The 52456-nt window shown below is 61.4% G+C and carries 49 protein-coding genes; 25 read left to right on the top strand and 24 right to left on the bottom strand.

The window, feature by feature from the left end; genetic code table 11:
• The 6 genes from G9X67_RS32195 to G9X67_RS32170 all read left to right on the top strand — a co-directional run.
• A partial coding sequence (locus G9X67_RS32195) for an FAD-binding protein (protein ID WP_171600579.1) occupies window positions 1-880 on the top strand: 880 nt, incomplete at its 5' end.
• 15 nt (window positions 881-895) lie between these two features.
• Complete coding sequence (locus G9X67_RS32190) at window positions 896-1591, top strand: dimethylsulfonioproprionate lyase family protein (RefSeq protein WP_171600578.1); 696 nt, start codon at window positions 896-898, stop codon at window positions 1589-1591.
• A gap of 153 nt (window positions 1592-1744) precedes the next feature.
• The gene (locus tag G9X67_RS32185) at window positions 1745-2872 is read left to right on the top strand and encodes an S-(hydroxymethyl)glutathione dehydrogenase/class III alcohol dehydrogenase (protein WP_171600577.1); all 1128 of its coding nucleotides are present in this window, start codon (window positions 1745-1747) and stop codon (window positions 2870-2872) included.
• Window positions 2873-2875: 3 nt separating this feature from the next.
• Window positions 2876-3712: an S-formylglutathione hydrolase gene (gene fghA, locus G9X67_RS32180; RefSeq protein ID WP_171600576.1), complete on the top strand. Its 837-nt coding sequence runs from the start codon at window positions 2876-2878 to the stop codon at window positions 3710-3712.
• 54 nt (window positions 3713-3766) lie between these two features.
• Window positions 3767-4339, top strand: coding sequence for an S-(hydroxymethyl)glutathione synthase (gene gfa, locus G9X67_RS32175; protein ID WP_171600575.1), 573 nt, complete (start codon window positions 3767-3769; stop codon window positions 4337-4339).
• Between the two features lie 266 nt (window positions 4340-4605).
• The gene (locus tag G9X67_RS32170) at window positions 4606-5616 is read left to right on the top strand and encodes a GlxA family transcriptional regulator (protein WP_138388986.1); all 1011 of its coding nucleotides are present in this window, start codon (window positions 4606-4608) and stop codon (window positions 5614-5616) included.
• 102 nt (window positions 5617-5718) lie between these two features.
• Here G9X67_RS32170 and G9X67_RS32165 read toward each other — a convergent pair whose 3' ends face one another.
• The 3 genes from G9X67_RS32165 to G9X67_RS32155 are packed head-to-tail and all read right to left on the bottom strand — an operon-like array spanning window position 5719 to window position 9368.
• Window positions 5719-6999 (bottom strand): Xaa-Pro peptidase family protein, encoded by a 1281-nt coding sequence (locus G9X67_RS32165; protein WP_171600574.1) that lies wholly within the window; start codon window positions 6997-6999, stop codon window positions 5719-5721.
• Window positions 7000-7033: 34 nt separating this feature from the next.
• Window positions 7034-8104, bottom strand: a complete 1071-nt coding sequence (locus G9X67_RS32160) for an FAD-binding oxidoreductase (protein WP_171600573.1) — start codon at window positions 8102-8104, stop codon at window positions 7034-7036.
• Between the two features lie 10 nt (window positions 8105-8114).
• The gene (locus tag G9X67_RS32155; RefSeq protein WP_171600572.1) at window positions 8115-9368 is read right to left on the bottom strand and encodes an aromatic ring-hydroxylating dioxygenase subunit alpha; all 1254 of its coding nucleotides are present in this window, start codon (window positions 9366-9368) and stop codon (window positions 8115-8117) included.
• Window positions 9369-9479: 111 nt separating this feature from the next.
• Between G9X67_RS32155 and G9X67_RS32150 the strand changes: the two genes are divergently transcribed.
• Window positions 9480-10367: a LysR substrate-binding domain-containing protein gene (locus G9X67_RS32150; RefSeq protein WP_171600571.1), complete on the top strand. Its 888-nt coding sequence runs from the start codon at window positions 9480-9482 to the stop codon at window positions 10365-10367.
• Window positions 10368-10378: 11 nt separating this feature from the next.
• Here the strand turns inward: G9X67_RS32150 and G9X67_RS32145 are convergent, their stop codons facing one another.
• The 3 genes from G9X67_RS32145 to G9X67_RS32135 form a co-directional block, all read right to left on the bottom strand.
• The gene (locus G9X67_RS32145) at window positions 10379-12031 is read right to left on the bottom strand and encodes an acyltransferase (RefSeq protein WP_171600570.1); all 1653 of its coding nucleotides are present in this window, start codon (window positions 12029-12031) and stop codon (window positions 10379-10381) included.
• Between the two features lie 208 nt (window positions 12032-12239).
• Window positions 12240-13046 (bottom strand): MBL fold metallo-hydrolase, encoded by an 807-nt coding sequence (locus G9X67_RS32140; protein ID WP_171600569.1) that lies wholly within the window; start codon window positions 13044-13046, stop codon window positions 12240-12242.
• A gap of 436 nt (window positions 13047-13482) precedes the next feature.
• Complete coding sequence (locus tag G9X67_RS32135) at window positions 13483-15480, bottom strand: GGDEF domain-containing phosphodiesterase (protein ID WP_171600568.1); 1998 nt, start codon at window positions 15478-15480, stop codon at window positions 13483-13485.
• A gap of 180 nt (window positions 15481-15660) precedes the next feature.
• On the opposite strand from G9X67_RS32135, the gene G9X67_RS32130 reads away from it, so the two are divergent.
• Complete coding sequence (locus G9X67_RS32130) at window positions 15661-16698, top strand: class I SAM-dependent methyltransferase (RefSeq protein WP_171600567.1); 1038 nt, start codon at window positions 15661-15663, stop codon at window positions 16696-16698.
• Between the two features lie 126 nt (window positions 16699-16824).
• Here G9X67_RS32130 and G9X67_RS32125 read toward each other — a convergent pair whose 3' ends face one another.
• Window positions 16825-17682 carry an NmrA family NAD(P)-binding protein gene (locus G9X67_RS32125; RefSeq protein ID WP_171600566.1) on the bottom strand — a complete coding sequence of 286 codons (858 nt, stop codon included), beginning with the start codon at window positions 17680-17682 and terminating at the stop codon, window positions 16825-16827.
• A gap of 129 nt (window positions 17683-17811) precedes the next feature.
• Here G9X67_RS32125 and G9X67_RS32120 point away from each other — a divergent pair, with 129 nt between their 5' ends.
• Window positions 17812-18708: a LysR family transcriptional regulator gene (locus G9X67_RS32120; RefSeq protein ID WP_138388647.1), complete on the top strand. Its 897-nt coding sequence runs from the start codon at window positions 17812-17814 to the stop codon at window positions 18706-18708.
• A gap of 145 nt (window positions 18709-18853) precedes the next feature.
• On the opposite strand, the gene G9X67_RS32115 is transcribed toward G9X67_RS32120, so the two are convergent.
• From G9X67_RS32115 to G9X67_RS32105, 3 genes are read right to left on the bottom strand one after another with little or no spacing between them, the layout of a single operon-like run.
• Window positions 18854-19324 (bottom strand): cyclophilin-like fold protein, encoded by a 471-nt coding sequence (locus tag G9X67_RS32115; protein ID WP_171600589.1) that lies wholly within the window; start codon window positions 19322-19324, stop codon window positions 18854-18856.
• A 13-nt stretch (window positions 19325-19337) separates the two neighbouring features.
• Window positions 19338-20084 (bottom strand): SDR family oxidoreductase, encoded by a 747-nt coding sequence (locus G9X67_RS32110; RefSeq protein ID WP_171600565.1) that lies wholly within the window; start codon window positions 20082-20084, stop codon window positions 19338-19340.
• A gap of 31 nt (window positions 20085-20115) precedes the next feature.
• Window positions 20116-21303 carry an MFS transporter gene (locus tag G9X67_RS32105; RefSeq protein WP_171600564.1) on the bottom strand — a complete coding sequence of 396 codons (1188 nt, stop codon included), beginning with the start codon at window positions 21301-21303 and terminating at the stop codon, window positions 20116-20118.
• 94 nt (window positions 21304-21397) lie between these two features.
• Here G9X67_RS32105 and G9X67_RS32100 point away from each other — a divergent pair, with 94 nt between their 5' ends.
• Window positions 21398-22294 (top strand): LysR family transcriptional regulator, encoded by an 897-nt coding sequence (locus G9X67_RS32100; protein ID WP_171600563.1) that lies wholly within the window; start codon window positions 21398-21400, stop codon window positions 22292-22294.
• A 91-nt stretch (window positions 22295-22385) separates the two neighbouring features.
• Here the strand turns inward: G9X67_RS32100 and G9X67_RS32095 are convergent, their stop codons facing one another.
• On the bottom strand, window positions 22386-23132 hold the full coding sequence (locus G9X67_RS32095) for an SDR family oxidoreductase (protein ID WP_171600562.1): 747 nt from the start codon (window positions 23130-23132) through the stop codon (window positions 22386-22388).
• A 40-nt stretch (window positions 23133-23172) separates the two neighbouring features.
• The gene (locus tag G9X67_RS32090) at window positions 23173-23565 is read right to left on the bottom strand and encodes a DoxX family protein (RefSeq protein WP_105008942.1); all 393 of its coding nucleotides are present in this window, start codon (window positions 23563-23565) and stop codon (window positions 23173-23175) included.
• Window positions 23566-23722: 157 nt separating this feature from the next.
• Here G9X67_RS32090 and G9X67_RS32085 point away from each other — a divergent pair, with 157 nt between their 5' ends.
• Complete coding sequence (locus G9X67_RS32085) at window positions 23723-24103, top strand: helix-turn-helix domain-containing protein (protein WP_138388653.1); 381 nt, start codon at window positions 23723-23725, stop codon at window positions 24101-24103.
• A gap of 109 nt (window positions 24104-24212) precedes the next feature.
• On the opposite strand, the gene G9X67_RS32080 is transcribed toward G9X67_RS32085, so the two are convergent.
• Window positions 24213-24707, bottom strand: coding sequence for an Lrp/AsnC ligand binding domain-containing protein (locus tag G9X67_RS32080; protein WP_171600561.1), 495 nt, complete (start codon window positions 24705-24707; stop codon window positions 24213-24215).
• Between the two features lie 150 nt (window positions 24708-24857).
• Between G9X67_RS32080 and G9X67_RS32075 the strand changes: the two genes are divergently transcribed.
• Complete coding sequence (locus tag G9X67_RS32075; RefSeq protein ID WP_131712861.1) at window positions 24858-25064, top strand: hypothetical protein; 207 nt, start codon at window positions 24858-24860, stop codon at window positions 25062-25064.
• Window positions 25065-25091: 27 nt separating this feature from the next.
• On the top strand, window positions 25092-28799 hold the full coding sequence (gene putA, locus G9X67_RS32070) for a trifunctional transcriptional regulator/proline dehydrogenase/L-glutamate gamma-semialdehyde dehydrogenase (protein WP_171600560.1): 3708 nt from the start codon (window positions 25092-25094) through the stop codon (window positions 28797-28799).
• A gap of 234 nt (window positions 28800-29033) precedes the next feature.
• Here putA and G9X67_RS32065 read toward each other — a convergent pair whose 3' ends face one another.
• Window positions 29034-29885: a sugar phosphate isomerase/epimerase gene (locus tag G9X67_RS32065; RefSeq protein WP_171600559.1), complete on the bottom strand. Its 852-nt coding sequence runs from the start codon at window positions 29883-29885 to the stop codon at window positions 29034-29036.
• A 345-nt stretch (window positions 29886-30230) separates the two neighbouring features.
• On the opposite strand from G9X67_RS32065, the gene G9X67_RS32060 reads away from it, so the two are divergent.
• The 4 genes from G9X67_RS32060 to G9X67_RS32045 are packed head-to-tail and all read left to right on the top strand — an operon-like array spanning window position 30231 to window position 34038.
• Window positions 30231-31118, top strand: a complete 888-nt coding sequence (locus tag G9X67_RS32060) for a sugar phosphate isomerase/epimerase (RefSeq protein WP_171600558.1) — start codon at window positions 30231-30233, stop codon at window positions 31116-31118.
• A gap of 58 nt (window positions 31119-31176) precedes the next feature.
• On the top strand, window positions 31177-32346 hold the full coding sequence (locus G9X67_RS32055; RefSeq protein ID WP_171600557.1) for a mandelate racemase/muconate lactonizing enzyme family protein: 1170 nt from the start codon (window positions 31177-31179) through the stop codon (window positions 32344-32346).
• A 2-nt stretch (window positions 32347-32348) separates the two neighbouring features.
• Window positions 32349-33038, top strand: a complete 690-nt coding sequence (locus tag G9X67_RS32050; RefSeq protein ID WP_130788024.1) for a FadR/GntR family transcriptional regulator — start codon at window positions 32349-32351, stop codon at window positions 33036-33038.
• Window positions 33039-33063: 25 nt separating this feature from the next.
• Window positions 33064-34038 (top strand): hydroxyacid dehydrogenase, encoded by a 975-nt coding sequence (locus G9X67_RS32045; RefSeq protein WP_171600556.1) that lies wholly within the window; start codon window positions 33064-33066, stop codon window positions 34036-34038.
• Between the two features lie 77 nt (window positions 34039-34115).
• Here G9X67_RS32045 and G9X67_RS32040 read toward each other — a convergent pair whose 3' ends face one another.
• The 7 genes from G9X67_RS32040 to G9X67_RS32010 all read right to left on the bottom strand — a co-directional run bounded on the left by G9X67_RS32040 (window position 34116) and on the right by G9X67_RS32010 (window position 40840).
• Window positions 34116-35192, bottom strand: a complete 1077-nt coding sequence (locus tag G9X67_RS32040; protein WP_171600555.1) for an ABC transporter ATP-binding protein — start codon at window positions 35190-35192, stop codon at window positions 34116-34118.
• Complete coding sequence (locus G9X67_RS32035; protein ID WP_003549716.1) at window positions 35192-36301, bottom strand: ABC transporter ATP-binding protein; 1110 nt, start codon at window positions 36299-36301, stop codon at window positions 35192-35194. The genes G9X67_RS32040 and G9X67_RS32035 overlap by 1 nt, the downstream gene beginning before the upstream one ends.
• Window positions 36298-36501 carry a hypothetical protein gene (locus G9X67_RS32030; RefSeq protein WP_003549717.1) on the bottom strand — a complete coding sequence of 68 codons (204 nt, stop codon included), beginning with the start codon at window positions 36499-36501 and terminating at the stop codon, window positions 36298-36300. The genes G9X67_RS32035 and G9X67_RS32030 overlap by 4 nt, the downstream gene beginning before the upstream one ends.
• Window positions 36498-37457 (bottom strand): carbohydrate ABC transporter permease, encoded by a 960-nt coding sequence (locus tag G9X67_RS32025; RefSeq protein ID WP_003549729.1) that lies wholly within the window; start codon window positions 37455-37457, stop codon window positions 36498-36500. The genes G9X67_RS32030 and G9X67_RS32025 overlap by 4 nt, the downstream gene beginning before the upstream one ends.
• Before the next feature lies 1 nt (window position 37458).
• The gene (locus G9X67_RS32020; RefSeq protein WP_003549731.1) at window positions 37459-38364 is read right to left on the bottom strand and encodes a sugar ABC transporter permease; all 906 of its coding nucleotides are present in this window, start codon (window positions 38362-38364) and stop codon (window positions 37459-37461) included.
• Between the two features lie 157 nt (window positions 38365-38521).
• Window positions 38522-39832 carry an extracellular solute-binding protein gene (locus G9X67_RS32015; protein ID WP_029871365.1) on the bottom strand — a complete coding sequence of 437 codons (1311 nt, stop codon included), beginning with the start codon at window positions 39830-39832 and terminating at the stop codon, window positions 38522-38524.
• A 333-nt stretch (window positions 39833-40165) separates the two neighbouring features.
• Window positions 40166-40840 (bottom strand): TetR/AcrR family transcriptional regulator, encoded by a 675-nt coding sequence (locus tag G9X67_RS32010; RefSeq protein WP_171600554.1) that lies wholly within the window; start codon window positions 40838-40840, stop codon window positions 40166-40168.
• Window positions 40841-40940: 100 nt separating this feature from the next.
• Between G9X67_RS32010 and G9X67_RS32005 the strand changes: the two genes are divergently transcribed.
• The 4 genes from G9X67_RS32005 to G9X67_RS31990 are packed head-to-tail and all read left to right on the top strand — an operon-like array spanning window position 40941 to window position 44653.
• Window positions 40941-42137 carry a Tm-1-like ATP-binding domain-containing protein gene (locus G9X67_RS32005; protein ID WP_171600553.1) on the top strand — a complete coding sequence of 399 codons (1197 nt, stop codon included), beginning with the start codon at window positions 40941-40943 and terminating at the stop codon, window positions 42135-42137.
• 11 nt (window positions 42138-42148) lie between these two features.
• A complete protein-coding gene (locus G9X67_RS32000) occupies window positions 42149-42991 on the top strand; it encodes a phosphoenolpyruvate hydrolase family protein (protein WP_171600552.1) in 843 nt (280 codons plus the stop codon).
• Window positions 42992-43016: 25 nt separating this feature from the next.
• Window positions 43017-43430, top strand: a complete 414-nt coding sequence (locus G9X67_RS31995; protein ID WP_029871362.1) for a cupin domain-containing protein — start codon at window positions 43017-43019, stop codon at window positions 43428-43430.
• Window positions 43431-43462: 32 nt separating this feature from the next.
• Window positions 43463-44653, top strand: coding sequence for a Xaa-Pro peptidase family protein (locus tag G9X67_RS31990; protein ID WP_171600551.1), 1191 nt, complete (start codon window positions 43463-43465; stop codon window positions 44651-44653).
• 72 nt (window positions 44654-44725) lie between these two features.
• Here G9X67_RS31990 and G9X67_RS31985 read toward each other — a convergent pair whose 3' ends face one another.
• Window positions 44726-45319 (bottom strand): DJ-1/PfpI family protein, encoded by a 594-nt coding sequence (locus tag G9X67_RS31985; RefSeq protein ID WP_171600550.1) that lies wholly within the window; start codon window positions 45317-45319, stop codon window positions 44726-44728.
• 56 nt (window positions 45320-45375) lie between these two features.
• Window positions 45376-46074, bottom strand: coding sequence for a GntR family transcriptional regulator (locus G9X67_RS31980; protein ID WP_171600549.1), 699 nt, complete (start codon window positions 46072-46074; stop codon window positions 45376-45378).
• A 96-nt stretch (window positions 46075-46170) separates the two neighbouring features.
• Between G9X67_RS31980 and G9X67_RS31975 the strand changes: the two genes are divergently transcribed.
• Genes G9X67_RS31975 through G9X67_RS31960 form a run of 4 tightly spaced genes read left to right on the top strand, consistent with a single transcriptional unit; the run spans window position 46171 to window position 50797 of the window.
• A complete protein-coding gene (locus G9X67_RS31975; protein ID WP_171600548.1) occupies window positions 46171-47205 on the top strand; it encodes an Ldh family oxidoreductase in 1035 nt (344 codons plus the stop codon).
• Complete coding sequence (locus G9X67_RS31970) at window positions 47202-48431, top strand: iron-containing alcohol dehydrogenase (protein WP_171600547.1); 1230 nt, start codon at window positions 47202-47204, stop codon at window positions 48429-48431. Before G9X67_RS31975 ends, G9X67_RS31970 begins: the two co-directional genes overlap by 4 nt.
• Window positions 48432-48446: 15 nt before the next feature.
• Window positions 48447-49934, top strand: a complete 1488-nt coding sequence (locus G9X67_RS31965) for an NAD-dependent succinate-semialdehyde dehydrogenase (RefSeq protein ID WP_171600546.1) — start codon at window positions 48447-48449, stop codon at window positions 49932-49934.
• An 11-nt stretch (window positions 49935-49945) separates the two neighbouring features.
• Window positions 49946-50797, top strand: a complete 852-nt coding sequence (locus tag G9X67_RS31960) for an alpha/beta hydrolase fold domain-containing protein (RefSeq protein WP_171600545.1) — start codon at window positions 49946-49948, stop codon at window positions 50795-50797.
• Between the two features lie 112 nt (window positions 50798-50909).
• On the opposite strand, the gene G9X67_RS31955 is transcribed toward G9X67_RS31960, so the two are convergent.
• Window positions 50910-52235, bottom strand: coding sequence for an FAD-binding oxidoreductase (locus tag G9X67_RS31955; protein WP_138388674.1), 1326 nt, complete (start codon window positions 52233-52235; stop codon window positions 50910-50912).
• Between the last annotated feature and the right edge of the window lie 221 nt (window positions 52236-52456).

The following is a 52456-nucleotide window of genomic DNA, read 5'->3' as shown; positions in this document are numbered from 1 at the left end:
GACCGCCAAGGCGCTGACGGCAGCAGCCAAGATCGGCGGCGATATCCATGTGCTGGTTGCCGGCAAGGCTGCCAAGGCTGCCGCCGATGCCGCCGCCAAGCTTGCCGGCGTGTCCAAGGTGCTGCTGGCCGAAAGCGACGAACTGGCCAACAATCTGGCCGAGCCGCTGGCCGACCTGATCATCTCGCTGGCGGGTAGCTACGATACCATTGTCTCGGCTGCCACCTCGGTCGGCAAGAACGTGCTGCCGCGCGTCGCCGCTCTTCTCGATGTCGCCCAGGTCTCCGAGATCATCGAGGTGATCTCGTCCGATACCTTCAAGCGGCCGATCTATGCCGGCAATGCCATCCAGACGGTACAGGCGAGCGATGCCAAGAAGGTGATCACCGTGCGCACCGCTTCCTTTGCCTCTGCACCGGAAGGTGGTTCGGCAACGATCGAGGCAATCCCGGCGGTTTCCGATCCGGGGCTTTCGACCTTCGTCAGGGACGCGCTGTCGGCCTCCGACCGGCCGGAACTGACGTCAGCGAAGATCATCATCTCCGGCGGCCGCGCACTCGGCTCGGCGGAGAAGTTCAAGGAAGTTATCCTGCCGCTTGCCGATAAGCTCGGTGCTGCCGTCGGCGCATCCAGAGCCGCCGTCGATGCCGGCTATGCCCCGAACGACTGGCAGGTCGGCCAGACCGGCAAGGTGGTGGCGCCGCAGCTCTACATTGCCTGCGGTATTTCAGGCGCCATCCAGCATCTGGCCGGCATGAAGGATTCGAAGGTCATCGTCGCCATCAACAAGGACGAGGAGGCGCCGATCTTCCAGGTCGCCGACTATGGATTGGTCGCCGATCTCTTCGACGCCCTGCCGGAATTGCAAAAGGCGCTCTAGTGGGGGAGACCGAACGTGGCGCGCGTCGTGGGACGTCCAATCAAACCTGGTGCCGACCTTCTCCTGAACGATGACGAAAAGCCGGCATATATCCGGCTGCACGACATCGGGAGGGAGAGGCGTTCTCGGCCGCTGCAGGAATTCCTCAATGATGTCGGCGGCCTGATGCTGTCGGCGGAGGCTCCTGCCGTCGCCAGTTTCGTCGCGGGCAAGGTTCTCCAGAGGCTGCTCAAGACCGGCAAGGTGCGTCCAGAGGGCGGGCCTCTTCCCGGCGCGCCCGAAGGGCTGGATGACGCCATCGGCCATCTTGGAAAATCGGGACGGAAATACGAGGCGATCGCCGGCCAGTTCCAGAGTCTCGCCGATAAGCTGCTCTGGAGACGCGGCCGCTCCGGTCCGTTCGCAAGCCTGAATTTCGGCAATACGCACTCCCATGCGGTCTTGGTCGGTCCCGGCGGCATGGAGGAACGCGCCGATCTCAGGGTCGGCGTGATCTACATGGATCGCTATACAAGATTTCCCGATCACGTTCAGACGCAGCCCCGCGCTTTCATTCTGCTTTCGCCGGGTGAAATCTGCCTTGGCAATTCCCAATGGTTTTCTGCCGGTATCGGCACAGTCTTTGCAAACGACGCCGGGCAATCCTTCGCGATAAGATGCACAGCCCGGCCACTGCTGGCGGTCTGGTGCCAGGTTGAGCGGGAGACGTGATGGGGTCCTTGGCGACAATAGGTCGGAGATGTACGAAAAGCTTGAACGCCAGAGCTTGAAGTCTCGGCGGTAACGCAGCGAAGCAGATCGGCGAGAAACCGGTCGATCCGAATATGCAGCATCAGAATTCAATTTAAGAGGAAGGATATCAAAATGGACGTTCGCGCCGCCGTGGCCACACAGGCAGGAAAACCGCTCGAAGTGATGACCGTGCAGCTGGAGGGGCCGCGGGCCGGCGAAGTGCTGGTGGAGGTCAAGGCGACGGGCATCTGCCACACCGATGATTTCACCCTGTCGGGCGCCGATCCGGAAGGCCTCTTCCCGGCCATTCTCGGCCATGAGGGTGCCGGCATCGTCGTCGATGTCGGCCCCGGCGTCACTTCGGTGAAGAAGGGCGACCACGTCATTCCGCTCTACACCCCGGAATGCCGCGAATGCTATTCCTGCACCTCGCGCAAGACCAACCTCTGCACCTCGATCCGCGCGACCCAGGGCCAGGGCGTGATGCCGGACGGAACCAGCCGCTTCTCGATCGGCAAGGACAAGATCCATCACTATATGGGCTGCTCGACCTTTTCGAACTTCACCGTGCTGCCGGAGATCGCCCTTGCCAAGGTCAATCCCGACGCGCCGTTCGACAAGATCTGCTACATCGGTTGCGGTGTCACGACCGGCATCGGCGCCGTCATCAACACCGCCAAGGTCGAGATCGGCGCAACGGCCATCGTCTTCGGGCTCGGCGGTATCGGCCTCAACGTGCTGCAGGGTCTGAAGCTTGCAGGTGCCGACATGATCATCGGCGTCGATATCAACCCTGACCGCAAGGCCTGGGGCGAAAAGTTCGGCATGACCCACTTCGTCAATCCGAAGGAGGTCGGCGACGACATCGTGCCCTATCTCGTCAACCTGACGAAGCGCCACGGCGACCTGATCGGCGGCGCCGACTACACCTTCGACTGCACCGGCAACACCAAGGTGATGCGCCAGGCGCTGGAATCTTCCCATCGCGGCTGGGGCAAGTCGATTATCATCGGCGTTGCCGGCGCCGGCCAGGAAATCTCCACCCGTCCGTTCCAACTGGTCACCGGCCGCAACTGGATGGGCACCGCCTTTGGCGGCGCGCGCGGGCGCACCGACGTGCCGAAGATCGTCGACTGGTACATGCAGGGCAAGATCCAGATCGATCCGATGATCACCCACACCATGCCGCTCGAAGACATCAACAAGGGCTTCGAGCTGATGCACAAGGGCGAAAGCATCCGCGGCGTCGTGGTTTATTGAGCCATGAAGACGATCTCGACCGAAAATTCTCATGGCGGCACCCAGGGCGTTTACCTCGATCGCTCGGACGCTTGCGACTGCGACATGACCTTTGCGGTCTTCCTGCCGCCGCAGGCCAAAACACGCAAGCTGCCGGTTCTATGGTACCTTTCCGGTCTGACCTGCAGCCATGCGAACGTCATGGAAAAGGGAGAGTATCGGCGTCTTGCCGCAGAACTCGGTATGATCGTCGTCTGCCCCGACACCAGTCCGCGGGGCGATGCCGTCCCGGACGAACCTGGTAATTGGCAGTTCGGCAAGGGGGCCGGCTTTTATGTCGACGCTACCGAGCCGCCATTCGCACTGAACTATCGGATGTACAGCTACGTCGTCGATGAATTGCCAAAGCTTATCGCCGCCGAGTTTCCGGTCGACATGACGCGACAGGGGATCTTCGGTCACTCGATGGGCGGACACGGCGCGATCACGATCGCGCTCAAGAACCCCGGACGCTTCGGCAGCTGCTCGGCCTTCGCGCCGATCAGCCATCCCTCGGTCTCCGGCTGGTCAAAGCCGGCATTTCAGAAATACCTTGGATCTGATGAAACGGCCTGGCGGGCATATGATGCCTGCTCGCTAATCGAAGACGGGCACCGGTTCCCGGAATTCCTCGTCGACCAGGGTACGGCGGATAGCTTCCTGGAGGATGGATTACGCCCTGAAGAGCTCAGGCAAGCCTGCGAGACTGCCGGCATCAGCCTGCGGCTTCGCATGCAGGAAGGCTACGGCCACTCCTACTTCTTCATTTCGACATTCATGGAAGACCATCTGCGCTGGCACGCACGGAGGTTGGGAGACTGATTGCAGAGCTTGGCCGGGCATATCGCAAACGGCCCAGAAGGGGAGGAGAAACCCATGACCAGCATAGCCATACATCCGGCAGTGGATTCAGGCTTTCGGGCGACTGACGCTGCTTTCACAGGCGGGACGCTCGTCTGCAAGTGCACCAGCAACCCCGTGAAGGTCAGGATCAAGGGCGATATCGCTCACAATCACGCCTGCGGCTGCACGAAATGCTGGAAGCCCGAAGGTGCAGTGTTTTCGGTCGTGGCAGTTGCGCCGACCGAAAGCGTCGAAGTTCAGGAGAATGGCGACAAGCTCGCCGTCGTCGATTCCACAGCCTTGATCCAGCGCCACGCCTGCAAGGAATGCGGCGTGCATATGTATGGACCGGTCGTGCGCGAACATCCGTTCCAGGGATTGTCGTTCGTCCATCCGGAACGCTTTCAGGAAAGCGGCTGGGCGAAGCCAGGCTTTGCGGCCTTCGTGTCGTCGATCATCGAAAGCGGCTTCGACCCTGCCAAGATGGACGCTGTCAGGGCACAACTGAGGACGTCCGGCCTCGAGCCTTACGATTGCCTAAACCCTGGCCTTATGGACTACATCGCAACCTGGATGGCCAAGAAGAGCGGCGTCCTGGCCGCGTGATTTGACCCCGGGGAGCGCCGGCGGGGCGCTCCCCAGCAAAACCGCCGCCATCCGAATATCGAGATATTCCGTGATGGCCTGCCGGCGGCTCAGGCTAGCCGGCTCGAAGCCGAGGGAAACATTGGACAAACCCATTTTCATTGACGATCATGATCCGCTAGAACAGGATGTCGTCCGAAAACCGCTTCACACTTTTCGGCATCATGCTCTGGCGCATGTCTTTCGGATTCGATGAGTACGTTCTTACAGGCGGCAGGGGGATGAATATGCGATCCGGGCAGCATCGGCACGGAGACGACGCCGCGAGGTCGGCTGAGCGGCTCAAGGTGGGCTTCGTCCTGGCGCGATCGTTCACGTTGTCCGCCTTCGCGCTCTTCGTGGATACGCTGCGGCTTGCCAGCGACGAGCAGGATCGTTCCGGAAGGGTCCTTGCCGACTGGCAGGTGATCGGCAGCACGCGGCACCTGATCACCTCGAGTTGCGGCGTCCAGGTCGCTCCGACGTCCGATTTCGTCGATCCGTCGAAGTTCAATTATATCGTCGTCGTCGGCGGCCTTCTGACGGTGGAGAACCCTGTCGACCAGGAGACCATCGCTTTTCTCAAGCAGGCGGACGCCAAGAAGGTGCCGCTGATCGGCGTGTGCACGGGTTCGTTCATTCTGGCTGCGGCTGGCCTGATGAAGCGGCACGAGTCCTGTGTGAGCTGGCTGCATTATAAGGAGTTTCGGGAGCGGTTTCCCGACCTCAGCGTTCGCTCCGATCGGCTCTTCAATCTCGATCGCCAGCGCGGATCATGCGCAGGCGGCAGCAGCTCCGCCGACATGGCGGCGTTGCTGGTCCGAAAATGTATCAGCCGCGACGCCGAACGAAACGCGCTGGAGGTCCTTCAGATCGAAAAGGCGCGGGCTCCGGCCGACATACAGCCCCGGCGTCCGCTCTACGACGATTATGACGATGCCCGCGTCAAGGCGGCGATGATTACGATGGAGCAGTTCGTCGATGGCAGCATGTCTATCCAGAAGCTTGCCGCCACGGTTGGCCTGTCGAGGCGGCAACTGGAGAGGATATTCATCGACAAGACGGGGATGTCTCCTGCCAAGGCCTATAATCGTGTTCGCATGGAGCGAGCGAAGTCGATCCTTGCCCAGTCGAAGGCGCCGCTGATCGAGATTGCGCTGGATGTCGGCTTTGAAAACGCCTCGCAGTTCACGAGAACCTTCAAGCGCACATTCGGGCAGACACCGTCGCAGCATCGTGCCGCTTCGAGAGCGCACTAAAGCGCGTCGCAATCTTTCAGATTCGCTCCTCGCGCTTTAGCTCTTTGTTCTCACGCATGTCGTTGTCGCAAACCGCTGCACAGTTTTGCGCGACCTGCTTTTTCAGATCTCTTCCCACGGAAACGTGTCCAGCCGCTCGGCTCCCCTTGCCGTGATCAAGGCCTGGGTTTCCAGCTTGATGCTCTCGGATCCGGCTTCGGCAATCAGGCTTTCGACGTTGAGAACCATGTTCTCCTCGATGATGCCGCTGAAATCAGGGTCGAAATCCGGATGCAGAAGGATCCCCGGCCATTCATCCGCCATTCCGGTTCCGTGCAGAGCAAGCGTGTATCGATAAGGCTGGTATTTCTCCGGAATCCGCCACGAGATTTCGTTGAATTCCTGGAAAGTCATCCCAGGCCTGATGATTGAAAGATTGTGCTCGATCTGATCCCTGGCTGCCGCATAAAGTTCCTTCTGCTTCCCCTTCATTGCCACGTGTCCCGCTGTCCACGACCGCGAGAGATCGGCACAATAGCCGTAGGGTCCGATCATGTCGGTGTCGAAGGATATCATCTCCCCGCGTTTGACGACGTAGTCCGAACATTCCTGATACCAGGGGTTTGTTCTCGGGCCTGCGGTCAAGAGCTTGGTCTCCAGCCACTCGCCGCCGCTGCGTGCGTTTTCGAAGTGAAGCTCGGCCCAGATCTCTCTTTCGGTGCGGCCCGGCTCGGACACCTCGTACATCCGCGCCATGCCTGCTTCGCAGACACGGATCGTCCATCCCATCAACTCGATTTCATCGGCGCTCTTGATGGATCGCGCCCGCTCGGCCAGCTCCTGACCGTCTAAGAGGATGAAGCCGCGATCCCGCAATTCGAACGCGCCGGCGGGTTCGAGCCTGTCCACCGCCAGGCGTTTGTTGCCGCCATTGCGGCTCACGAGGTCCGCGACCTCGTCTGCCCAGGCTTTCAGGCGGGGCTCAATAAGGTTGCCTGATGTGAAGAATATCCATGATTTCGCCGGCCGGATCTCGTCGATGCCGGGAAGCCCGTCATTGACGTGCTCGGCGCCTTCGAATTCGAAAAGTATGGCCGGACCATCGGCGAGAATCAGAGCGTAGCGCGAGGCGTTGTGCATCGTCCATATGCTCATATTCGATGAATCGAAGGCATATCGGACGTTGACGGGGTCGTAGAGAAGCAAGGCGCCGCAGTCCCATTCGCGCATTTTCCTGCGCAGGCGCTCCAGACGATAGCGGCGAGCCCGGTCGAGCGTCGTGGCCGGCACAGGACTGATAAGAGGCCGGTCGGCTCCTTCAGGATTGAGGTATGCCTGCTTTCGCTCGTCCTTGAAGACCGTCGAGCCGGTCAGTTCGGCGGAATCGCTTTCCTCTCGCAGCATCTCAGTCAGTCCCTGTTGTCGGTGAGTGACAGTGTCAGCGCTCGATGACCAGATCGCTGAGCGGTTTGGAGCAACAGGGCAGGAAGAAGCCGGCGTCGATTTCCCGCTGACGAATTCCGCCATTGTGGTTCATGTCGACCGTGCCTGACGTAAGCTTCGACTTGCAGGTGCCGCAGACGCCATTCGCGCAGGACGACGGGATCCTGACGCCTGACTTCTTTGCACAAGAGAGCACGCTCTGGTCGCCTGTTACCTCGATGCTGCGGGCCTGCTTCGAGAAGGTGACCTGAAAGACCCTCGCAGCTGCCTCCTGAACCGCAGGAATTTCGGGTTCGTCGATGACGGCTGCGTCGAAGCTTTCCTCCAGGTAGTTCGAGCCGGGCACGCCGAGTTCGGCGGCAATGCTGCGCGCGGCGGCCATGAACGGGGCGGGGCCGCAGCACATCACGGTTCGCTCAGTGATATCGGGAACCGCAAGCCGCATGTAGTCTTTCGAAATGCGGCCGGTCAGACCGGGCCATGACGGCTCGCCGGCCACGGTCTCCGGGAGGAAATGCAGGCGAAGGCCTTTCAGCCTGCGGGCGATGCAGGCCAGTTCGTCGCGAAAGATCAGATCCTGCGGCGTCCGTCCCGCGTGCATGAAGACGACGTCGGCAGGTTCGCAACTGTCGGCGAGTTCCCGCAGAATGGACATGACGGGGGTAATTCCGGAGCCGCCCGACAAAAGCAGAAGCTTGCGTCCAGACGTCTCGGGCCTGACGAAGTGGCCGAGCGGCCCATTCGCCTTGATGGTCGCGCCGGGAACCAGGGTGTCATGAAGCCAGTTGGAGATCTTTCCGCCGGGAACGCGCTTCACCGTCACGGAGAAGGCGTTTGTCCGATGCGGCGAGGAGGAGATGCTGTAGCACCTGTTTTCAGCGTCTCCATTATGTTCCAGGTCGAATAGAAAATACTGCCCGGCCTTGAACGCGAACCGCTTGCCTTCGCGCGATGCGAAGGTGAATGTCTTGACGTCGTGGGTTTCCTGCTGGACGTCGAGGCAGACGAGCGCGTCGTCTTCTTCCGGGTTCCAGAGGTCGTGAAGGGCTGCCCTGGCTGCGGGCATCTGCGGGCTCCTAGTATCCATGGGCGCGCATCCGATCGATGTACCAGCTGGCGAATTTGTCGAGGTTCGACTCGGAAAAGCGGGAGTAGGGGCCTGGTTGATATGCCGGGTCGAGAGTGCCTGCATGGGAGCGCGCCACGAGATCGGCGTCCTGGTCCGTCGTCGCGACCCAGACATCCGTCAGCTTGTCGAGATCGTAATCCACGCCTTCGACGGCGTCCTTGTGGACCAGCCACTTGGTTCTGACCAGTGTCTTGCCCGCCGAGAGCGGAATGACGGTCGCCACCACGGCATGGTCGCCCATGAAGTGGTTCCAGCTGTTGTGGCCCCAAAGATGCGTGTCGCCGAGATCCTTGCGGGTCATATGCCCAAGAAGCTTGGAGGATGCGGCGGTGGCGTCGTGGGTCTGGGATTCGCCGGCGCCTGCGATGATCAGCCGCTGGGTGCGGAAGTTGGTGGCGCAGTCGGCGAGCTGCTCGACGGCAGCCGAGGGGAAGCCGTCAGACTCCCACGCCTTCGTCTGCTCTTCATACAGCCTGAAATGTTCCTCGGCCTGTTCGCGATCCTCCGGGCTCAGCGTCTCCGGGTCGAAGCCGAAGTCGAGATCGACGAAGGAGACGCAGAGCTCCGGATGGTTCGCGGAGCAATGGTAGCATTCGCGATTGTTTTCCATCGTGAGCTTCCAGTTGCCATCCTCGATGACATCCGTTTGGAAGGCAACCTTTGCGTTCCGGATGTCGTAGGGGGCAAGGCGCTCGGTCATGGCCTGTTCGAGGATGGCGATGTCCTCGGGCGGATTGTCGGAGAGACAGACATAAATCAGCCCGCCGATCGACTTGAAAGTGACGGGCTTGAGGCTCCGACACTCCTTGTCGAAGTCCTTGCCCATGTGAGGCGCGTAGCTGAGCTCACCCGTCAGTTCGTATGTCCAGGTGTGATAGGGACAGACGAGTTTTGAGACGATCGTCTTGCCCGGATCGAGAAGGCGGGAGCCGCGATGGCGGCAGACATTGTGCAGGACGCGAATTTCTCCGTCGTCGTCACGCAGAAGGATCAGGCTCGTCTTGCCGATATCGATCACCGTGGCGTCACCGGGTTCGGGAACATCGCAATCGAGACCGACACAGATCCAGTGATTGTGGAAGAAGACGTCGATGTCTGCTTCGAACACGTCTTCCCTGACGTAAAGGCCGGCCGGCAGGGAGTGACCGTTGGCACGAGCGTCGAGAAGGGCGGAAATGGAAGATGGGAGCTTGTTTAGCATCAGAACCTCTTATGCGAGAGTTTCCCTAGATTGCCCTTGTAGTTCCGGTGTTTCAACGGCATAAAAAATTAGGTTCGCATAAGTTTTTGTCATGCGATGAGGAATTCTGGGATGCACTTTAGAAGACGGATCCCGTCGCTGACGGCACTGGTGACCCTGGAGGCGGTGCTCAGAAAGAAGAGCTTCACCACGGCTGCGACCGAATTGGGTGTCACCCAGGCGGCGGTCAGCAGGCAGATTGCATTGCTGGAGGAGGAATTCGGCCAGCCCCTATTCGTGCGCAAGCATCGAGCGATCGAGCCGACAGCGGCATGCATCAACCTCGGAGCCACGCTGGCCAAGAGCTTTGCCGATATTGCCGAGAGCGTTGAAGCGCTCCAGTCGCGCAGCCAGGACGTGTTGACCATAGGAGCGACCGTTGCATTCTCTTCTTTCTGGCTGCTGCCGCGGCTGGCAGAGTTTCGCCGTGCCAATCCGGGCATCCTGGTGCGGGTGATATCCCAGGACAGCCCGATCGCTCTCGATGACGGAGAAGTCGATGTGGCAATTCGATATGGTGTGCCACCCTTCAGCGATAGCACCGTCATCGCCTCGCACGGCGACGTCATCTGCCCGGTCTGCTCTCCCGACTATCTCAAGCGTCGTGGCGATGGCGCGCTCGGCTCCGCCGACGAATTCATCGAGACGGACGTTCTCGATCGTTCCTGGTATAGCTGGGCGCAGTGGTTTTCGCTGACCGGCGCCAACCTCGAGATAAAGCCGTCGCTTCGGTTCAACCACTATACCGAAACCATCGCAGCCGCACGCGCCGGGCAAGGGATTGCGTTGGGATGGCGCATGCTGGTGGGCACCTTTCTGGAGGATGGAACCCTGGTGCAGGTCGACGGCGGCGAGCTTGCCGCGGAAGATCGTTACAACGTGATCGTGCCCGTCAAAGCCAAGCGAAGCAACGCACGCGATCTTGCCGCCGCCTGGCTGACGGCATCATTGCACGGTTGATCGAAGCGTAATCACAAACCCAGCCCCACGGTTGCCGTCCGGTGAACGCCTTTCGGGACGAAGGCGAAGCGATCTGCCAGTCCCAGGAAATCGGCCGCCAGGTGAATGACGGAAAGCCACATTTCCGTCCCCTGCAAGCTCGGTTCAGCACGATCGGCAAACGGGAATCCTTCGCCATCCCGCCATCTATCCAACGCCCTCGATATGACCTTGCGGGCGATCGCCTCCCCGTCGGTCCGCCTGTAGTCGGTCTGCCGGGCAATCAGCAGCAGAGGATGAATCGTATCGAGCAGGTTGCACGCGTTGTATTTTGCAGCAACGAAGCCCTTGTGGTTGCGGTAGTTGAGATGAACCGTTTCGAGTGAGGCGTGCGGGTGGGCAAGTGCCACGCCGAACTGGGCGTAGGTGCCGCGCGTCAGACGATAAAAGCCGTTCACCGGTTGAAGCCACCCTTCCGCCGCGGTCGGTTCACCCCACAGCCCCGAAACGCTGTTGGCATTTCGGCTCAGCCACTCGAAAAGCGCCTGCCGTGAATGCCTGATGCCGAAAGACTTCGCATTGAAATACATGGCGGTTCCGATCGCATCGACCACGCTTCCGGCGTGCCAGGCCCGGGTCGACCAGGGCAGGGCGCTCAGCCATTCATCCAGCTCCCCGGCGCCGAGCTCGACCGCATGGACGGGTTGGCGTGGACCGGAACCAAGCAGTTCAAGCGCATAGCCAACCGCAAGGACGTTATAGAGCGCCTTTGAATCATCCCTCAGCGCCTTGCCATGCATGCGTGCATTCTCTTCCGGGAAAAGGCCGGTCTCTCGGTCCTGAAGACCTTGGAGACGCTCGACCGTCTCCGCCGCATCGAGATCGGGCGGCAGGTGGCCGAAGCCGGCAGCGATCTCGATTGCATCGCAGAGATGCCGGATCGCCGGTCTGCGGATGCCGTCCGCTTCCAGCGATTCATAGGATCCTTGCGTTTTCCAGCGTGCCAGGATGTCCGGCCACTGGTCTTTTGCTTTCTGGCCGAGCCTCACCAATTGATCTTCAATGTCGCCAGTGCCGGTTTTCCGGGGCGCCGAGCCTCGGCTCCGCAGCACCCGGGCTGGTACACCACCGGCAATCGCCATGGCGGGAATATCTCCCGTGACCACAGCTCCGGCGGCGATCACCGCGCCGTTTCCAATCGTGGCGCCATCGAGGATCACGCAATTGGCGCCGATCCAGACATCGTCGCGGATCACGATGCCGATGCTGACGACACCCTGGCGGTGTATAGGAACGGTCGGATCGTCGAAGCCATGATTGAAGCCGACGATCGAGGCATGCGAAGCAATCCGCACGCCATTGCCGCACGTCACCGTGCCGGAAACACAGGCATAGGGATTGATGGTGCAATCGTCGCCGAGGATCACATGGCCGCGAACGAGCGCGTGCCCGGCGATCCACGACCGCTCGCCCATCGTCAGGCTTTCGGTGAAGATTGCGGCATTCTCGGCGATGTAGGACGTCTCGGCCAGTTCCGCACTGCATGATCGCCTGAGTTCCGTCTTTCGGGCGAGGTGAGTGGGATGACGGAGGTCAGACGCAATGTGTTCCCAGGTCAGGTATTGAAGCCTGCGCGCTTCCTTCTCTTCGCTCACTGACGATTGCGGGCTATTGACGTGATCCATTCTGCTCCTCATTCCCGGGTTCAACCGCCGAATAATCGTCTGCCTTCAGCGATCAATTGCCTCGCTTCATCAGACGGCCTGATTCGTCCAAAAAGCCGCAATTTGTCGGGGGCTGCTGGCCTTACTACCTAGGAAGAAATCGATCGAAATTCCATCGGTCTCGTTTCCATCGAAGGAGTTCGCTGCCTTGTTATCGCTGAACGGCACCTTAACCTTCAATGGCCCTTATGTATCTTTGAACGGACCCTTCCACGACACGTGAGCCATCTGTTTTGATCGTTCTCCCCGTGAATGCACCGTAAATCGACTCAAATCGATATGGCCGTACGGCCTCCGATATGCCTTCCACAGTTCTGGCGTTGAGCGGAATGAGGTTCGGATAGCTGCGCATGAAGCTCACATACTGACGATCCAGCGTGACTTGCATCGTGTCGCCCACGAACAGAGCGCCCCGTCCAGCTTCCAGCCAGGGACAGTGAAGCACCGAACTGCCAGCGAAATGCCCACCGCAACGAATTACGGTCGCCGGACCGACTTGCAAAGTTTCACCCTTCCAAAGGCGAAGTGCCGGACCAGGTCTCTGTACCCATTCGCCGTCATCGGCGTGGAGATAGATCGGCACGTCGCCATAGGCTGTGCTCCACTCGACCATCGAAGAATAGAAGTGTGGGTGTGAAATTGCGATCGCCGTAAGACCGCCCATCGCAGCAATTTGGGCCGCACTCGCCTCGTCAACGAGGCTGAGGCAATCCCAAAGAATGTTGCCATCCGGTCCCTCGATGAGGAAGGCGCGCTGGTCAATTGCGAAGGCAGGTGAGATCTGCAGGCTGTGAACACCCTGCGCTTCTTGGTTCCAGATCACACTGTGTGTCCGGCTGATTGCCGCCATATCCGTCCACCTTTGCCCCGACTGGGGCACGAACTGACGGTCGTCCTCGCAGACCGGGCAGGCTCGCGGCGGCTCAGATCTCTCGCTGAACTGAGCGCCGCAGGCGGTACAGATAAAACAAGTCATGCTCAAATCCTCAACAGGTTTGGGTGCGGCCTCCGCATCGCCAGCAAAACATGCAGCAGATGTCGAATGTTCCCAATTGCATTGTTCCCATCATGTAGTGTTGCGACATGGGAGATTGGAAGGTGCCAGTGAGGCTAGCCCTCGGCCGTGCATGAAGTCGCCCCCGGTCTTGGGACGACGGGGCCTCAAGCCGAGTGAAATGGGTGAGGCGCACGGAAGCCAGGCTAAAACGTTGTCGCTGACGTAACGGAAGAATCGGACTCGCGGAATGAGCATAGCCGCCCTTACAGCTTATCGAGTGCGGGCTGTTCGATCGCCGGCACTCCTGACGTGGCAAGATAGGCGCCACTCAGCATCACGACGATCTGCAAAGACGTCACATGCCACGCATCGATCATCGGCGACGTGCTGAGCCATCTGGAAACCTTGAGGCGAGTTATGCCGCGCTCAGAAGTTCAGCGCTGACCGGCATGCCCATATGAAAGCCCTGGACGCGGTCGATGCGAAGATCCTTGAGAAGGGAAAATTGTGCTGCAGTTTCTACGCCTTCCACCAGGATCGTATTCCCACGATTGCGGATGAGAGCAATCATGTCCTGAAGCATCATCAGACCGCGTGGGTTCGAGCAGTCGTGCAGGAAGGTTCGATCGACCTTGACCGTCTGAAACTCGATTGCCCTCAGCCAGGAGAGGCCCGCGAAGCCGCAGCCGAAGTCGTCAAGCCAGATTTCGACGCCGAGTGCCCGCAGATCGGCGATGCATTTCAGCACCTCCGACTGCATATCCATGTCCAGGCCCTCGGTGACTTCCAAGGCTAGTCGCGACCCGCAGACCCCGCACCGGGCAAGGATATCAGCGACACTGGCAGCAAAGCCGGGGGAACGCAGTTGTATCGGCGACACGTTGACGCTGACGGTCGCCATGCGATCGGTCATCAGTATATCCCGGCATGCCGTCTCGATCGCCCACCTGCCTAGTTCGAGGATAGCGCCACTTCGTTCCGCAACCGGAATGAATGTCTTCGGCGAAACCGCGGAGCCGTCCGGCATCCTGAGGCGCATCAAAGCCTCGACAGCTCTTGCTTTCCCGTTCGTCACGTCGAAGATCGGTTGGTACACGAGCGAGACCAGTTTGCGATCGATAGCGGCCGCCAGCAGCGGGACGAGTTTGCCAGCATGGTCGTCGGGGCGAGGCAAAAACGGATCAAAACTGCGAATGCAGTTTCGGCCACTTGCTTTGGCATTGTAGAGAGCGAGGTCGGCTTCACGTACTATTCGTTCAACTTTCTCTCCCACTTTCTCGCGGGTGAAGGCGACGCCGATGCTGACGGTTACGATCGACATATCGTCTGGTCGCTCGTCGTGAGCAATCGCAAGAGACTCGACTTCCATTCTGATCTTCTCGGCGAGAGTCATCGCGACCTTGGGGAGGGCAGCCGGCATGACCACTATAAACTCCTCGCCACCATATCTGCCGATCATGCCATCGGACCAGCCTACAACCGCCTTCAGCGCATTGGCGATGACAGTCAGGCATCGGTCTCCTTCCTGATGTCCGTAGCGATCATTGAAGCGTTTGAAAAAGTCGACGTCGATGAGGAACACGGAGAAGTCGCGGTGTTCGTCTTTCCAGGCGGCCCAGCATTCGTCGAGCCGCCGATCCAGCGCGCGTCTGTTGCCGATGCCTGTCAGATAGTCAGTATGTGAAAGCTCGAGCAGTGACCTTCCGCGCTCGGACGCTTCCCAGTGCTGGTGGCGAGCCTCCGCCGCGTTCAACAACACGTTTCGACGCTCCACGTTCAATCGCCAATTGACGAAAGACGTGAAGGCAAAGCACGAAATGTAGAACATCCCGAAGGCAAGCTTGTAGGTTTGGCTTGAAGGAAAAAATTCCACGATCGTAATGAAAAATGCGCATAGAACGAGGCCCGAGGTGATCACCGAAAGCCGAAACGGGAAACTGAAAAACAGGTTGGCGCCCATCATGAAGATGGCGCCGAATATCATGTAGTATGACATGGCGGTGACGTCGCGGGTAGCAATCGCCGGGTAAAGCCAGCCTACATAGCCCACAAGCAGAGCAGCGGCGCATGTGATGTCAAGCCAGACGGTTTTCGCATTGGCCAGTCGCAGAATTTCGAACGCCAGCAGCGCGATCGTTGCAACGACGAATCGCGCGGCGATCGTCATAGGGGCAACATCGGGGATCAGCCATCGGTCGGGAAGTGCAAAGGCCACATAAACGGCAACCGCCATCCAAAGACCTTGCCGTGAGCTCCGCCTCCGGACAGCATCATTTTCAGTTTTCAGAGATTTGAGAGCCTCGGCGAATGAAAAGCTGGCGGTAGATTCGTCACTCTGGACATTAGTGCAAGCCGCGATCATGCAACGACGCCGGCCTGACAGCCATCTAAAGTATGTTGAAAAGTAAGCCATACTTCGGCGCCCTCCAAAATCGCGTTCGGCGACCTGCAACCGGTTTGTCTTATTGCTTAGCTTTGTTAGAGGGGTAGCATCTGACCCGCAAGAGTAGAATTACCCTTATCCCGTGTGGATTCTAGTCGCATCCTATTTCGAGGTTGATTATGCTTAACGCTATATCAAGGGGATCTCGAAATGGCACAAAGCCTGGTCTTGGACGGTGAAAGTCTTGTTGCGCCCGGCGAAATTCGTCGGGTGGCAAGGAGGGTTGCTGCGCCAGATCCCGGCCACCTGATCGTTGCCAGAGCCGAGCTTGCCCTCAGCCTTGACGTGTCGATCCGTCAGTTCAAGTCCGGCGTCGAGCCCAATGCGATCATCGAGCGTCTTGCCGAGGCCTTGCACCAGATACGGCGGCGCTTTCATCCGGAGGTGTGGGACGTCATCGTTCCGATCGCGCAATCCCATCCCGTTGCTCACTATCTTCATCAAGATCCATTGACCCGCTGGTCGTTCGAAAAACCGCGCGGCTATTCTGGCGACGCACGCCTTCTCGACTTCATATACGGCCGACCTGAAATCGAGGACGCCGTCTTGTCCGCGAGCAACTTGGGACGTTCGATCTACGCCTACACTCGAAATGCTTCGTCATCCGTCGCGGTGAGGGAGCGTCGAGACATTCTGGCTCGCCGCGTTGACGAAATCGCTTCGACCCGGGCTGGTTCCACCGAAGTTCTCGCCATCGCCGCCGGGCATCTTCGTGAGGGGCCTTTGTCGAGCGCTCTCAGCGCCGGCGCGATCAGACGCTGGGTGGCTTTGGATCAAGACCCGATAAGCGTTGGAACCGTCGCTCGCGATTTCGCCGGCACGTCCGTCGAGGCCGTGAACGGGTCGGTCAAATCCCTGCTCGGTGGGAGGCACGCGCTGGGAATGTTCGATTTCGTCTATGCCGCGGGTCTCTATGATTATTTGCCGGACGCGGTAGCCGTAAGGCTGGCCAGGAAGTGCGTCAGCATGCTGAAGCCTGGCGGCACATTCCTATTCGCCAACTTCTCCCCGGAGACCGACGTCGATGGCTATATGGAGACATTTATGAACTGGGCGCTGCTGTTGCGGTCAGAACCAGAGATGGGCTTGATCGCCAGTGAAAGCGTGACCGGGGCGGATGTGAAGGTGTCTGTTTGGCCCGGCTCAAACCGCAGCATTGTCTACTGTGAAATTCAAAAACCGCATTAGGCCGCACGTCTGCCGTCCGATCCGGTAGTCTTTGGGTAGTCCGTTAGTTCAAAATCCGGGAGCGACCCTGTCAGAGGCTGCATGAGAAAAGGGCGTGGCTGCTCTCCGCCACGGCCTTTGAGCTGTTTATCGGCCGGGGCAAATGAGACGGCCCATGGCTGTGTCCAGTGTGGTCGTGCCCTTCACCGGCTCGCCCTCGAACCGGATCCAGCCTTCGTTGAAGCCATCGATCATACGCATCCGCGGGAGGGGGTTCTGCATGCCCTGATCGGTGAAAATCTGCTCCCAGGTGTCGCGGGCGACCGGCTCCGCCCGGACGGGTTTGCCGAGGATGGATGATAGGACAGCGGCGATATCGTTGGGCGTGACGCCCTCTGGCCCCATCAACTCGACGACCTGTTTGCCCACCCACTCGTGCTGCAGCAGTTCTGCCGCCTTGGCTGCGACGTCGAGGACAGAAACCATCGGATAGGGCTGATCGAGCGGCTGCAGGAAACTCGAGAAGACACAGGTCTCGCGCGCCGGCGCGATATCCCAGGCCGTGTTCTCCATGAACCAGCCGGCACGCAGAAAGGCGATTGGCATTGGCAAGGCAGATAACGTCTGTTCGACGAGACCAAGCTGGCTCAAGAGGTTAGGTTCTCTGGCCTGCGCGCCGATGGTGGAGAGGCAAACGACCTTGGCGGGACGAGACGAAAGAAGCGCGGTCTTCAGGGCCGCAATGACAGCGCGCACTTCCATAAAGCCAGGGGTCGGATCGAAGGTCGGCGGGATCAGCAGAAAGACGCCGTCGGCGCCGGCGAAAGCCTTGGTGAGCGCATCGGCGTCGGTCATCTCGGCCAAGGCCAGTTCCGCTCCTTTGTTCTTCCATTCCGCTGCTTTCTCCGCATTGCGCGCGACGGCGCGTATCGGCACCCCTGCCTTCAGCAGACGCGCGGCGACAATGCCTCCGACTTGGCCTGTTACTCCGGTGATCACAAACATGGTTAGACTCCTTCGCTTCCTGCACCGCCAGCAGGTTGGCGGTTTGTTATGCTGATCATGTCCTTTGGCAGCATTTGACTGAAGCGCGCTTCTGTCACATGATTGGTGACTAAAAATCACGGATGCCCGATGTTTGACGGACGATTATTGAATGGCGTGAGCGTACTGGCCGCCGTTATCGAGAGCGGAAGTTTCGCGCGGGCGGCGGAGCTAATGGGACTATCGGCGTCGGGTGTCAGCCGCGCCATTTCCCGACTGGAGGGGCGGATCGGTCTGCGGCTGCTCGACCGGACAACACGCACGATGCGGCTCACCGATGACGGCGCGCGGTTCTACGAACAGGTGGCCCCACTCTTGAGCGGCATCGAAGAGGCTGCGCAGACAGCTGTTGGCGCCAGACAGGCGGTGCGTGGCCGACTGCGAGTCAATGTCGACCCATATTTCTCACGCCTTGTGCTCGGCCCGCGGCTCGGCGCCTTCCTCGACCGTTACCCGGATATCCAGATCGAGGTCATCACCCGCAACGAGATCGGCGATCTTGTTACTGATGGCATGGACGTCGCTGTGCGCTTTGGCGAGCCTGCACAACGGTCGCTTATTTCGCGCCTGTTGATGCAGACACGCGTGATCACGATTGCGGCTCCCGCTTATATCGAGCGACATGGTCGGCCGGGCCGTCCACAGGATTTGAGCGAGCATACCTGTATCCAGTTCCAGGACCCGCTGACTGCAAGGCCTTTCGAATGGGAGCTTCGGCGGGGTGAAGAGGTCGTCTCGATCGAGACCCGCAGCCGCATTTTAGTCAACGATGCCGGCACGACCTTGGCGACCTGCCTTGCGGGGATAGGCATCGCGCAAGTCTTCTCACTCGGGATGGCGGATTATCTGAACAATGGGCAGCTCGTGAACCTCTTTCCCGACTGGTCGGACGAGACATTCCCGCTCTACGCCTTCTATCCCTCGCGTCAGCATGTCCCGGCTAAGGTCAGGGCCTTTATCGATTTCTGCGTCGAGATCATCGAATAGACGGAGGCGCCTCGTCGAGCGCCTCTGCTGACTAAGCCGGCCGCGGCTTTCTGGTTCTGATATAGGCCATTGCGGAAATTCGTCCTGTTGGGTTCTTTCATGCTTGGGAGGAAACGATTTCAGATTTCCGGGCATGGAACCCTTGTCAGATGCGTTCTATCCGGACCGGATACTCGCCGCGCACCAGCAACGGCTTGAAGCCATTGTCGAAGCGGCCGAGCCGGATCAGCCCGTCCCAGCGGTAATCCGCGTAGAACAGAGCCAGGTTACCCCACGGTTTGAAGTAGCAAAGGTCGCCCGGCTGCTCGTTTCCGAAAGCACCGCTGCCTTCTTCGGTCAGCTTGCGCGGCAGATGGACGATCTTTTCGTTCCTGCCGTAGTCCTCGATCTTAAGGTTCAAGGGCAGCATGGAAGCAAGATCGCGCGCCGTCGGATTGTCGAAGAGTGTCGCGGTCAGGGTTAGCTTGTTGAAGCCTATCCTGATCCTGACGTCTGTCGCCTCGGGATCCGCCGGGCCGCGCTCGTCCTGCCCTTGCGCCACGAGAGGGAGAGCGGCGGCCGCCAAGGTTCCGCCCAGCACCGCGCGACGGCTCATGAACTTGGATGTCATCGAGATAGCGCGCCTCGCGTCAGACAGGTTGAGCCGTGGGCCGAAACAGGATTTCGTTGATGTCGACATCGTCTGGTTCGTTCACCGCGAAGGCGACCGTTCGGGCGAACGTGTCCGCGCTGATGGCGATCTTGCTGACGAACTCCTTGGTGCCCGCCTGGACGTCCTTTTCGCTGATATGTTCGAGGAGTTCGGTGCTCACTGCGCCGGGTGAAATGATCGTGGTGCGGATATTGTACGGCTTCACTTCCTTCCGCAGCCCCTCCGAGAGGGCACGCACGGCGAATTTCGTCGCGCAGTAGACGGTGGCACCCGGATCGACCACATGACCGTAGACGGAGGACACGTTGATGATGTGCCCCGACTTCTGCGCCTTCATGTGCGGAAGCGCTGCTGCGATGCCGTAGAGCACCCCTTTGATGTTCACGTCGATCATGCGATCCCACTCGTCAACTTTGAGCCGTTCGAGCGGCGCAAGTGGCATCAAGCCGGCGTTGTTCAGCATCACGTCGATGCGACCAAACGCGTTGACGGCCGTGTCGACGAGCGTCTTGACCTGAAGTTGGTCCATGACGTCGGTTTGGACTGCCTTGGTTCTATAGCCCTTGGCGGCCAACTCCTCAGCCAGCTTAGCGATGCGGTCGCCACGCCGCGCGCCGAGGACTACGGACGCGCCACGCTCGGCAAGGTGACGGGCGGTGGCTTCGCCAAGTCCGCTGCTTGCCCCGGTGATGACGACCACTTTGTTTTCGATTCCTTGGGACATGATGATCTCCTGTTTTGAGGTTTCTGAAGGTTCAGGAACGGCGACCGGCGAGCGCGGCAAGGACAGCCGAACCGGCAAGAAGGCAGGCGGCCAGAAGGAAGGTACTCCACCATCCCGCGGTGTCGAACAGCATGCCGCCAGTGAAAGCGCCGCCGGCAATGGCAAGTTGGATCAGCGCCACTTGCAGCCCACCTGCCGCTTCCAACTCACCGGGGACGATAGCGGCCATCCATGTGTTCCAGGCGACCGGAAGCGGCGTCGAGAAAAATCCCCACATGACGAGCAGGGATTCGGTAACCGCCGCGAACGGCCCGAGAGCGATCAGCAGCAGGGCAAGGACCGAAAGAGCAGCCGGCAAGCCTACAAGAACGAAGAGGAGGTGGCGCCGGGCGACGAAGCCAATGACGGAGGTTCCGGCCAGTCCACCGACGCCAAGGCCGAGAAGCACCATGGACAGAACATTCAATTCCAGTCCCGTGACGCCTTCGAGGAACGGACGAAGAAAGATAGACAGGGCGTTCTGGCCGATGAAGGCGAGACCGGTCGCCGCCATTCCAATCGCGAATGTGCGATTGCGCAGCAGCCCGAATATTCTGGCCACCGACAGGGTTGATGTCGCCGGCATCCTCGGCAGGACCACCAGTTGCCAGGCGAGCGCTGCTATTCCGATCGGCACCGTGATGAAGAATGTGCCCCGCCATCCGATCAACCCGCCAAGAAAACTCCCGAGCGGCGCGGCAAGGACGAGGGCGAATGCGGTGCCGCCTTGAAGAAGCGCAATGGCCTTGGGCAGATCACGGTCTGAAGCCAGGCGTGCCAGAATAGCCGTCGACAGCGACCAGAAGCCGCCGATCGACACGCCGACCAGGGACCGCCCGACGAGAAAGACGAGGAAGTTGGGTGCGAGGGTAACCGCCAAGCTCGATGCAACAAGAACCGCCGTATAGAGCAGGACGACGGACTTCCGGTCGATCCTCGCCAAGACTGCATTGCCGAAAAGGCTGGTGATGACCGCAAAGACTCCCGACACGGTGATCGCTAATCCAGCTTGCCCCTCTGAAATAGAGAGCTCCCTGGCGATCGGGGTCAGAAGGCTCACAGGGAGAAATTCCAACCCCACCAGAAGGAAAGTGAGAAGCGAGAGGCAGGTCACAGCAGACCATGAGGTCGCCGTGTCGTCCGTCAGTGAGGTCTCATTCAATGTCAACTCGACGGTCATTCACGTTCTCCTGTCCGTTGCCAGATAGATAGCCGGACTGGTTTTGCGCGACTAGGAGTTATAATCTGAACATCGTGATGAAGGAGATTCAACAATGCGGCGCGACGAGTTCACGGAAATGCGTGCGTTTCTGGAGGTGGCTCAGGAGCGGAGTTTCACACGCGCTGCATCAAAATTGGGAGTCACGCGCTCGGCGCTGAGCCATACGATCAGCGCGCTCGAAGCCCGGCTTGGCGTCCGGCTTCTCTCCCGCACGACGCGTGACGTGGCTCCCACGGCGGCCGGTGCCCGGCTCGTGGAAAGTATTCAGCCGCATTTCGAGAGCATCGCCGCCGGGATCAGTGCCCTCGGCGCGCTGCGCGACAAGCCTTCGGGCACCGTCCGCCTCGTATGTCCCGATGATGCCGTGGACCTGGTCTTCCGTTCGAGGCTGCCGGCATTTTTACGGGATTACCCCGATATCACCGTGGAACTCATCGTCGACAACGGTTTCACAAATATCGTGGAGCGCCAATTCGATGCCGGCGTGCGGCTCGGCGAAGCGATTGCGCGCGACATGGTGGCCGTTCGCATTGGACCCGATATCTCTTACGCCGTGGTCGGATCACCCGAATATTTTGCGGCCCGCACTGTGCCTTCGACCCCGCATGACTTGACGAACCACAATTGCGTCAACCTGCGTCTCCCGACGTCAGGCGCTCTCTATGCCTGGGAGTTTGAAAAGGATGGCCGCGAGTTCAGCGTACGTGTGGAAGGCCAGCTCGTGATGAGCAACATAGGGCCGGCGATCAATGCCGCTCTCGACGGCGCCGGGCTGTCTTATGTGCCGAGAGACCTCGTCCGGCAATATTGTGACAGCGGTCAACTGAATGAAGTGCTGGCCGACTGGGCGCCAACATTCCAAGGGTATCATCTCTATTACCCCAGCCGGCGCCATCCATCCCCTGCTTTCTCCGCCTTCGTCGAAGCCTTTCGCTACCGGCATCGGTAACCAATGCTCGTGTCGGGAGGCTCCGCCGGACAAAGGGGGCGCAAGGCGCAACACGCTGCGCCCCTTGTTCATCGAAGGTTGCCGAGGGCCGTTACCGGGCGCTGTCGATGATTGCGCCGCCGTCGGGGGTAAGGCTGTATCCCGTAATGAATTGGGAGTCCCTGCTGGCCAGGAAAAGCACCACCGGGGCAATGTCGTCTTCCGGCGAGCCGAAACGAGCGAGCGCGTTTGTCGGGGGAGGGATGTCCTTATTCTCGGCGCCCCAGGTGTCCGCGACCGGCAGAACGTTGTTTACGGTGATCTTGTCGGCACCCCATTCGCGTGCCGCCGTGCGAGTCAGCGCGCGTACCGCCTCCTTGGCCATGTTGTACGGACCGTAACCAGCCAACCCCACGGTGCCGGCCATCGAACCGAAATTGATGATCCGCCCGTCTCCGCCTTCTCTCAGGTGAGGATAACAAGCCTGCATGAAGCGCAGATACGCGATCGGCCCGGTGTCGAAGTTCCGTTGCAATTGCTCGACCGAAAGGTCGATGACCGACGACGAGACCGCAGAACCATCGAAAGCATTGTTCACGAGAATGTCGATGCGGCCATATGTTGCGACAACCTTGTCCACCGCGGCCGTGATTTGAATGGCTTCAGCGACGTCGCAGACGACGCCGAGCGCGGTGCCGCCCGCTTCGACGATATCATCGACAACGCGTTCGACGCCTTCGGATGTCCGCGAAAGAACTGCGACCTTCGCGCCTTCGGCCGCAAACAGCTTTGCGGTGGCGCGGCCAATGCCGCGGCTTGCGCCAGTGATAACGGCAATTTTTCCATTGAGTCGACCCATGTGTATCTCCATTTGATAAGGCTTAGGAATCATCGAGGTGTCAGAGGGCAGCGGCCTGGACGTAAGGCGAAGGGACGTCGCGGACGTCGTTCTGCGTCATGAATGAGGTGATCAGCAGCGCCAGGCCGATCGCCGCTGGCAGAGCGCCGACAGGTTTTCGAACGCCGATATGCGCCAGACCCGACAGCAGCAGATGAAAGAAGATACCTGCATACGCGAGATCGCTGAGCGGCACGCTGACGCGCGAAAGGATTGCGATCGGGCCGAAGACCTTAACAATGATCATGAACGGAACGAGGCTGTTCGCGCTGTATCCGAGTTCCGTCAGCGCTTCACGAACCCACTGTTTCCTTGTGGCGTACATGTAGGCTGAAGCGAGATAGAGCGCGGATAGAAGTGCCGTGCTGATCCAGTATCCGTAAAATTCAAGCATAGTTCATCCCTGTCGCTGCCCAGGCAGCAACATTCCTCTCGTCGAGTCTGTCGGTTTCTATGTGAGGGGCGCTCCTTTTACTGCGTCCCTGATGCACGGATGGAAAATGTCGTCTAAGGTCTATCTTTGCAAGTAGGATGAATTACTTGCAGCTAGTATGGAAAACCAGACCATGGCCGATGGCGAAATCAATATGCATGAGGAGATGCGTCGCGCATTCGCGCTGCTCTCCGGCAAATGGAAGCTGGAAATCATGTGGCTGCTCCATCAGCGGATCCACCGGTTTGGCGAACTGAGAAAGGCTATTCCCGGCATTACCCAACACATGCTGACGGCGCAACTCCGCGAGCTCGAAGCAGACGGGCTCGTGTCCCGCACCATCTTTGCGGAGGTTCCTCCGCGCGTCGAATACGAGATCACCCAAAAAGCGCGGGGCCTCGGTCCCACCATGGAAGCGTTGACGACATGGTGGAATGAGTACGGGAAGAGTGTGCCGGTGAAACCGAGCGCACGCGGTCGGAAAGCGAGAGATGGCTGAACTACCTGTGGGTCGATTGATCATAGTGGCGCGATAGCCGATAGCAATGACGATATCGCAGTCCGTCCGGCGGCTACTCACCGGCAGTTCGTCATCTCAAGGATCACATTCACGAAAAACTCGAACCGGACTTGTTCCAGCCTTCCTTGACCGTTTCCATCGCGACATTCGTCGATGTGTTGGCAACGTGGGGCAGTGTCGAGATGCGCTCGCCGAGGACACGGCGGTAGCGGCCGATATCGCGCGTGCGGATCTTCAAGAGATAGTCGAACCTGCCGGCGATCATATGGCACTCTTCGACTTCGCTGATCTTTTTGATGGCATCGTTGAAACTTTTCAGCGCGTCCTCGCGGGTATCGGAAAGCTTCACCTCGACGAAAGCAATATGGTCGAGCTGCATTTTCGACGGATTGAGGACGGCCTTGAAGCCTTCGATATATCCTTCGCTGATCAACCTTTTGAAGCGGATCTGGCACGGCGTCTTCGACAATCCGACACGCGCGGCCAGATCGGTGATCGACAGCCTGCCGTCCTCGGTGAGTGCGGTGAGGATCTTTCTGTCGAACTGGTCCAATTCACTAAAGATGTCGGTTTCAGTAGCCATTTGAACTCTCGCGGGCGAATTAATAAGTTCATACAGCCTGGAAACGGCCGAAATCAAGTGAGATCGCGATTTGCGGCTGTGGTAGATTGTAGGCCGGGCAGAAGAGTGCTGAAATCGGTATCGCCGCCGCGCTCAACACGGGGAGCATTCATGCATAATAAAGAAGCGGATGACGATCGGACGCCGGATTTGCTCGCGCACTACCGGCCGCTGGCGATCAGGGCTGTGGCCGCGGCGCTCACCCTCAAGCGCGACAGACCGGAGGCGCGCCCGCTGCGAGAGACGGAATATTCCGGCCCCGCCTGCACGGACGATGCACAGTGGGACGATGAGCCCGGCATCTCGTTCATCCGTTAAACCAGATATCGATTGATAGGTACTTTCATGTTGAACGCAGCGATCGACCCCGCCCCCTCCAATGATCCGGCCGATGGCGCGCCATTCTCTGCCTTTGCCCCGCCGATCCGGCCGCAATCCGAACTTCGCCAGGCCATTACGGCTGCCTATCGCCGGCCGGAAACCGAATGCCTGCCGCCGCTCGTTGCAGCAGCGCGCGTCTCCGAGGCAAAACGCTATGACATTCGCAGCACGGCCCGCAGCCTGATCGAGGCGTTGCGCGCCAAGCACAAGGGGACCGGTGTCGAAGGGCTGGTGCAGGAATATTCGCTTTCCAGCCAGGAAGGCGTGGCGCTGATGTGCCTCGCCGAAGCGCTGTTGCGCATTCCCGATACCGAAACCCGGGATGCGCTGATCCGCGACAAGATCGCCGAAGGCAACTGGACCTCCCACATCGGCGGCGGAAAATCCATGTTCGTCAACGCCGCCACCTGGGGCCTGGTCGTCACCGGCAAGCTGACCTCGACGGTCAACGACCGAAGCCTGTCGGCAGCGCTGACGCGGCTGATCGCGCGCGCCGGCGAGCCGGTCATCCGTCGCGGCGTCGATATGGCGATGCGCATGATGGGCGAGCAGTTCGTCACCGGTGAAACGATCGCAGAGGCGCTGAAACGCTCCCGGCCGCTGGAAGCACGCGGCTTCCGTTATTCCTACGACATGCTGGGCGAGGCCGCGACGACGGGCGCCGACGCCGAGCGTTATTACCGGGATTACGAAAAGGCGATCCACGCCATCGGCAAGGCGTCGGACGGACGCGGCATCTATGACGGTCCGGGCATTTCGATCAAGCTTTCGGCCCTGCATCCCCGCTACGTGAGGTCGCAAGCCGGCCGGGTGATGAGCGAGCTGCTGCCGAAGGTCAAGGCGCTGGCCGTTCTCGCCAAGACCTATGATATCGGCCTCAATATCGACGCGGAGGAGGCCGATCGGCTGGAGCTTTCGCTCGATCTCCTCGAGGAGCTTTGCTTTGCCCCTGATCTTACCGGATGGAACGGGCTGGGCTTCGTCGTGCAGGCCTATGGCAAGCGCTGCCCCTTCGTCCTCGACTACATCATTGATCTCGCACGCCGCTCGGAGCGCCGGGTCATGGTCCGTCTCGTCAAGGGCGCCTATTGGGATGCGGAGATCAAGCGTGCCCAGCTTGATGGTCTCGACGACTATCCGGTCTATACCCGCAAGATCTACACCGATGTTGCCTACGTCGCCTGCGCGCGCAAGCTGCTCGATGCTCCGGATGCGGTCTTCCCGCAATTTGCCACTCACAATGCGCAGACGCTCGCAACGATCTATCGCCTGGCGGGTCCTGATTTCACAGTCGGCAAATACGAGTTCCAATGCCTGCACGGCATGGGCGAACCGCTCTACGACGAGGTTGTCGGGAAGGAAAAACTCGACCGGCCTTGCCGCATTTATGCGCCTGTGGGAACGCATGAGACGCTGCTCGCCTATCTGGTTCGACGCCTTCTGGAAAACGGCGCCAATTCCTCCTTCGTGCACCGCATCTCCGATCCGAATGTCTCGGTCGAGGCGCTGATCGCCGATCCCGCCGAAATCGTCGCGGCCATGCCCGTTATGGGCGCGCCCCACACGCAGATCGCCTCGCCAAAGGCTCTTTACGGCAACACCCGGGCCAATTCCGATGGTCTCGATCTCTCGAACGAGGCCACCCTTTCGGATTTGGCTGAGGCGCTCATCTCCACGGCTGCTGCCCCGTGGCATGCGCTTCCCCTCCTTGCCGACGGCTCTACGGAGGGGGTGACGCGCGATGTTCTCAATCCTGCCGATCACCGGGATGTCGTCGGCACAGTGACCGAGGTGAAGGTCGAGGAGGCTGCGCGCATCGTTCGCATGGCGGCCGAGCATGCGCCGCAATGGGCTGCCGTGCCGCCGGCCGAGCGTGCCGCCTGCCTGGAGCGGGCCGCCGACATCATGCAGGCCCGCATCAAGGTGCTGATGGGCATCGTCATGCGCGAGGCCGGCAAATCCGCGGCCAACGCCGTCGGCGAAGTGCGTGAGGCGATCGACTTCCTGCGCTATTACGCCGAGCAGGCCCGCAAGACCCTCGGCCCCTCGCATGCGCCCCTCGGCCCGATCGTCTGCATCAGCCCGTGGAATTTCCCGCTGGCGATTTTCACCGGACAGGTCGCCGCAGCCTTGGTGGCCGGCAATCCCGTGCTTGCCAAACCGGCCGGCGTCACGCCGATCATCGCTTCGGAAAGCGTGAAGATCCTCCACGAGGCGGGCGTGCCTGTCGGTGCCCTGCAGTTCGTGCCCGGCAGCGGCCGCCTCGGCGCCGGCATGGTCGGAGCGGAGGAGACGGCAGGCGTCATGTTTACCGGGTCGACCGAAGTTGCCCGCCTGATCCAGGCGCAGCTGGCAGAACGGCTGTCGGCGACCGGCAAGCCAATTCCGCTGATTGCCGAAACCGGCGGCCAGAACGGCATGATCGTCGACTCCTCGGCATTGGCCGAGCAGGTGGTGGCCGACGTCATTGCCTCTGCCTTCGACAGCGCCGGTCAGCGCTGCTCGGCACTCAGGGTTCTCTGCCTTCAGGACGATGTCGCCGACAGGACCCTCGCCATGCTGAAGGGCGCCTTCCGCGAGCTGACGATCGGCCGTACCGATCGGCTGAGCATCGATGTCGGCCCAGTCATCAACGAGAGCGCAAAGACGGAGATCGACCAGCATATCGAGCATATGCGCGGCTTGGGCCGCAAGGTGGATCAGCTGCCGCTGCCCGAAAGTGCTGCAGCGGGGACCTTCGTTCCGCCGACGATCATTGAGATCAAATCCCTGGCAGACCTGACGAGGGAGATCTTCGGCCCGGTCCTGCACGTCATCCGCTTCAAGCGAAACGGGCTCGACCGTCTGATCGACGACATCAACGCGTCGGGTTATGGTCTGACATTCGGGCTTCACACCCGGCTTGACGAAACGATCGCGCATGTGACCAGCCGCATCAAGGCCGGAAACCTCTACGTCAACCGGAACATCATCGGCGCCGTCGTCGGCGTGCAGCCCTTCGGCGGCCGCGGCCTGTCGGGAACCGGTCCGAAGGCCGGCGGTCCGCTCTATATCGGCCGGCTGGTGCAGCGTGCGCCCGTGCCGCCGCAGCAGGATTCCGTTCATACGGACCTTGCCCTTCGTGACTACATTGTCTGGCTCGACAAGAAGGGCCTGTCGGGCGAGGGGGAAGCGGCGCGTGGATATGCGAGCCGTTCGGCGCTCGGGCTCGAACGCGAACTCACCGGTCCGGTGGGCGAGCTTAATCTCTACGCGCTCCATCCCCGCGGCCGTATTCTCGTCGTGCCGCAGACGGAGGGCGGGCTTCATCGCCAGATCGCCGCAGCCCTATCGACCGGCAATCACATCGTCGTGGACGCGGGTTCGTTATCGAGGTCAGCCCTGGCGGATCTTCCGGCGGCTGTCGCCGGCCGGATTTCCTGGACATCGGATTGGGAAAGGGACGGGCCGTTCTCCGGCGCGCTCGTCGAAGGGGATCGCGACAGGGTTCTGGCCGTCAATCAAAAGATTGCTCACCTGCCCGGTCCGCTTCTGCTGGTCCAGGCCGCAACGACCGAGGAATTGGCGGGCGACCACGAAGCCTATTGCCTGAATTGGTTGCTGGAGGAGGTGTCGACCTCGATCAACACCGCAGCTGCCGGCGGCAATGCAAGCCTTATGGCCATCGGCTGAGTGACAAGACGAGGGCGCAGAAAATGTGCTCTCGTTGGCATGCATGCGCCTTTGATCGTCGGAAAGGGTCGGCCGAAAGCCGGCCCATCCAATGGGTTTGCCCATGCCTGAGAAAACGGCGGTCTTTCATGAGCAGCATAACCGTCCGCATTCCTCCTGGCCGCTCGGCCGCGGCCGCGGTCTCCGGTGCGGTGTAGCCCTGTCCGGATCAAAATCAGGCAAGTCGGCTGGTGGTCATGCCGCCGCGTGCCATCCATCGCGGATATGGCGGTAGCCTTCGCGATAGACCGATTCCGGTGTCTCGGAAAAGTCGCGCCAGACCTTTGTCGCGGCGGCGAGCTCCTTGAGCGCCCGACCGAAGGCCTCGATTGTCAGCCACCCGTCGTAGCCGCTCGCGCGTAGCGCCTCGAACGTCTCCGCCCACGGAATGTTGCCCCGCCCCGGTACGCCGCGGTCGTTCTCCGAAATGTGGACATGCACGATGCGGTCACTGTTTCGCGTGAACGCGCCGATGGGATCGGCTTCTTCGATATTGCTGTGGAACGTGTCGTACATGGCGCGGATATGCGGATGTCCGACCGCGTCGATATGGGCCGCGAGATCGTCCATCGTGTTGAACAGGTAGCATTCGAAGCGGTTCAGCGCCTCAAGCCCGATCGTGACGCCGTGCTTTGCTGCATGGTCGCCGATCGCGCGTTGTGAGGAAACCGAGCGCTTCAGTTCCGCCGCGCTCGGCCCGCTTCCAGAGAACTTGCCGAGCGTCGAATGTAGCGGGCCGCTGAGCAACGTCGCGCCCAGCGCATCGCTGCAGTCGATGGCCCATTTCATGTAGTCGATGCCGCGCCTGCGGGTCGCGGCGTCGGCGGCGATCAGGTTCATCTGCGGGTCGCCCATGGCGGAAACGGCGGTCCGTTCCAGGCCGATCCGGTCCAGCATGTCTGCCAGCCGATGGTAGTCGTCGGGTGTGCCCGAAAAGATCGGGATCTCGACACCGTCAAACCCCGTATCCTTGATATCGCGTAACAGTGCCTCGTGTTTCCGGCCGACACTTGTCGTCCAGAGGAACATGCACATGCCGATCTTCATCTCCCCTCCACTTGGCCTGCGGCCACTCCGAGATGGTTTCAACGCCCCATCACTTTTCCAGATCTGGTCATACCAAATCTTCGAATCTGGTCAAGCCAGTTTATTGCACGCTTGGGGTGCCGGATTCGCGCCTAAGCGAGAAAATCAGTATTAAATATCGACTGCCTAAAGAAATATCGACCTTTTGGCCCCGTCTTGCAGAGGGTTAAGAATTGAGCTAGAGCTTTCAAATAACGAGAATTGGCCAAACCAGATTGCCGAAGGCGGCGAGAGTGGCCAACGATAACATGACCTTTTGCCGCCCGATTGGCGGTGGACCGTGCTGCAACTGTCTGGGAGGACCTCATGCATCTTTCGACACATAACTGGATGCGGGCCGAACCGCTCGCCGTCACGCTGAAGCGCATCAAGAAATATGGCTACGAAAGCATCGAGATATCCGGCGAGCCCGCGCAGTACGACGTCAATGAGACGCGCGCGCTGCTGAAAGAGCATGGCATCCGCTGCTGGGGCGCCGTTACGCTGACGCTCGGCGAGCGCAATCTTGCCGCCAGGGATGAAGGCCAGCGCGCCAGGTCAGTGGACTATGTCAAGAGCGTCATCACCATGGTCAGCGAACTCGATGGCGAGATCGTCACCCTCGTGCCGGCCACCGTCGGCAAGGTGGTGCCGGATGGCACCGAGGAGGAAGAGTGGACATGGGTGGTGGACGCTACCAAGGAGTGTTTTGCCCATGCCCAGAAGAGGGGCGTGCGCATTGCCGTAGAGCCGCTCAACCGTTTCGAGACCTATTTCTTCAACCGTGCCGCCCAAGCGCTGGCGCTCGCCGATGCCGTCAGCCCCGAATGCGGGGTTTGCCTTGATGCCTTCCACCTGAACATCGAGGAGGAAGACATGTATGAAGCGATCCGGCTCGCTGGAAAGCGCCTGTTCGATTTCCACGTCGCCGATAACAATCGTTTTGCCGCCGGCCTCGGCCAGCTCGACTGGCCGAAGATCATCGGCACGCTGAAGGAGATCGGGTACGACGGCGCCGTCACCAACGAATTCGTCGCTCCGGTCGACCGCACGCCGGCCTCAAAATATCCGGACATGGTCGAGCGTAACCCCGTCGATATTCCCCCGGAGCAACTGAAGTTTATCCAGGACCACGGCTCGAGCCTTCTCACTGAGAAGTTCTACGACGATCAGATGCGGATCACTGCCGAGACGATCCTGCCGCTGATCAGGTAACGAACGGAAAGAATATGCCCTGCGGCTCGCGGGCCGTGAGGGGCAGGGGATCCGAGATATGCGCATCAAGACCGTAGAGGCCTGGTGGATTAAAATTCCCATCGAGGCGAGCCGTCAGCACCGCAGCGACTTCGGCCGACTGACGACCTTCGATAGTGCGATCCTGCGGATCGAAACGGACGACGGCATCGTCGGCTGGGGAGAGGGCAAGAATGCCGCGGGCAGTTCGGGCACCTATGGCACGCTGGTACATATGCTCAATCACGAGATTGGGCCGAAGCTCATCGGCCGCGATCCCGCCGACATCTCCACCATATGGGAGATGCTCTATAACGGCGTCCGCCACGAGACGGCGGCGAGTTCAGGTCACGCCATGCCCGAGATCGCGCGGCGCGGCCTTTCCGTCGCGGCGATCAGCGCGGTCGACATAGCGCTCTGGGACATTCTCGGCAAGTCGCTCGGCGTCCCCGTCTGGAAGCTGCTGGGTGGGCGCAAGGCGGACAGATTGCCCGCCTATGCCTCGGGCGGTTGGGAGAGCGTGGACCGGATCGGCGAACAGCTCCGGTCCTATGTCGCGGCCGGTGGTTTCAAGTCAGTCAAGATGCGCGTCGGTGCGATGGATCGTGCGCTGCATGTCTCGGCATCGCGCGTGCGTGCGGCTCGCAAGGCAATCGGCCCCGACGTCGACCTGATGGTCGATGCGCACGGCACCTATACTGTTGCGGAGGCAAAGCGCTTCATCCAAATGGTCGCCGATTGCGACCTCGCCTGGTTCGAGGAGCCGGTGATAGCCGATGACAAGCCGGGCATGGCGGAGGTGCGCGCGGCTGGGAACGTGCCGATCGCTGCCGGCGAGAGCGAGGCGACGCGTTTTGCCTTTCGAGATCTTGCCACGCTTCGGGCCGCCGACATATTCCAGCCGGATCCCGCCTTCTGCGGCGGCATTACGGAGGCGATGCGCATCAGTTCGCTCGCCAGCGCCTTCAACCTCCGTTTCGCGCCGCATCTTTGGGCCGGCGCGCCCTGCTTCTTCTCCGGCCTGCACTTGTGCGCGGCTTCCCCGGCAAGCTTCGTCATCGAATATTCGCTCGGCGCCAATCCGATGATCCACGATCTTGTCGAGGACACTGTGTCGGTGAAGGACGGTATGGTAGAGATCCCGGACAGGCCTGGCCTGGGCTTCACGATCAATCAGCGGGTCCTGGAGACTCACGCGCAAAGACAGTGACGATGAAAGAAAATTCCCTCCTCTCCGATCTCGCGGCCCATCTTTTCTCGAACTCGAGCGGCAACGGCCGCACGCCATCGGAGCGAGAGCTTGCGGAGCATTTCGGCGTCAGCCGGGGGCAGGTTCGCGAGGCACTGGCCATTCTGGAGGCAATGCGCATCGTCGAGCGCCGGGCCAAGTCGGGCATCTATCTGACGACCACGGAGGCGAGCGTGGAGGCAATGGCGCTTTTTGCCCGCGCCGGCGTGCCGCTTGATCCTATCCTGATCTACGAGACCGTGGAGCTTCGCAAGATCCATGAGATCAAGGCCGCGGAACTCGCCTGCGATCGGGCGACGGAGGAGAACTACCAGCACTTGCGCGATATCCTCGCGGCGTCGGAGGCGAAGCTTGCCGCCGGCGAGGGGCTGGCGCGCGAGGACCGGGATTTCCATTTGGAGATCGTCCGGGCCACCAAGAACAGCGTCTTCCATCGGGTGTGCAGCGTCTATTACGTCATGGGCGAGCACCGCCTGCCGATCTATTTTGCCGACGCCGCCCGAAGCCGGCGCTCGCACGAGGAGCATATCCGCATCTACGAGGCGCTGCTTGCCCGAGACGGCAATCTCGCCCAGGCGCTGATGAGCGCGCATCTTCAAGGTGCGGAAAGTTATTGGAAGGGCCTTATCGGCGGTCCAGCGACGGCAGCCTGATAGGCATAACAGGCGGGGAGGGCCGATGAGCTTCATCTTTTCCACGCATCCCCTGCACCCTGCGGCCAGGTCCATGCTCGAGGCTGCGGGTGATCTGCGCGTCGCTTCCGCGCCCGATCCCGAAAGATTGCTGCGAGAAGGCCGCGGCGCGGGCATCGTCATCGTACGCGCGCCGATTCCGCCGGCTTTCTTCGAGGATGCGCCGGCGCTTCGCGCTGCGATCCGCCATGGAGCCGGGCTCGACATGGTGCCGATGGATGCGGCGACCCGCGCCGGCGTGCTTGTCGCCAACGTCCCGGGCGCCAATGCCTCGACTGTCGCCGAGCACGTCTTCCTCGTGACGTTGGCCCTGCTTCGGCGCTTTCGCGCGATGGACCGCGAACTGCGTCAGAACGGCTGGCTGGCGGGCCGCGCCCAATCGGACGCGGCCGTCGACCTCGCCGGCCGCACCATGGGCATCGTCGGCATGGGCAACGTCGGCAAGGCGATCTTCAAGATCGCGAAATTCGGTTTCGGCCTGGAGGTGGTCGCCACGAGCCGGTCGCCGGAAAGCGTGCCCGACGGCGTGCGTTTCCTGGCGATCGATGAGCTTGTGGCGACGGCCGACATCGTTGTGCTCTGCTGCCCGCTGACGCCGGAGACGACCGGCTTGCTCAATGCCGGTCGCATCCGGCGCATGAAGCCCACTGCCGTTCTGGTCAACGTCTCACGCGGCCCCGTCATCGACGATGCGGCGTTGATCGAGGCGCTGCGCGATGGTCGCATCGGCGGAGCCGCGCTCGACGTCTTCGCAACGCAGCCGCTTTCGCTCGACCATCCCTATTTCGGCTTTGACAACGTCATCGTCACGCCGCATCTGGCTGGACTGACGGAAGAGAGCATGATGCGCATGGGAACAGGCGCGGCGAGCGAAGCCCTGCGCGTCATCAAGGGAGAGTTGCCCGTCAATTTGCGCAATCCCGAAGTGGTGGAACACTACCGCCGGCGCTTTCCCGCATAGCGCCTCGTCGCGACCTCGAAACGCTCGCTGCCCCTGCCGTGCCGCCGAGACCGCTGGCATCCTTCGGACCGATCAGGTCAGCCAGCGTGCCGCAGGCTTACACCGCTTCCGGCGTCAAACAGCACGACTTTCTCCGGATTCCACGAAAAGCGAACCTCATCCTCGATCCGAAGCGCCGTCTGTGTCGGCACGGTCGCATGGATGAACTTCTCGCCGGTGCGCAGCGTCACGATCTTTTCGACACCGTGATTTTCCACATCGTGGACCCGTGCTTCGCCGGGCGCGCCGCTGTCGAGAAAAATGTCCTCAGGACGGATGCCGAAGGTGAGCGGGCGACCGTCTGTCGCGATCCCGTGTCCGTTGCCGAGCGGCAGCCGATAGCCCTCGCTGGCCACTGCCTCGCCGCCGGCAAGCGTGCCGGCGATCAGGTTCATCGGCGGCGAGCCGACCGCGCGCGCGACGAAGGTGTTGACCGGGTTTCCGTAGATCTCCTGCGGCGTACCCGTCTGCACCAGTTGACCATTGTTCAGGACGCCGATCTTGTCGCCCATCGACATGGCCTCTATCTGGTCGTGAGTGACGAAGAGGAAGGTCGCGCCGAGGTTCATCTGCAGGTTTTTCAGCTCGGTGCGAAGTGCTTCGCGAAGTTTCGCGTCGAGCGCCGAAAGCGGTTCGTCCATCAAGAAGACCCGCGGTTTGCGCACGATGGCCCGGCCGATCGATACGCGCTGCATCTCGCCTCCCGACAGCCGGTCCGTCTTGCGGTCGAGCAGATGCTCGATGCGCAGGGTCTTGGCAACCCGGTCGACACGCTCCTTGATTTCTTCGGGCTCAACGCGGCGGATACGGGATTTCAATGGAAATTCCAGGTTCTCCCGCACCGTATAGCGCGGGTAAAGCGAATATTGCTGGAGCACCAGGGCCACGTCGCGCTCGGCGGCACCCCAGTCGGCGACGTCCTGCCCGTCGATGAAGATCTGGCCTGCGGTCGGCTTCTCGAGACCGGCGATCAGGCGCAGCGTCGTCGTCTTGCCGGCGCCGGTCTGCCCGAGCAGAACGAAGAACTCGCCGTCAGCAATGTCGATGTTCAGGTTTTTCAGCGCCGTGTGGTTGCCGAAGGTCTTGGTGATGCCCTTGAGTTCGATATGCGCCATCAGAGTCTGATCCCCAGCGACGAGCCGGTCGCGGTGTTGAAGAAATGTGCCTGGGCGGGGTCGATGCGTGCCCAGACGGCTTCGCCGGGACCAGGCACGAAACCGCTCTTGGTGCGTGCCCTGATCATCTGGTGACCGACCTTCAGGTCCACGATGTCGTGCGAGCCGAGAGGCTCGATGATATGCGCTTCAACCGGCATGAAGCCCTCGCGGGCCTCCCGTGAAACAAGCACGCCCTCAGGCCGGACCCCGAGTGTCAGCTTGCCGTTCTCGGCCCTTGCGTCGGAGAGGCGGTTAGCCAGCACGGCGGGGAACTCGAAGCCCGTCGTCCCGTCGCCGACCTGCACGCTGGTATGGCTGCCCGTTTCGCTGATGGTCGCCGGCGCCATGTTCATGACCGGGCTTCCGACGAACTGGGCGACGAACGTGTTGGCGGGTTGTGCGTAAACCTCTTCCGGCGTGCCGACCTGCTGAAGGATGCCCTCGTGCATGATGACGATGCGGTCAGCGAGCGACATGGCCTCCACCTGGTCATGCGTCACGTAGATGGTGGTCGAACCCTGCTTGATATGCAGGCGCTTGATTTCCGCCCGCATCTCCTCGCGCAGCTTCGCGTCGAGCGCACCGATCGGCTCGTCCATCAACATGGCTTTTGGGCGTCGCACCAGCGCGCGGCCGATTGCGACCCGCTGCATGTCGCCGCCTGACAGCGCCGAAGGCTTGCGGGCCAGCAGACCGGTGATGCGCAGCACACCAGCGATCTCGCGGACCGACGCATCGACATCGGCACGGCTCATCCGGGTAGCGCGGAGCGGGAAGGCGATGTTCTCGTAGACCGTCATGTGCGGATAGAGCGAGAAGGATTGGAACACCATGGCGATGTCCCTGCCGGATGCCTTGATATGCTGCACCGGCTGCCCGTCGATCAGAATGTCGCCGTCGTCGATCGTCTCCAGCCCCGCGACGGCGCGTAATGTCGTCGTCTTTCCGCAGCCCGATTGTCCAAGCAGCACGATGAATTCATTGTCGGCGATGGCGAGATTAAGGTCTTTGATGACCTGGACGGCACCGAAATATTTCTGGATCCCGAGAAGTTCTATCTGCGTCATGAATGGCTGCCTTCGTCTGGTTGCGCGTCCCGCGGGATTTTAGTCGTCACCATGAAGGCAATCAGTCCGACGAGCGTCATCGTCATGCCGTAGCGATGCAGAAACAGGTTCCAGGGCTGGCAGAGCGCGATGATGCCGAGGATCATCAGATACTGCGAAGCGGGTTCGAGATATTTCTGGTTCAAGGCGCGGAAGGTCATTTGCGGATCGCTCCGAAGCTCATGCCGCGCAGGAGATGGTTCCTGAGCAGGAAGGTGAAGATGGCGACCGGTAGCAGGAACAGGAACGTGCCGGCCGCAATGACCGTCCAATCCGGCAGGCCCGAGCCGACCTGGCTCGGAATGAAGGGGGGAGCGGTTTGCGCGCGCCGGTTCGTCATGATCAGCGCAAATGCATATTCGTTCCAGGCCGTAATGAAGCAGAAAACCGCGGTCGCGGCGATGCCGGTCGCCGCTTCCGGAATGACGATCTTGAAAAAGGCCTCCATCCGCGTGTAGCCGTCGACGAGTGCTGCCTCCTCGTATTCCTTCGGGATCTCGTCGATGAAGCCCTTCATCAGCCAAACGGAGAAGGAAAGGTTGAAGGCAGTGTAGAGGATGATGAGGCCCCAATGCGTGTCGTTGAGGCCGACGACACGGTACATGAGGAACATCGGGATCGCCACGACGACGGGCGGCAGCATGCGCGTCGACAGGATGAAGAAGAGAAGGTCTGCCTCCCCCTTCACTTTGAAGCGCGAAAAGCCGTAGGCCGTGAATGTCCCCATACCGACAGCCAGCACCGTGGACGTGATGGCAACGATCAGCGAGTTCATGAAGCGGTTCGGATAGCCGGAGGGCTGCACCTCGCCGCGGCCGGAGCGAACGATCTTCTCGCCGCCGTCGAACACCATCCGCTCCCACCAGGGGGCGGCGGCATATTCTTCAGGAGTAGGCGCCCCGCGCAGTTGCGAGCGCTTGGTGAAGAGCTTCACGAAGGGCGAGAGTTCCGGCTCGAAGAGCACCGTCGGCGGAATGGTGGTAGCGAGGTTGCGCGGCTTGAAGGCCGTCGAGGTGATCCAGTAGATCGGCGCCAGGAAGATCAGCGTGATGACCAGTACGGCGGCGATCGCCACCCGGTTCAGCGCGCGTTCGGAGCGGGTTTGGACGGCAGCCATCTCAGCGCTCCTTCACTTTGTTGAGGTACTTCACGTAGATGTTGGTGATGGCGAGAACCATGACGAGCACGATGTAGGCGAGTGCGCAGGAGCGCCCCGTCTGCCATTCCTGGAAGGCCATCTTGTAGAGCCGGATGGAGATCACCTCGGTCGTCGGTTGGCTGGTCAGGATGTAGGCGAGGTCGAAGGTCTTGAAGGCCTCCATCGTACGGAAGATGATTGCGATCATCAGGATCGGCGCCACCAGCGGCAGCGTGATGCGGAAGAAGGTATAGAACGGCCCCGCCCGGTCGATCGCCGCTGCCTCGTAGAGATGCTTCGGCACGGCTGAAAGGCCGGCAAGCGACAGCAGCATCACGAAGGGCGACCACATCCAGATGTCGGTGATTGCGACCGCATAGAGCGCCATGTCCGGATTCGACAGCCACTCGAAGGAGCCGAGGCCGAGTGCGTAGTTGATGATGCCGAAGGACGGATCGTAGAGCAGCTTCCAGAAGAGGCCGACCACGGCCATCGAGAGCATCATCGGCAGCAGCAGCAGCGTCGTCAGAAGGCCCTTCAGCGGGATATCGCGGTTGAGCAGCATCGCGGTGCCGAAGCCGACGATCACCTGCCCCGTCACAGAGACGATCACATATTTCGCGGTGATGGCGAAATTCGACCAGATGAAAGGATCGTTCAGCAATTCGCGGTAGTTCTGCAGGCCGACGAAGTTGGCCGGCGCGTTCGACGAAGCGCGAAAGTCGGTGAAGGAATAGCCGAGCGAATAGATCAGCGGAAAGATGTTGAAGACGATCAGGAACAGGATCGTCGGGATGATGAAGAGATTGCGAATCCGGATGTCGCTCATGCCGCGAGATGCGGCACGCGATTTCGTGTCCAGCGATGTCATGACTGCGGTGGCCAATCCTCTCCTCCTCCGAGAGTTCGGCGCCGGATGCCGGAACGGCATCACGATGCGCGAAGTGAATTCCGGGCGCCGCGCCCTCTCGAACCGCGCCTTTGGGCGCGAGATGCAGAATGCAAACGGAGGGGCGACGGAGCCCCTCCGCTGATCGCGTTTGCTATTTATTGCGTCCGTATTTCTTGAACGTCGCGTTCCAGTCCGCTGCCAGAGAGTCGAGCACTTCCTTCGCCGTGCCTTGCCCGGCGGTGACGAAGGGGTAGATGCGCTGGTTCATCTGGATCAGCAGTTCGGCATATTCAGGCGTTGCCCAGAAGTCCTTCACCTTGAACATCGTCTCGTAGAAGGCCTTGTTATAGGGTGTCGCGTTCTGAAACTCCGGCGATTCAAGCACCTTGGCGCTTGCCGTGTAGCCGCCGAGTTCGGCCCAGCGCTTCTGGGTCTCGTCCTTGATGAACCATTCGAGGAATTTCATCGCCTCTTCCTGGTTCTTTGAGTAGGAGATGACCGATATGCCCTGGCCGCCGAGCGCTGCGAATTGCTCGCCGTTCGGGCCTGCCGGATTGGCAAAGAAGCCGGTAACCTTGGCGTTCGGGTTGGACGCCTCGTTCACCAGGGCCGGGAAGAAGGCGAAGTAGTTCATGCTCATCGCTGCCAGGTTCTCGGTGATCGCCTGGTTGTTCTCGACGAAGAAGGACTTGGCCCAGCCCGGAGGCGTAAAGCCGTAGAGCTCGCGATAAAGCTCGAGCGCCTTGACGTTCTTCTCGGAATTGATGATGCCGTCGACCTTGTAGCTCTGGTAGTCGCCGAGTTCGCCCCCAAACGAGAAGATCGCGTTCTCGACACCCATGACGAGACCGTCATAGGAGTTGTCGGTGTAGATGGCGATTCCGTATCGCTTCTGGTCTGGGCGGTGGAAGAACTCGGCGATGTCACGCATCTCGGCCCATGTCTTCGGCGGGGCGAGGTCGTAGCCGTATTTGGCCTTGAACGCCTCCATCTCCTTGGGATCTTCGAACCAGTCCTTGCGGTAGGACCAGCCGACGGCGTCGCCTTCGGCCGGAATTGACCAGTACTTTTTCGAGTTCGACGGATATTCGGCGTAGTATTTCACCGTTGCCGGGGCCATCACCTGGGTCAGATTGTGCTTGGTGAAGAAGTCGGTCAGATCGACGTAATGGCCGGCTTCTGACGCTGCCCCGATCCACTGGCTGTCGCCGACGACCATGTCATAGGCTGAACCCTTGGCGTTGAACTCGGTGAAGGCCTTGGTCTGGAAGTCGGCCCATGGTGTGGTCTCGACCGTGACCTTAACGCCGGTTTGACCCTCGTATTCGTTGGCGAGTTCCTGAAGGTAGTTTGCCGGGTCCCACTCGGCCCAGAAGATGGTCAGTTCCTGGGCCTGTGCGGATGTTCCGCACGCCCACATCAATCCGACACCGGCCAACAGACCGGTCATAGTTTTGCGCATAACGTTTCCTCCCATTTATGCACGCTTCCCGCTTCATCGCGGGCCTCCCGATCTGGCTTCCCGATCCTCCTGGGTGGTGTTCGTGCTGGGGGTCCTCCTCGACCCCTAGCTCGTTTCAGATCTCAAGCCTGAATGTCGTTTCCCTGATCTGGTATTACCAAATGCCATTATCGTCAAGCGCAACCTCGGAGAGCTTTCATCAAAGGCTCGTCTTCGAGGTTTCGATGTCTTGCCCCCGCAATTGCGGGCCTCCTGGCGCAGTCTTGTCGGACCGTCTCACATTCATCATCACCGATCCAGGCCACAACACAAGAATATATGACTGACACTGGTCTAGCCAGTTGATGCACCAAGTCTGGGAGCACCACGTCCTGCCTCGCTCTCTGCCTGCCGTAATGCGGTATCGACAAGCGCCCTGGCGGCCCACTCGGCAACGGACTGCGCGCCTTCCGAGGTCAGGCCCCAGATATCCTTCAATACGATCAGCACCTCGACGCCGAAGACAAGCGAAAGCGCCTGTGCAAGGCGTTCCCGGGATTCGGGCGGCAATGTGCCCTGCAGGGGGGCCGTCACGCTCTTCAGCAGGTCGACCCGATGGCCGCGCTTGAACAGCGGCTCGTTGCCGAGCGTGCCGGCCTGGCGTTGCGCCCACTGGTCCAGCGAAAGCTTCAGCGCCGCCTTGAAGGTGGCCTCGAACTCGTCGATGCGCGGCATCGCGGTCGCCAAAAGGTCGGCAATGCGGATGCGTGCATCCAGACTGTCGGACGACCAGCCGAGGATCGGCCCCAGAGCCTCATCCACCACGGCATGCACGAGCGCGGCCTGGCTCGGAAAGTAACGGTAGGCCGTCGCGCGCGAGACTTCGGCAGCCTCGGCGACTTCACTTACCGACGGAGTGATACCGGACTGCATGATCCGCGTTGCCGTTTCGAGCATCAGTTTTCGCGTTCGGGCACGCGGGCCTCGCTCGGTCCTGGCTGTTTCGTTCTGTTGACGTGAGACATCCATGTCTTTATGATACGCACGTCTCACAAATTTGCAAGGGCCCGTCGCTTTGCCCCGAAGGTGAGATATGCCGGGAGGAAGTCCACCCGGTCCCGGAGGGGACATGAAGCAGATCTACGTGGTCGGCACGGCCGACACGAAGGGCGAGGAGCTTGCGTATCTGGCCGCTTGCATCGAAGCGGCGGGCGGGGGTGTTGTCCGCGTCGACGTCGGCATAGGCGAGCCCGCGACCGCCGTCGATGTGAAGGCCGACGCAGTGGCGGCATGCCATCCGGACGGGGCTGGAACCGTTCTTGCCAGCGGGGACCGCGGAAGGGCGGTCGAGGCGATGGGCATTGCCTTCTCGCGCTTCCTCGTGGAGCGCCAGGATATCGCGGGCGTCATCGGTATCGGTGGAGGCGGGGGCACTTCGATCATTACCGCAGGCATGCGCCAATTGCCGCTTGGTCTGCCAAAGATCATGGTCTCGACGCTCGCATCCGGCGACGTCGCTCCCTATGTCGATGTTTCCGACATCGTGATGATGCCCTCGGTCACGGACATGGCGGGCCTGAACCGGCTCAGCCGTGTCATTCTTCACAACGCCGCCCAGGCGATCACCGCCATGTCCCGCCGGCCGGCTGAGGTGACGGCATCGAAGCCGGCCCTCGGGCTTACCATGTTCGGCGTTACCACACCTGCCGTATCCGCCATGGTCGAGCGCCTCCGAGCGGACTATGATTGCCTGGTCTTCCACGCCACAGGCACGGGTGGGCGCGCGATGGAGAAGCTTGCCGACAGCGAGCTGGTCTCAGGCGTGCTCGACATCACGACGACCGAGGTCTGCGACCTGCTTTTCGGCGGCGTCTTGCCCGCCACCTCGGACCGTTTTGGCGCCATTGCTCGCAAAGGCTTGCCCTATGTGGGCTCGGTCGGTGCGCTCGACATGGTGAACTTCTGGGCGCCGGAGACCGTCCCCGAGCGTTATGCAGGCCGGCTGTTTTACCGCCACAACCCGAACGTCACCTTGATGCGCACGACGTCGGACGAATGCGCGCAGATTGGCCGCTGGATCGGCGACAAGCTCAATCTCTGCCGCGGCCCCGTACGCTTCCTCATTCCCGAAAAGGGCGTTTCGGCCCTCGACATCGAAGGCGGTCCGTTCTTCGATCCGCAAGCCGACGCCGCGCTTTTTGCCGCGCTGGAGGCGACGGTAAAGCCGTCGGTGCTGCGCCGTATCATTCGCCTGCCGCTCCATATCAACGACCCGCACTTCGCCGAGGCCGCCGTCGCGGCCTATCGTGACATCGCCAACCCCTGAGAGACAAATCGATGCCAGCCATACCGCGCAAGACCATCCTCGAAAAATTTCACGGCATGATCGCAGCCGGCGTGCCGATCGTCGGCGGCGGCGCCGGCACCGGCATCTCCGCCAAGGCCGAGGAGGCAGGCGGCATCGACCTCATCATTATCTACAATTCCGGGCGCTACCGCATGGCGGGGCGCGGTTCGGCGGCCGGACTGCTCGCCTATGGCAATGCCAACGAGATCGTCAAGGACATGGCGCTCGAAGTGTTGCCGGTCGTGAAAAAGACGCCGGTGCTTGCCGGCGTCAATGGCACGGACCCCTTCGTGCTGATGCCGCGCTTCCTCGCCGACCTCAAGGCAATGGGCTTTTCCGGCGTACAGAACTTCCCCACAATCGGCCTCTTCGACGGCCGGATGCGGCAGAGTTTCGAGGAGACAGGCATGAGCTACAATCTGGAGGTCGAGATGATCGCCACCGCCCACGGGCTCGACCTGCTGACGACACCCTATGTCTTCAACGAGAGCGAGGCTATCGCCATGACGGTCGCCGGGGCCGACATCGTCGTGGCGCATATGGGCGTGACGACCGGCGGCACGATCGGCGCCACCTCCGGCAAGTCGCTCGATGACTGCGTCGACGAGATCGCTGCAATTTCCAAGGCGGCACGTTCCCTGCGTGACGATGTCATCGTGCTCTGCCATGGCGGCCCGATCTCCATGCCGGAGGATGCGCGCTACGTTCTCGAGCGTTGCCCTGGCTGCCACGGCTTTTATGGCGCAAGCTCGATGGAGCGCCTGCCGGCAGAGGCGGCAATTCGCAAGCAGACCGAAGATTTCAAGGCGCTCGCCATCGGCGCGGTCGTCTGAGGAAGGATGTGGAGGAGGCAGTTTCATGGTAAAGGACAAGTACTTCATCTATCCTAAGGACGTGAGCGCCTTCGGCTTCGACTGGGGCAAGCTGTCGCTGACTGTGGCGCCCGAGGTCAACGGCGCCAGCCGGTTTTCCGGCGGTGTCGTCGAACTGCCGAGCGGCGAGGGCCATTCCCGCCACAATCATCCCGGCGCGGAGGAAATCATCTTTGTGATTTCTGGCGAGGGCGAGCAGATGGTCGAGGACGAGACGGGTAATCCTATCACGCGGAAGGTCGCCAGCGGCTGCACGATTTATGTTCCGGAAAGCCGCTTTCATTCGACGAAGAACACTGGCGGCGGGCCGATGCTCCTCTTCGTGGTCTACTCACCGGCGGGGCCGGAGCTTGCGCTTCGCGATTTGCCGGACTTCCGCCTGCTGCAGCCGGGCTCCTGAGGCGGGGCATCCATTTTCTGGGAGGAAAGACAATGAACGACAATGCAGGGCAAACAAGGCAGGCCGCCGTGACGCCGTTCGATACGGCCAATCTCGACCGTCTCATGGAGGAAGCCGGTATCGACGTCATCGTCGCCACCTCCAAACACAACACGCAATATCTCATGGGCGGCTATAAGTTCATCTTCTTCGCCGCCATGGATGCGATCGGGCATAGCCGGTACCTGCCGATGGTGATTTATGAGAAAGGAGCGCCTGATCACGCCGCCTATGTGGGGAACCGCATGGAGGGCGCAGAGCACCAGAACAATCCATTCTGGACACCCGCCGTGCATACGGCAACCTGGGGCACGCAGGATGCCGCCGGGCTTGCCGTCGAGCACCTGAAGAAAATCGGCAAGGCCGGTGGGCGCATCGGCATCGAGCCAGCCTTCCTGCCATCCGACGCCCGCGACCTGCTTGCCTCTCGGCTGGATGGCGCTCGATTTGTCGATGCCACGCATGTGTTGGAGCGGCTAAGGGCGGTCAAGACGCCGGATGAACTGGCAAAGCTGAGACGCGCCTCCGAACTGATTACCGACTCTATGCTGGCGACAGTCGCGGCGGCCCGCGCCGGCTCGACGAAGATGGAGATCATCGAGCAGCTGCGCCGGGAGGAAACGAACCGCGGCCTGCACTTCGAATATTGCCTGCTGACGCTTGGCTCCAGCCACAACCGCGCGGGCTCGCCGCAGGCCTGGGTCGAGGGCGAGATCCTGTCGATCGATTCTGGCGGCAACTATCACGGATATATCGGTGACCTCTGCCGCATGGGTGTGCTCGGCGAGCCGGATGCGGAGCTGGAGGACCTTCTGGCCGAAGTCGAATGCATCCAGCAAGCGGCCTTCGCCAAGGTCAGGGCAGGGGCTGCGGGCAGTCAGATGATCGAGGCAGCAGAAGCCGAGCTCAAGGCCTCGCCGTCGGCAGCCTTCACCGACTTCTTCTGCCATGGAATGGGCCTCATCACCCACGAAGCGCCATTCCTCATGACGAACCACCCCGTCACCTATGATGGCATCGATGCCGACAAACCGCTGGAAGTCGGGAGCGTGATCTCGGTCGAGACGACGATGCTTCACCCAAAGCGCGGATTCATCAAGCTGGAGGATACGCTTGCCATCACCGATGGCGGCTATGAAATGTTCGGCGACCGTGGCCGCGGCTGGAACCGCGGTGGAGCGTGATTGCAGGCCAAACCGCAAAGAAGGCCTGGCAGATGTCACCTGCTAGGCCTTCTGCTATTTGGTACCGTCGTCTCAGGTGTGGTGGATCTCCGTCCCCAGCACCTTCAGGCATTCGCGGATAAAGGCGGCGAGCGCCGTCCAGCCCTTGGCCGAAACCATCGTGCCGTCGACATAGGCTTCGGTTGGCGAGAGGTCGATATAGGTTCCGCCCGCCAGGGTGACCTCTGGTTCGCAGGCCCCAAGTGCACCCACCTTCTTGCCGCGAACGACACCGTCGACCGCGATCAGGATCTGGACCCCGTGGCAGATGGTGAAGATCGGCTTCTTCTCGTCGTGGAAATGACGCACCATTGCCTGCACCCGCTTGTCGGTACGGATATATTCCGGTCCACGCCCGCCGGCGCAGTAGACGGCATGATACTGGTCGAGCTGGTTCTCGGCCTCGGAAAACGTCTTGTTGATGGTGACGTTGTGCCCGAGTTTTTCGGTGTAGGTCTGGTCTCCCTCGAAATCGTGCAGCGACGTCCTGAGGATGTCGCCGGCCTTCTTGTCCGGGCACACGACGTGCACAGTGTGGCCGACCGCCTCCATCGCCTGCTGATAGACGAAGATTTCGTACTCCTCGGTGAAATCGCCGGTGAGCATCAGGATTTTCTTGCCTGGCATGGGTTCTCCTCCTCGTTGTCAGGTCGGGCAGGCTCGTCCTTGCCCGGCGCGGTTGCTCAGATATCGTCGAATGCCGGCAACAGCCGGTCGCGCGAATGTTCGATATGAATGCGCATTGCGTTCGCAGCCGCGCCCGGGTCGCGCGCCGCAAAGGCATCGAGCAGCGTCTGATGCTCGGCGAGCGCCTCTTCGGTGACGCGGCGATGGAACATCAGGCGGAAGATATGGAAATGCGTGTGCTGGAATGTCAGCATCTCGCGGATCAACTCGTTGCCGGCAAATTCCATGATCCGGTCGTGAAAGATGGCGTCCTGGCGCGCGAAGGCCGAATAGTTCGCTCGTTCGTCCCTGTTGTCGCTGCGTGTCATCACGCCCGCGGCCTCGGTGAGAATGGCGAGCTTTTCGTCGTTCATCGCCTCGGCTGCCTTCGCAGCGCCGGCAGGTTCCAACAGCAGACGCAGTTCATAGAGCTCGTCGAAGCGGTGGCGCGTGATCTGCGGCGCGGCACGATAGCCAACGAGATGCTGCTTGACGACGAGGCCTTCGCCTTCAAGCCGGCCGAGGGCTTCGCGGATCGGCGTATGGGAGACGTTGAACTCCTTGACCAGGTTGTCGACCGTGATGCGTGTCCCCGGCGCAATCTTCAACGACATGAGCTGGTTGAAAATTGCCTCGTAGACGTCGCCCGCCAGGCTGTTGGCGCGCGGTATCTGGGTTGTGCCCGTTGAGGGTTCCTTCGGTCTCGTCGAAATCATCTGCTGCCTTGCCTCTTGACAGGTTCAATCGCTAGCACGATGCTGCGGCCAAGACAATCCTATATCCTATACGATTTAATATAGGGAGGAAAAATCATGCGCGTATCCGAAGCGGCAGCCCTCGCGCTTGCCACCCGCCTACTTGAAGAGCATGGCGCACCGCGTGACCATGCGGCCCTGCAGGCTCGCGTCCTGGTAACGGCGGAGATGAAGGGGCACCCCTCGCATGGCCTGTACCGGCTTCCGCCGCTGGTCGAACGGATCGAGCGCGGGGTCATTGACCCGCAGACGAAGGGCACGCAGCGCTGGCGCGCGGATGCGGTGCTGGAGGTGGAGGGTTCGTCGGGATTTGGCCCCGTCGTCGCCATGGCCGCGATCGAACGGCTGGCGCCTCACATTGCGGATCTTGGCATCGGCCTCGTCGCCGTGCGCAATGCCAACCATCTCGGCATGCTCGCGCATTATGTGGAGGCCATCGCCGCAATGGGTCTCGTCGGCATCGCGCTCTCGTCAAGCGAGGCGCTGGTCCATCCCTTCGGCGGTACCCGGGCCATGCTGGGCACCAATCCCATCGCCATCGCCGTGCCAACGGCCGAGGAACCGCTCGTGCTCGACCTTGCCACCAGCCTCGTGCCGATGGGCAGGATCCATCATCACGCGGCGACCGGTAGACCCATTCCCGAGGGATGGGCGCGCGATGCGGCCGGTAATCCGACGACCGATCCGGGGCGTGCGAAGGCCGGCGCGATTGCGCCCTTCGGCGACGCGAAGGGCTACGGCCTCGGCATCGCCATGGAGCTGCTGGTGGCAGCTCTTGCCGGCTCGGCGCTCGCGCCGGATGTGCGCGGCACGCTCGACAGCCAGTCGCCATGCAACAAGGGCGACGTCTTCATCTTGATCGAGCCCAGTCTGGCGCCGGGACTGCCGGCGCGACTGTCGACCTATCTCGATGCCGTGCGCGGTTCACCACCCGCCGGCGCCGGCGAACCGGTTCTCGTCCCGGGCGATCGTGCCCGCCGGCGGCGGGCGGCGGCAAGCCGCAACGGGTTCGAGATCGACCAGCGCCTCTGGGAAGACCTCAACGCGCTTTCGCGCCCCCGCATTCTGGCCTTCGAGGGACAAAGATCATGAGCCTGTTTGCCGCCTTGAGGCTGCCGCGGGAAATCCTGTTTGGCGTCGGCCAGCGCCATGCGCTCGCGAGCGTCGCCAGCAGAACCGGCCGGCGCGCACTCGTCTGCACGGATGCGCGTTTTGCCGCAACACCCGTCTTCGCGGAAATGATCGCCGCGCTTGAAGCAGCCGGCATTGTCGTCCTGGTGCATGACCAGACGCTGCCGGACGTGCCGCAAGATACGGTCGCGGTTTGCGTTGAAGCCGCGCGCGGCTTTGAGCCCGATATGGTGATCGGCATCGGTGGCGGCAGCTGCCTCGACATGGCCAAATGCGCCTCACTCCTGCTCGCCCATGGCGGCGCGCTCGCCGATTACTACGGTGAGTTCAAGGTGCCGGCACCCGTCCTGCCGGTCATCGCCGTGCCGACGACGGCAGGCACGGGCTCCGAGGTGACGCCGGTCGCGGTTGTTTCTGATCCTGACCGTATCCTGAAGGTTGGCATTTCCAGCCCATATCTCATCGCCGCAGCGGCGATCTGCGACCCGGAACTGACCTTATCCTGCCCGCCTGGGCTTACGGCGATTGCCGGTGCGGATGCGTTGACGCATGCCATCGAAGCCTTCACGGCCATGCGCCGCCCCGGCGATCCTGAACTCGCGCAGCAGCATGTCTTCATCGGCAAGAGCGATCTCTCTGACCAGTTCGCGCTGCATGCCATCCGGCTCCTCAGCCGGAGCCTGGAAAAGGCCTTCGTCGACGGCGCCGACATCGATGCGCGCGCCGATGTGATGATGGGCGCGCTCGCAGCCGGCTGCGCCTTCGGAACGGCAGGCACCGCTGCGGCCCATGCCGTGCAATATCCGGTTGGTGCCGTGACCCATACGCCGCATGGGCTCGGGGTTGCGACCATGCTTCCCTATGTGATGACATATAATCGCCGCGTCTCGAGCGCGGACATCGCCATTGTCGGTAGGGCGCTCGGCCTCGATCCCACCGGAGTGGAGGACGACGAGACGCTTGCCGATGCCGCGATCGGCGAGGTGAGCCGTCTCTTCGCCGCGATCGGCATCGCGCCGACGCTTGCCGGGCTCGGCCTGCCGGAAGACCGGATCGACTGGGCCGCAGAGCAGGCGCTCGGCATCGGCCGGTTGATCAAGAACAATCCACGCCCCTTCGATGCGGCCGCCATGCGCGGCCTGGTGCGCGCCGCTTATGACGGCGACCTGGCCGCTTCCGCCCTCTGACCTAGGAAAACCATCATGAACGTCAACCAGCATTCTCCGCATCCAGACCACGATCCCTTCGAGCTCAACGCGTTCTGCCGCGGCCTCTATATTGGCGGCGCCTGGCGGCCTGCGGCGGGCGCGGGTCGGATCGAGGTGATCGACCCCTCGACCGAGGCGGTCATTGCCGCCGTACCGGATGCGACCCTTGCGGATGCGGCAGCGGCCATGGAGGCTGCCGCAGGCGCCGCGGAAAGCTGGCGCGAGACGCCGCCGAGAAAGCGGTCCGAGATCCTGCGCCGCTGCTTCGAACTCATAGTGGAGCGCTCCGAAACGCTTGCCAGGCTGATTTCGCTCGAGAACGGGAAGGCGTTGCGCGACGCGCGCGGCGAGGTGGCCTATGCGGCGGAGTTCTTTCGGTGGAACGCCGAGGAGGCGGTGCGCATCTCTGGTGAGTTCGGCCTTGCCCCGGCCGGTGGAAACCGCATCGTCGTCGATTACCAGCCTATCGGCATCTGCGTTCTCATCACTCCGTGGAATTTCCCGGCCGCGATGGCGACCCGCAAGATCGCTCCGGCCCTTGCCGCGGGCTGCACCGTCATCCTGAAGCCCGCGAGCGAGACGCCGCTGACGGCCTACGCGCTTGCGGCTCTCTACGAGGAGGCTGGCGTGCCGCCGGGCGTCGTGAACGTGATGACAACATCGACGCCAGGCCCCGTCATCGCCGCCATGCTGACCGACCCGCGCGTGCGAAAACTCTCCTTCACAGGCTCGACGGGCGTCGGCCGCACGCTTCTGGCGGAAGCGGCGAAAAGTGTCATCTCCTGTTCCATGGAACTCGGCGGCAACGCGCCGTTCATCGTTTTCGACGATGCGGACATTGACGCGGCGATCGAGGGGCTGATGGTCGCGAAAATGCGCAATGCGGGTGAGGCGTGCACGGCGGCAAACCGCATTTATGTCCAGTCCGGTATCCACGATGCCTTCGCTGAAAAATTTACTCGACGCATGGCCGCCCTCAGGGTCGGCCCGGGTGTGGATCTGAATACCGAGTGCGGTCCGATGATCACGCGCAAGGCGGTGGAGAAGATCGAGCGCCTCGTTGCGGACGCCATTTCGCGCGGCGCGCGCGCGCTCTGCGGCGGACGAACATTGGCAGGACGCGGCTTTTTTTATCCGCCGACGGTGCTCGTCGATGTTTCCTCGGCCTCCGACATGGGGTGCGAGGAGATTTTCGGTCCCGTCGCGCCGCTCTACCGTTTCGAGAGCGAGGCAGAGGTGATCGCTGCCGCCAACGATACGGAATATGGCCTCGCCGCCTACATCTATACCCGCGACATTGGCCGCGGCATGCGGGTCGCCTCCAAGGTCGAGGCCGGCATGATCGCCCTTAATCGTGGACTGGTCTCCGATCCCGCTGCCCCCTTTGGCGGTGTGAAACAGAGCGGCCTTGGGCGTGAAGGAGGGCAGCATCACGGTATCGCGGAGTTCATGGAAGCCAAGTACATTGCGACAAGTTTCTGAGGGAGGAACCTGTGGCCGCCGATCCCTTCCGCATTCGTGACCATGTCGCAGATTTCGACGCGATCGTTGGCGATATCCGAGCTCGCAGCCTTGCAACGCGGCGCACTGTCGCCATGGAGGCCAACATCGCCTACGGGGATAGGTCTGGCGAGACGCTCGATATCTTCCTGCCAAGCAGCGCCGGCTCGGACATGCCGATCCACATGTTCATCCATGGCGGCTATTGGCGGATGTTTTCCAAGGAGGACTATTCCTGCGTCGCTGAAACGATCACCGGCGCCGGCGCGGTCGCAGCCATCGTCGACTATTCGTTGATGCCCATGGCGCGAATGGACGTCCTGGTTGGTCAGGTCCTGAAGGCCAAGGCTTTCCTGCTGGCGCATGCCGATCGTTTTGGCGCCACACCAAAGCGGTTCTCCGTCAGCGGCCACTCCGCCGGTGCACATCTTGCAACCTTTCTCTTCCATCGCTCGCAAGCGCCTTCGGGCGTGGTTGCTGCTTTCCTGCTTGGCGGGCTATACGATCTCGAACCCCTGCAGACGTCCTTCCTGCGTGACGAGATCGCCTTGTGCGACGAGGAGGTGCGACGGTTTACGCCCATGCGTCACGAGCACGATCCTGCAACACGTGTCGCTATCATGACCGGCGAACTGGAAACTGATCCGTTCAAAATACAGGCAAATGCGTTCAAGGACATTCTTGCCGCCCAAGGGCTTGACGTGCAGGCATCGCAGGTCGCAGACGGCAATCACATGAGCACGGTGCGCGATCTCGCCGTCGCTGGCTCGCCTGTGGCGGCAGCATTGCGCGCCTTGATTGCCAATGATGCCGGTGAGGAGCCGAAGCGATCAACCTCCCCTTGACCGCCGGTTTTTAGTGATCGTGGCAATCGAAGCGCGATGCATCGGCTCCTATGGCCGGTACCAAGTCGTGCCGATCCGCGTCGTCGAACGTCGCACAAAGGCCGACCGTGCCCTAAAAATCGGCCACTTTGCCCCAGGCGGTTCCCCCGAAGCGGTCGGGATGGTAGGGCCTCGGATCAACGATCGGCTCATCACCTGTGACGATATCGGCGATCAGATGACCGGCGCCCGGCCCGATGCCGAAACCGTGGCCGCTGAAGCCGGCAGCAAGGATGAAACCCGGCAAGGTGGCGATCTCGCCGATCCCCGGCACGCCGTCGGGCGTGCTGTCGATATAGCCTGCCCAGGCCGCGCTGATGGCGGTCTTCTTCAAGTCGGGCAGAAGCTCGAGCGCCCGCGCATGCGTAAGGGCAATGGTGGCCTCGTCGACCGCCGGCTCGAGGATGCGCATGCGCTCCATTGGCGTCGGCCTGTCGAGCCGCCAGCGGGTGAGAGTTTCGTGACCGGAGCGAAAGCCCTCCAACCCGCCGGGTGCGAGACTGCGCCAGCGCCGGGCGAACATCGGCAGGAACTGCCGCGCGAAGCGGAACTGCTGTGGAGTGGGATCGACGCGGGCGCGGCCGCTGATCGCCAGCGTGTGGCCGCCATCGCGGCGTCGCGTCACCGAAACGGCTGATGTATGCAGCGCATCCGGCAGGCTGCTTGCCCCTGGAGATACGGAGAGAATCGAGGAGCGTATCGAGGCTTGCGGAAATCGAATACCGAGCTGGCGGCAAAAGGAGGAGGCCCAGGCGCCGCCGGCGAGGACCGCAATCTTTGTCCGGATCGTGCCATGCTCGGTGACGACGCCCGAGAGCCTGCCGCCTTCGACGTCGAGGCCGCGGGCCGCACAGGACTGATGCACCGTGCCGCCGAGTTTCAGGATCGCGCGCGCGACGGCTGGCGCAGCGCTCGCCGGATCGGCGGTGCCGTCGGTCGGCGAAAACACCCCGCCTTTCCATGAGGTGCCGGTGGCACGCCCGCGTTCGGTCGCCTCGGCGCTGCTCAGCATAAGTGTCGTGACGCCGACCGAGCGGGCGAAATCGCGCCAGCGTGCCCAGGCGGACAGTTCCTCTTCGCTATTGCTCAGATAGAAGAGGCCGCAACGACGGAACCCGGTGTCCTCCCCGGTCTCAGTGGCGAAGCGCTCCCACAGGTCGAGGCTCTTCGTCGACATCGGCAATTCGCGGGCGTCGCGGTTCTGCTGGCGGCACCAGCCCCAGTTGCGGCTCGATTGTTCGGCGCCGATCAGACCCTTCTCGACGAGGGCCACCTTCAATCCGCGCCGGGCGAGATAATAGGCCGTGAAAACGCCGACGATGCCGCCGCCGATAACCACGACATCAGCGGTGGAAGGCAGTTCCGGCGTGGTGTCGACGCGAGTGAGAGGTGCGGGCATGGGAGAGTCTCCGTTTTAACGGTAGTGTAGCGGATCCGACGCCACGGCTTTGCCGGAGATCGGTTGGCGGCAGCAGAAGATTCCGTGTTGGGAGGATACCAGCAGCCGTTTGTGCTTCGGCCTGTCTCGCAACGCGATCGACAGGCCAACGTCATGTGCTAAGGTTGGTGCCGGGAACAAGCAGCATAATCTGCTGCGTCATTGGCGATCTCCAGCAAGTG

The sequence above is a fragment of the Rhizobium sp. WYCCWR 11152 genome, from assembly GCF_013087615.1.
Lineage (GTDB): Bacteria > Pseudomonadota > Alphaproteobacteria > Rhizobiales > Rhizobiaceae > Rhizobium > Rhizobium indicum.
This window is presented reverse-complemented; position numbering and strand designations above follow the sequence as displayed.

Coding starts and splice junctions, on each gene's coding strand:
- G9X67_RS32185 (WP_171600577.1), top strand. CDS start 1,745: ATGGACGTTCGCGCCGCCGTGGCCACACAGGCAGGAAAACCGCTCGAA.
- fghA (WP_171600576.1), top strand. CDS start 2,876: ATGAAGACGATCTCGACCGAAAATTCTCATGGCGGCACCCAGGGCGTT.
- gfa (WP_171600575.1), top strand. CDS start 3,767: ATGACCAGCATAGCCATACATCCGGCAGTGGATTCAGGCTTTCGGGCG.
- G9X67_RS32170 (WP_138388986.1), top strand. CDS start 4,606: ATGCGATCCGGGCAGCATCGGCACGGAGACGACGCCGCGAGGTCGGCT.
- G9X67_RS32165 (WP_171600574.1), bottom strand. CDS start 6,999: ATGCTGCGAGAGGAAAGCGATTCCGCCGAACTGACCGGCTCGACGGTC.
- G9X67_RS32160 (WP_171600573.1), bottom strand. CDS start 8,104: ATGCCCGCAGCCAGGGCAGCCCTTCACGACCTCTGGAACCCGGAAGAA.
- G9X67_RS32155 (WP_171600572.1), bottom strand. CDS start 9,368: ATGCTAAACAAGCTCCCATCTTCCATTTCCGCCCTTCTCGACGCTCGT.
- G9X67_RS32150 (WP_171600571.1), top strand. CDS start 9,480: ATGCACTTTAGAAGACGGATCCCGTCGCTGACGGCACTGGTGACCCTG.
- G9X67_RS32145 (WP_171600570.1), bottom strand. CDS start 12,031: ATGGATCACGTCAATAGCCCGCAATCGTCAGTGAGCGAAGAGAAGGAA.
- G9X67_RS32140 (WP_171600569.1), bottom strand. CDS start 13,046: ATGACTTGTTTTATCTGTACCGCCTGCGGCGCTCAGTTCAGCGAGAGA.
- G9X67_RS32135 (WP_171600568.1), bottom strand. CDS start 15,480: ATGGCTTACTTTTCAACATACTTTAGATGGCTGTCAGGCCGGCGTCGT.
- G9X67_RS32130 (WP_171600567.1), top strand. CDS start 15,661: ATGGCACAAAGCCTGGTCTTGGACGGTGAAAGTCTTGTTGCGCCCGGC.
- G9X67_RS32125 (WP_171600566.1), bottom strand. CDS start 17,682: ATGTTTGTGATCACCGGAGTAACAGGCCAAGTCGGAGGCATTGTCGCC.
- G9X67_RS32120 (WP_138388647.1), top strand. CDS start 17,812: ATGTTTGACGGACGATTATTGAATGGCGTGAGCGTACTGGCCGCCGTT.
- G9X67_RS32110 (WP_171600565.1), bottom strand. CDS start 20,084: ATGTCCCAAGGAATCGAAAACAAAGTGGTCGTCATCACCGGGGCAAGC.
- G9X67_RS32105 (WP_171600564.1), bottom strand. CDS start 21,303: ATGACCGTCGAGTTGACATTGAATGAGACCTCACTGACGGACGACACG.
- G9X67_RS32100 (WP_171600563.1), top strand. CDS start 21,398: ATGCGGCGCGACGAGTTCACGGAAATGCGTGCGTTTCTGGAGGTGGCT.
- G9X67_RS32095 (WP_171600562.1), bottom strand. CDS start 23,132: ATGGGTCGACTCAATGGAAAAATTGCCGTTATCACTGGCGCAAGCCGC.
- G9X67_RS32090 (WP_105008942.1), bottom strand. CDS start 23,565: ATGCTTGAATTTTACGGATACTGGATCAGCACGGCACTTCTATCCGCG.
- G9X67_RS32085 (WP_138388653.1), top strand. CDS start 23,723: ATGGAAAACCAGACCATGGCCGATGGCGAAATCAATATGCATGAGGAG.
- G9X67_RS32080 (WP_171600561.1), bottom strand. CDS start 24,707: ATGGCTACTGAAACCGACATCTTTAGTGAATTGGACCAGTTCGACAGA.
- G9X67_RS32075 (WP_131712861.1), top strand. CDS start 24,858: ATGCATAATAAAGAAGCGGATGACGATCGGACGCCGGATTTGCTCGCG.
- putA (WP_171600560.1), top strand. CDS start 25,092: ATGTTGAACGCAGCGATCGACCCCGCCCCCTCCAATGATCCGGCCGAT.
- G9X67_RS32065 (WP_171600559.1), bottom strand. CDS start 29,885: ATGAAGATCGGCATGTGCATGTTCCTCTGGACGACAAGTGTCGGCCGG.
- G9X67_RS32060 (WP_171600558.1), top strand. CDS start 30,231: ATGCATCTTTCGACACATAACTGGATGCGGGCCGAACCGCTCGCCGTC.
- G9X67_RS32055 (WP_171600557.1), top strand. CDS start 31,177: ATGCGCATCAAGACCGTAGAGGCCTGGTGGATTAAAATTCCCATCGAG.
- G9X67_RS32050 (WP_130788024.1), top strand. CDS start 32,349: ATGAAAGAAAATTCCCTCCTCTCCGATCTCGCGGCCCATCTTTTCTCG.
- G9X67_RS32045 (WP_171600556.1), top strand. CDS start 33,064: ATGAGCTTCATCTTTTCCACGCATCCCCTGCACCCTGCGGCCAGGTCC.
- G9X67_RS32040 (WP_171600555.1), bottom strand. CDS start 35,192: ATGGCGCATATCGAACTCAAGGGCATCACCAAGACCTTCGGCAACCAC.
- G9X67_RS32035 (WP_003549716.1), bottom strand. CDS start 36,301: ATGACGCAGATAGAACTTCTCGGGATCCAGAAATATTTCGGTGCCGTC.
- G9X67_RS32030 (WP_003549717.1), bottom strand. CDS start 36,501: ATGACCTTCCGCGCCTTGAACCAGAAATATCTCGAACCCGCTTCGCAG.
- G9X67_RS32025 (WP_003549729.1), bottom strand. CDS start 37,457: ATGGCTGCCGTCCAAACCCGCTCCGAACGCGCGCTGAACCGGGTGGCG.
- G9X67_RS32015 (WP_029871365.1), bottom strand. CDS start 39,832: ATGCGCAAAACTATGACCGGTCTGTTGGCCGGTGTCGGATTGATGTGG.
- G9X67_RS32010 (WP_171600554.1), bottom strand. CDS start 40,840: ATGGATGTCTCACGTCAACAGAACGAAACAGCCAGGACCGAGCGAGGC.
- G9X67_RS32005 (WP_171600553.1), top strand. CDS start 40,941: ATGAAGCAGATCTACGTGGTCGGCACGGCCGACACGAAGGGCGAGGAG.
- G9X67_RS32000 (WP_171600552.1), top strand. CDS start 42,149: ATGCCAGCCATACCGCGCAAGACCATCCTCGAAAAATTTCACGGCATG.
- G9X67_RS31995 (WP_029871362.1), top strand. CDS start 43,017: ATGGTAAAGGACAAGTACTTCATCTATCCTAAGGACGTGAGCGCCTTC.
- G9X67_RS31990 (WP_171600551.1), top strand. CDS start 43,463: ATGAACGACAATGCAGGGCAAACAAGGCAGGCCGCCGTGACGCCGTTC.
- G9X67_RS31985 (WP_171600550.1), bottom strand. CDS start 45,319: ATGCCAGGCAAGAAAATCCTGATGCTCACCGGCGATTTCACCGAGGAG.
- G9X67_RS31980 (WP_171600549.1), bottom strand. CDS start 46,074: ATGATTTCGACGAGACCGAAGGAACCCTCAACGGGCACAACCCAGATA.
- G9X67_RS31975 (WP_171600548.1), top strand. CDS start 46,171: ATGCGCGTATCCGAAGCGGCAGCCCTCGCGCTTGCCACCCGCCTACTT.
- G9X67_RS31970 (WP_171600547.1), top strand. CDS start 47,202: ATGAGCCTGTTTGCCGCCTTGAGGCTGCCGCGGGAAATCCTGTTTGGC.
- G9X67_RS31965 (WP_171600546.1), top strand. CDS start 48,447: ATGAACGTCAACCAGCATTCTCCGCATCCAGACCACGATCCCTTCGAG.
- G9X67_RS31955 (WP_138388674.1), bottom strand. CDS start 52,235: ATGCCCGCACCTCTCACTCGCGTCGACACCACGCCGGAACTGCCTTCC.